This window comes from Massilia agrisoli, assembly GCF_020831365.1.
Classification (GTDB): Bacteria; Pseudomonadota; Gammaproteobacteria; order Burkholderiales; family Burkholderiaceae_D; genus Telluria_A; species Telluria_A agrisoli.
Genome location: NZ_JAJHPV010000025.1, coordinates 1 through 47,488 on the forward strand (window position 1 = coordinate 1; position 47,488 = coordinate 47,488).

The following is a 47,488-nucleotide window of genomic DNA, read 5'->3' on the forward strand; positions in this document are numbered from 1 at the left end:
TGAAGGGCTTCATCTACATTGCAAGGTCAAGCCTTCAGGGCGGATCCAAGCTGGTCCTCACCTCAGTTAGTAGTAGCTAACCACTAACTCGAACAAGATACAAGGGCGGATAAGCGCGACGCGCGCATCCGCCGAGTTGCATCAGTTACCCGTTTCCTGCTCAATCCACCGCTGCACCTTCGCCTCCAGCAGCGACAACGGCACTGTCCCATCTTCCAGCACGATCTCATGGAACTTCGGCAGGCTGAACTTCGGCCCTAGGGCCGCAGTCGCCTTCTGCCGCAGCTCCGAGATCTTCAGCGAGCCAATCTTGTAGCCCAGCGCCTGCCCTGGCCACACCATATACCGCTCGGTCTCGCTACGCGCCACTGCCTCTGTGTACCCCAGCGTATCGCGCATGTACTGGATCGACTGCTCGCGCGTCCATCCCTTTGAGTGCATGCCCGTGTCGACTACCAGCCGCACGGCGCGCAGCATCTCGTCGTTCAGGTGGCCGAAGTAATCCTCCGGCTTCTCAAACAAGCCCATCTCCTTGCCGAGCGTCTCCGCATACAGCGCCCAGCCTTCGGTGAACGCGTTATTCCCGCCAAACTTGCGGAACTTCGGCAGGTCCATCTCCTGCAGCAGGGCGATGTGGAAGTGGTGCCCCGGCTGCCCCTCATGCAGGAACAGCGTCACCATGCCAGTGCTGCCGTAGTCCTTCGGATCATTCACCACCGACCAGAACACGCCAGGACGCGAGCCGTCAGCCGCAGGCGCCGTGTAATGGTCTGAGGCCGTCGCGCGGCTCAGTTCAGGCTCAAGGCGCAGGTCAAGCGGCGCCTTCGGCATCAGGGTAAACAGCGCCGGCAGCTTCTCGCGCAGCACGCCATCGAGCTTGCGGTACACGTCGATGACTTCCTGCTCGGTCTTGAACGGACGGTACTTCTCCTGCGCCGCTACCCAGGTCGGCAGGCCGGAGGCCGGACCCGTGTAACCCATCTTCGGCCCGACAATGCCGTACTCCTGCTGGATGCGCGCCACTTCCTTCAGGCCGGTCGCGTGGATCTGCTCCGGCGTCAGCGAGGTGGTGGTCTGCGCGGCGACGTTCGCCTGGTACCACTCCTTCCCGTTCGGAAGGCCATCGATGCCGGTGCTGGTGCGGGTCGCGGGCAGGTACTCTTTTTCGAGGAAGGTGGTCAGCTTTGCCAGCGAAGGCATCAGCTTCTTCGAGATCGTTGCGCGGTAGGCCGCCGTCAGCTCCTGCTTGTCCTTCGCGCTGAAGGTCGCGGGCATATTCTTTACCGGGGTGTAGAAGATGTTCGATTCAGGCGTCTTGCCGGCCAGCTTCTGGAACTGCGGCAGCGCCGACGTCATCGCCGCGCGCTGCAGCACAACGCCCGTGCGCATCCCTTCGCGCATGTTGGCGATGGCCTGGTCGATCCATGCCGGCAGCTGGTTAAGGCGGCTCAGGTAGGCGCGGTACTGCTTCGGCGTCGTCAGCGCTTGTGGGCCTTCGCCACCGGCGAAGTTAGCCAGGGTGACCGGCATGCTGCCCATCTGGTCGATCGGCAGCAGGTGCTCCGGGAAGCGCTTGAAGGTCAGCAGCGTCTTCAGCTCGTATTCGAGGATGTCGTAATTGATTTGCGCGCCGCGGTCGAGGTTGTCGCGCTTGATCGCATGCAGGCGCTTGAGGAAACCCTCGTAGCGCGCAAACTGCTGCGCGCGCAGTTTCGGCGAAATGGTAATGCCAAGCTTGTCGTCAAAACGGTTGTCACCGTTCTGGGTCGCGCCAACCGGGTCGTGGCGCGCTTGCGCTTCGTAGTAGTCGTCGGCCAGTTTGTCGAGCTGCTTCTCGGCCTGGTCGGCCACAACGCCGGCGACTTTGCCAGCCGGCGCTTGCGCGGCCGCGGTAGCTGGCGCGAACGCCAGGGCAAGGGCCGCGCTGAGCGCGCAGAGGGTGAGGGTTCTTTTCATATTCGTGTTCGCTTATTCAGTTATAAAAGCGCCAGGTCGGCCGGAAATCGCGCGGGATCTTTTCGCCCTTCAGCCGCGCGCGTACCAGTTCGGCCGGCAGCATGCCGCCTTCGAGGATGCGGTCGTGGAAGTGCTTGAGGCTCATCGCGCCGCTGCCGACCAGCTCCTTGTTCAACGCGCGCAGCTGCAGTGCGCCGATCATGTAGCCGGCCTGGTACAGCGGCGAGTAGTCGCCGTTGAACGAACGGCGCACCTCGGCGCGCGCATTGTCAGGCTCGTGGCCGACGCGCGTTATCAGCATGTCGACCGCCTGTTCCGGCGTGATCTTCCCGAGATGGAAACCGAGCGAGAACAGGATGCGCGCCGCACGGTGGTTCCGCCAGAACATCATGCCGATGCGGTCTTCCGGCGTCACCGCGAACTTGCGGTCATACAGCAGCATCTCCCAGTACACCGGCCAGCCTTCGATGAAGAACGGCGTGTCGAACAGTTTGCGCTGCGGCTGGTAGCGGTCGGCCATGAACAGCTGCAGGTGATGGCCAGGTATCAGTTCATGGTGCACCACCGCGCGCGAGAAATGCGGATTATTGCCGCGCATGGTCATCACCTTCTGCTCATGCGTCATCTCGTCGGTCGGATAGGAGACCTGGATGGTGTCGCCGCCCAGGAAGAATGGGCTGATCATCTGGCTCTCGGCCGACAGCATGTCCATTCGCCAGCTGCGCAGCGCCACTTCCGGCACCGTGACCATGTCGTTCCTGGTCACATAATCGATCGCCTCTTGTGCCAGCGCGCGTACCATCGCGGGCTGTTCTCCCGGCGCGACGTACTTGTCCTTGACCTTCTCCATGGCCGCGCGCCAGTTGTCGCCGAAGCCCATCTCGTTAGAGGCGCGGCGCAGTTCCGCTTCGCCCCACGCCAGCTCCTTTTCGGCCAGCGCCATCAATTCTTCCGGCGTGTAAGGAAGCATCTCGCGCTTGAACGCACTGACCAGGCCATCACGGCCGATCGGGTCGCCCGTCACGTTCAGCAGTTTCGGGGACGCCTTGCCAACCAGGCGCTCGTCCAGCAGGGCCGAGTAGTCGGCGATGGCCTTGTCAAGCGCAAGGTAAGGCTGCTTGACCCACCACGTCAGCTGTGGATCGTAGCCGTCGTAGTAGCCAAACCATTCCTTCAGGTCCGCGCTCAGTTCTCCCAGCACCTTTACAGCGCGATTGGCGGTGCTGCGCGACGCCATCGGCCTGGCGGACGACACGTCGCCGCCAGCCCTCAGGCGTTCGCTGGCTTGCTGGACGGCGGCGAGCGAGTTTTGCAGCAGCGCTGCGGTAGCGCGGCCATCCTGGACCTTCATCAACCGGCGCGCCTCCGCCAAGTCGATCAGCGGCCGCGCAAACGGCACCAACGGCTCCGCTTTGCGGAAGCGGGCCGCCACGTCGGCCTGTTCGCGCAGTTCGAACTCGATCTGGTTGCGCAGCATGACCCAGTCGATGCGGTCTTCCACGCCCAGCGTATCGAACGGCAGCGCCTCTAGCGCTGCCAGCCACTGCCTGTAGAAGCGGCCAAACTCCGCGTCGCGCGCAACGCCGTTACGGACGGTGTAAAGGTGGGCGAGGCTGGCGTGATCGAGCTGGTAACGCTGGATCAGCGCCGGCATCGCCTGCTGCGACGGGCCGAATGACGCCATCGGAGGCGTCAGCAATGCTGGCGCCGCAGGCGGCTCGGCGTACGCAGCGCTGCAGGCCAGCGCCGCTGTGAGCAAAAAACGGCGGCGCATCAGTAGCTTGCCAGCGGCGCCAGCGCTCCGTTGCGGAAGGTATAAATGGTGACGCTCGACTTCTTCATGTTGCCCGCAGTGTCGTACGCGTAGGTGCCTACCACGCCTTTGTGGCTGGTCGAATGCAGCGCGGTGCCGACAACCGTCGGATCGGTCGAATTGGTGGCCTGGATCGCCTGCGCGATGAACATCATCTGGTCGTAGAACGACGGAGCGTAGACGTCCGGCTCCTGCTTGAAACGCTTCTTGTAGTTGGCCTTGAAAGCAGGACCGGCAGGCTGCTTCTCAAGGATCGCTCCACCCTGCGCGCACAGCACGTTCTCGCCGACGGCGTCGCCGCCCAGCTTGGCCATTTCGGGGCTGCACAGGGTGTCGCCGCCCAGCAGCTTGGCGTTCAGGCCCAGCTGGCGCATCTGGCGCACCATCGGAGCGCCTTGTGGCGCATAGCCGCCGAAGAAGATCGCATCGACCTTCTTGGCCTTGAGCGAGGTCAGGATCGCGGCGAAGTCGGTCGACTTGTCGGTCGTGAACTCATGCCCCGCCACCTTGACGCCGGAGCGTTTGGCCTGCTTGATGAATTCCATCGCGATGCCCTGGCCAAAGGCGGTGCGGTCGTCGATGACGCCAACCGTCTTTACCTTCAGCTGTTTGGCCGCGTAGTCCGCCACCGACGAACCAACCTGGGTATCGCTGGCGACAATGCGGAACACGGTTTTGTAGCCCGACTGCGTCACCTTCGGATTGGTGCCGACGGTGGACATCAGGATGCCTGCTTCGTTGTAGACCCGCGAGGCGGGAATCGCCACGCCGGAGTTGTACGGGCCGAGGACGAACTTGACGCCGTTGTCGACGAACTTCTGCGCCACCGCGACGCCCGATTTCGGATCGCCCTGGTCGTCCTCGGAACTGAGCACGAAGGTGACCACCTTGCCGCCTGCTTTGATCTTTTTTGCGTTGAGTTCTTCAATGGCGAGGCGCACGCCGTTTTCATTGTCCTTGCCCGCAAATGCGTTGGCGCCGGACAGCGGACCGCTCACGCCGATCTTGACGACTTCTTGTGCGTTCGCGGCGTGGGCTGCGAACAGCAGGACGGCGCCAGCGACCGGCAGTGTGTATGTACGTGACGGCATGGTATGTATGTCTCCTTCAATTTCTCAGAGCGGCAATGATCGCACGATTCAGGCGCTAAATGTATAGGTCAAATAGCTACGTGGAGAGTCCGTGCGAGACCAGTTCGAGCGGCAGGGCGGTGCTGTATTTGATCTGCTCCATCGAGAACGCCGACGACACGCCCGATAGCCGCGCGGCCTTGATCAGTTTTTTGTAGAAGCGGTCGTAGCCGTCGATATCGGTGGTGACGACCTTGAGCAGGTAATCGACGTCGCCGCTCATGCGGTGGAACTCCAGCACTTCGGGCAGGCTGATGACGGCGGCAGCGAAGTTCTTCAACCATTTTTCATCATGGTCGCCCGTCCGCACGCTGACGAACACCGTAACCGGCAAGCCGACCTTGCGCCGGTTGACGAGCGTGACGCGGCTCTCGATGTGGCCTTCCTCCTCCAGCCGCTTGACCCGCTTCCAGCAGGGGGTGCTGGACAGCCCGATCTTCTCGGCCAGCTGCGCGATCGACAGGGTGGCGTCGCCCTGTAGCGCAGAGAGTATCGCGTAATCGTACTTATCTAGATCGTTCATATCAAAATGGCCGTGTTATTAGAATGAATGTTCTTTATTCTAGTTAGAAACAGCACATTTTGGAATGCCTTCACTCGATCCTCTGGCTAATATAGGTGCCAGATGAATTAACACGCACCACTGCCATGACCTACGATATCTACCTCGACGCCAACGCCACCTCGCCCGTACTGCCTGCCGCAATCGCCGCGGCTGCGGACGCCATGGACGGCTGCTACGGCAATCCAAGCAGCGGCCATGCCACGGGACTGCGCGCGAAGGTGCTGCTTGATGGCGCGCGTGAGCGCGCGCGCCGGATGATTGGCGCGGGGACCGGGCGTGTGATCTTCAACAGCGGGGCCACCGAAGGCATCCAGACGGCGGTGCTGTCCGCCCTGTGCGCGGTGCGCGAGCGCCAGGCCGCCGGCGAGACGGTGGGCGACCTGCTGCTGTACGGTGCGACGGAACACAAAGCCGTGCCGGAAGCGCTGGCGCACTGGAACCGCCTGCTCGGCACCGGCCTGACTTTGCGCGTATTGCCGGTCGACGGTGAAGGGCGCCACCGGCTCGACGTGCTGCGCCAGTTGGCGCCGCGCGCCGCGATGGTGTGCACCATGGCCGCGAATAACGAAACAGGCACGATCTCGGACCTCGCGGCGATCGAAAAAGCGCTGCTGGTCGGTGCCAGCAAAGCTTACTGGATGGTCGACAGCGTACAGGCGCTGGGCAAGCTGCCGCTGGCGCTGGACGCCACGCGCATCGACTACGCCCCGTTCTCCGGCCACAAGCTGTATGCCCCCAAAGGCATCGGCATGCTATATGTGCGCGATGGCGCACCCTACACCGCGCTGATGGCCGGCGGCGGGCAGGAAGGCGGACAGCGCGCCGGCACCGAAAACATGGCCGGCATTGCCGCGCTGGGCGCCGTGCTGGCAGCGCTGGAAGCCGGCGACACCTTCCGCACGCTCGCGCAGCTGCACGCCTATCGCGATCGCCTGGTCGCCAGCCTGCGCGAAGCGCTGCCGGGCATTGTATTGAACACGCCGCTTCAAGCATCGCTTCCAACGACCATCAACTTTTCCGTCGAAGGACTGTCGGGCCGCGACCTGCTCGACGTGTTCGATGCAGCCGGCCTGCGCGTCAGCGCGGGCTCGGCGTGTTCCGCAGCCAAGGCCGCGCCAAGCTATGTGCTCGAAGCGATGGGGCTGGCCGACTGGCGCTGCGCCTCCGCCGTGCGGTTGTCGTTCGGGCCTGCGGCCGACGACGCCTTCATCGACGCCGCGTGCGAACGCATCGCGCACTGTGGCCGGGCGATGTTCACTGGCGGCCTGGTTCCGCCGGCGCTGCGCCACGAAGGGCAAGAGGACGTTGTCCGCCTCGGCCATGAAGGCGCTAGCACCTGGCTGGCGCTGGACGAAGCAAGCCGCAGCTGCGTGGTGATCGACCCCGTCGCAGCGCTGGGCGAACGCATCGCCTCGATGGTCCGGTCGCGCGACTACCGGGTGCGTGGCATCATCGGCACAAGCAGTGGCAGCGACCAGCTCTCGGTCCGCGCCGCCCTTGCTGCGCTGCTGGGCGAACAGGTCGACTTTACCGGCACCGGCGATCCTTTCGGCTGGCCTGCCGGCAGCGGCAGCGTCAGGCTGGGCGATGAAACCCAGACCGATGGCATTGCCCTCGGCGGCCAGGTGCTCGCGCGTGTTTCGCACGACGGCGACGCGACGCGAAGCTACCTGATGGGCGCCAGCACGGGCGGCGCCTTGCAGGCAGGGGACGTGCGTTTTGCGTTCACCAGCGCTGCGAGTGGCGCGCAGCAGATGACGGCGCTGCTCAATGGAGACACCATCGTCTGTCCATCGCACGACAGCGCGAACCTGATTTGCACGACACCGACGGCCGCAACACGCCTGGCGCCATCGCTCGATGCGATGGAGCTGCGGCCCGCGGACCTCGACCGGTTCCTGCGCGAGCGTCCGGACGCTATCCTGGTCGACGTGCGCGACCCGTGGGAGCACGAAGCCGGCCGTCCCGTGATTCACGGCCGAACCGCCTCCAACGTACCGCTCTCGCGCCTGCCATCGCAGCTCGCACAATGGCTGGGCGTGGAATCGCGTCCCCTCGTTTTCATCTGCCGCCTCGGCACACGCAGCCAGCGCGCCGCGCAGTGCCTGCACCGCGCCGGATACGCCCAGGCGTGGCACCTCGGCGGAGGGCTGGCACTGCATTTTTCCGACCGGAAAACCGACCTTTCCCGTCCTTAACTTTTGTCAATCAGACATTAATTAATTGACACTATTCAATTGTCGAGGTCATGTCCCCCAGCTGTGGAGTTGCGAAGATGTTAATAACGCAACCGGCTCGCGGGGAACGCCATGCAATCAAGTCTCATCCGCAACTTCCTATGGACCATGGCGGCACTGTCCGCCGCAGTGCCTGCTATGGCATCGGTCGCCGACCACCGCGAGTTGGACGCCACGCTGCACGCGCCCTACCTTGGCGACAAGGCGGGAAGTGGCGCGCGCACCTTCACACTCACGTTCGACTATCCGTTCTCGCGGTCCGCGCTGCCGGTCAAGTGGCGGGTGGAGGTGCTGGCGCCATCGGGTAAGCCGGTCCAGCGCTGGCGCGGCGCGCTCACGCTCAAGGGGAGGCCAGCCATCGTCAACCTGAAGTGGGGCGCGGGGGCGCTGCGCGACGGCTTGTACCGCGTCCGCATGCACGCAAGCGCGCATGGCGACGCGATCGAGCAAAGCTGGGACATCGCCGTCGGCAAGCCTCCTGCTGCCGCGATGCCGCCGTTTGCGGCGATGGCAACCGGCCCTGCATCCAGCGCCGCGCGTGGCCCGCTGCCCCCGTCTGCTGCGCCGGCGCCGGCATCGCTGCCGTTCACCGTCTACCTCGCCAACCTGCACAGCCAGACCAATCACAGCGACGGTGGCGGCGACCTCGATAACTGCAAGGGCGCGCAGTCACCGCAGGGAGGTGCGCAAGGCCCGCTTGAAGCCTACGGCTACGCGCGGGCGCGCGGGCTCGATGTGCTGATGGCGTCCGAGCATAACCACATGTACGACGGCTCGGACGGATCGAACCCTGACGCCAGCGCGGACGCGGCCAAAGCCCTCTACCAGCGCGGGCTGAGCGACGCCGCCAGCTTCAGCGAAGCCAACCCGGGCTTCCTTGCATTGTATGGAATGGAATGGGGCGTCATCAACAACGGCGGCCACCTCAACATCTTCAATGCGCCCGAACTGCTGGCGTGGGAGCGCGATGCGAACGGCCAGCTGATTGGCGACACGCTGACGGCGAAGGGCGACTACGGCGCGCTATATAGCCTGATGCGCCAGCGCGGCTGGATCGGCCAGTTCAACCACCCGTCGGTGAACGGGCAGTTCATCGTCAACGGCGCCGCGCTTGGCTACACCAGGGACGGCGACGAAGCGATGGTGCTGTGCGAAGTGCTCAACACATCCGCGTTCTCCACCAAAACCGCTGAAGACGAAACGCGCCGCAGCAATTACGAGATGGCCTGCAACAAGGCGCTGGAAGCGGGCTACCACATTGCGTTCAGCAGCAACCAGGACAACCACTGCGCCAACTGGGGCGCCTCGTACAGCAACCGCACCGGCGTCCTGATCCCTGCCGGCACAGCGCTCACGCAGGCGAGCTTCATCGAAGCGCTCAAGGCGCGGCGGGTATTTGCGACGATGGACAAGAACTCGCAGCTGGTCCTGACGGCGAACGGGCAGCCGATGGGATCGCGCATCAAAAACAGCGGCCCGCTGCGATTGACCGCCAACTACGCCAATACCGAAGGACGCACGGTAGCCAGTGTCTCGATCATCGAAGGCGTCCCTGGCCGCAACGGCACTGTGAGCGAAGCCGCGGCGACGGCGGACGTCACGCTCACTCCCGCGCCCGGAGAACACTTCTACTACGCGCGCATCACCCAGGACGACGGCAAGATCTTGTGGTCCGCCCCGGTCTGGGTAAGCCAGCAAGCGGACTGAGCAACCAATTAGTTGCCAAAATCGGGGTCAGACCACAGGTGTTTTGGAATATTCCAAAACACCTGTGGTCTGACCCCATTTTGGCAATTTCCTGTGGTCTGACCCCGATTTTGGCAATTTCTTGCTCAGATACCGAAAGTTTTGCCGGCGCCGAGGAGGGTGGCGATGCCGAGGGCGAGGAACAGGGCGGCGGCGATGCCGTGCACCAGCTTGAGCGAGATTTTGTTGGCGATCCGCTCGCCAAAATACACCGCAGGGACGTTCGCGATCATCATGCCGACCGTCGTCCCGGCCACCACCGCGATCACCGCTTCGTAGCGCGCCGCCAGTGCCACCGTGGCGATCTGCGTCTTGTCGCCCATCTCGGCGAGGAAGAACGCGATCAGCGTGGTGGCAAACACGCTGTACCTGCCAAGGCTGCTTTCTTCTTCGTCAAGCTTGTCGGGAATGAGCGTCCATCCGGCCATCGCGATGAACGATATGCCAAGCACCCAGCGCATCACGTCCGGCCCGATCAGGGCATTGATCCAGGCGCCCAGCGCGGCGGCGAAGGCGTGGTTGGCGAGCGTCGCCACCAGGATGCCCAGCACGATCGGAACCGGTTTGCGGAATTTTGCGGCCAGCAGGAAGGCCAGCAGCTGGGTCTTGTCGCCAATTTCAGCTAGGGCGACGATACCGGTGGAGATGAGGAAGGCTTCCATTGTCCTGGCGTTGGGCAAAGGACGGATCATAGCAGGACGCCCGGTAAATACGGGCCGGGCGGTCAGCCGGGATGCTTTCGCCGCGCTGGCGGAAGTGATATTCTGCACCCCGCCCGGGGGCCTGCCGCTCCCGCATATAACTGAGACGCCCATGACCAAGATGACCTTCCTGCGGGTGGCGGCTGCCGCCTTCCTCGCCCAGTGCAGCGCGCTCGCGCTGGCCCTCGATCCGCTTAGCTATGCGCGCTACGACCAGGTGAAAACCAGCGCGCTGCACATGGACCTGAAGGCGGACTTCGCCAAGAAGACGCTGTCCGGCTTCGCCGAGCTGTCGCTGGACTGGCTCGACAAGTCGGCGCGCACCCTCGACCTGGATACCCGCGACCTGTCGATCTCGAAGGTCGAGGCGCAGGATGCCAAAGGCGCATGGAAGACCGTTCCCTACACGCTCGGCAAGCGCGATGCCGAAAAAGGCCAGGCGATGCATGTGAAGCTGCCAGGCCAGCCGCAGAAGGTGCGCATCCACTACCGCACCGCGCCGACCGCGACCGCGCTCCAGTGGCTGTCGCCGGTGCAGACGATGTCCGGCAAGCGCCCGTACATGTTCAGCCAGTCGCAGAACATCGAGGCGCGTTCGTGGGTGCCGCTGCAGGATACGCCGGCCGTGCGCTTTACCTACACCGCGCGCATCGAGGCGCCGGACGACCTGCGCGTGGTCATGAGCGCCGATAACGATCCGAAGGCCACCGGCAAAGGCGGCTGGCGCTTCACGATGCCGCAGCCGATTCCGTCCTACCTGCTGGCGATCGCCATCGGCGAGATCGATGCGCGCACCCTCGGCCCGCGCACCGGCGTCTACGCCGAGCCGAAACGCATTGAGGCCGCCGCATACGAGCTGGCCGATACCGAGAAGACGTTGGCCGCCGCCGAGTCGCTGTACGGCCCGTATCGCTGGGGGCGTTATGACATGCTGGTGCTGCCGCCGTCCTTCCCGATCGGCGGCATGGAAAACCCCCGCCTGACCTTCCTGACCCCGACCATGATCGCGGGCGACCGCAGCCTGGTCGACCTGATCGCGCATGAACTGGCGCACAGCTGGTCGGGCAACCTGGTGACCAACGCATCGTGGAAGCACTGGTGGCTTAACGAAGGCTTCACCACCTATGTCACCACCCGCATCCTCGAAAAGATCTACGGCGAAGAAGTCGCGACCATGAACCTGCAGCTGGAGCAGGAGGAGGCGCTGACATCGCTGGCCGAGATCGCGCCAGCGAAGCAGGCCTTGATTACCAAGCACCCTGACAGCTCGTCGCAGCACTACACCGATGACGCGCTGGCCTACCCGAAGGGCGCGTGGTTCCTGCGCACGCTCGAGCAGCGCGCCGGCCGCGAGGTGTTCGATCCCTTCCTGCGCGGCTGGTTCGACCAGCACGCCTTCCAGAGCGTGACCACCGAGCAGTTCGTGAGCTACCTGCGCAAGAACCTGCTGGAGAAGCATCCGAAGGTCCTGAGCGAAGCGGAGCTTGAAGAATGGCTGTACGGCCCCGGCATCCCGGCCAGCGCCACGCGCGCGATGTCGCAGCGCCTGGCCGCGCTGAACGCCACCCGTGACGCCTGGCTGAAAGGCCAGGTAAAAACCGCGCAGCTCGATACCAAAAACTGGAACGCCACCGAATGGATGAAGTTCCTGAACGATATCGACGAGAAGGCGAACGCCGCCCAGCTCAAGGAACTGGACCAGGCCTTCAAGCTGTCCACCACCGGCAATAACGAAGTGGCGTTCCGCTTCTACCGCGCCTCCGTCAATGCGGGCTACCGCGATATCCGCCCGGCGCTTGAATCTTTCCTCATGAGCGTAGGCCGCCAGAAGTTCGTTGTACCGCTGTACACCGCGCTGCGCAAGAACCCGCAGGACAATGCGTGGGCCGAAAGCGTGTATAAAAAAGCGCGTGAACGCTACCACCCGGCGACGCAAAAGAGCGTCGACAAGCAGATGGCCAGCAAAAGCAAATCATAAGGGACAGACCAAGTGCACACCATGAACAAACTCGCGGCAGCAGTTCTCTTCGCATTCAGCGCCGCTGGCGCCTTCGCCCAGGCCCCGGCCGCGCCGGTTGCGGCTCCGGCCGCGCAAGCGCCGGCATTCGACCTGGCTGCGGACGTCAAGCGCACCATGGCCACGTTCGACGTGCCGGGCATCGCGATCGCCATTGTCAAGGACGGCAAGGTCGTCGCGGCCCAGGGCTTCGGCGTACGCAAGCTGGGCGAGCCGGCGCCGGTAGACGGCAAGACGATTTTCGAAATCGCGTCGAACTCGAAGGCATTCACCGCGGCGGCCCTGGCCATGCTGGTCGACGAGGGCAAGCTGGCATGGGACGACCCGGTGACCAGGCACCTGCCCGACTTCCGCATGTACGACGCCTACGTGACGCAGGAGATGACCGTGCGCGACCTGCTGGTACACCGCAGCGGCCTTGGCCTTGGCGCCGGCGACCTGCTGTGGTGGCCGACCACGCAGTTCACGACCGATGAGATTATCGACCGCCTTAAGTTCATCCGTCCCGCGACCAGCTTCCGCAACAGCTACGCGTACGACAACCTGCTCTACATCGTCGCCGGTAAAATCATCGCGCAAAAGGCGGGCAAGCCCTGGGGCGACGCGGTCCGCGAGCGCATCCTCAAGCCGGTCGGCATGAACACGACCACCACCAGCCTGCTCGAAAACGCGGGCAACCCCAATGTGTCGAACGCGCACAGCAAAATCAACGGCAAGGCTGCGCCGGTGAAGGCGATGCCGGTTCCGAACGCGGTCGGCGCGGTTGGCATCAACACCAACGCCGAAGACATCGCGCGCTGGATGAACGTGCTGCTCGACCAGGGCAGGATCGGCAAGGACGCCAATGGCAAGGACGTGCGCCTGTTCAGCGAGAAGCAGAGCCGCGAGATGTGGACCGCGCAGACGCCGATGAAGATCTCGGAGCCGAAGCCTGCGCTGGCGGCCACCCGGCCTAATTTCTACGCCTATGGCCTCGGTTTCCAGCTGCGCGACTACAAAGGCCGCAAGATCGCCATGCATGGCGGCGCGCTGCAGGGCTTCTATTCGCGCGTGCTGCTGGTACCTGAAGAAAAGCTCGGGATCGCCATCCTGACCAATGCCGAAAGCGGCGGCTCGCTGAGCGCGCTGCAGTACCGCCTGCTGGACCAGTACATGGGAGTGAGCCCGACCGACTGGATCAAGATCATCGGCGATATGGAGAAGGAAGCATACGAGAAGGACCTGGCCGCGCAGAAGAAGGCCAGCGCCACCCGCGCCGGCAAGTCGCAGCCTTCGCTGCCGCTCACGGCCTACGATGACGAGTACCAGGATGCGTGGTATGGCCTGGTGACGATCCGCCCTGAGGGCAAGAAGCGCGTAATGAGCTTCTCGAAAACGCCTGACCTGACCGGCGAACTCGAACACTTCCAGCACGATACCTTCATCGTGCGCTGGAAGGAGCGTAACTTCAACGCGGACGCGTATGTGACTTTCTCGCTGAACCCTGACGGCAGCATCGAGCGCATGAAGATGGCGCCGGTATCGTCGCAGACCGACTTCAGCTACGACTTCGCCGACCTGTCGTTCACGCCAGTGAAGAAGAAGGAAAAGGCGGAGTAATCACGGCGGCGCCAGGCAGCAGCGGTCGGTCCGCAACGCCTGGTATGCCGCAGTCGTTCCGAAGTGCCGCACGTTCACCGTGACGTGCGGCGCCAGCTGGCCCAGCGCCCGCGATGAAGGCGCGATGGCGTCGTGGCCGCGGTGTTTGCGCGACGGGTAGATCATGCCGTGCACGCGCCCGTCGCGGCTTTCAATTACCTTGTCGACCATGCAGCCAAACCACTGGCACCATTCATGGTCGCAGTCCGATATCTCGTCAAAGATCCCCAGCTTGCTCGACGCCAGGCCGTTCAGGTCCACCAGCTGGATCGGTACGCACAGTGCGAGCGTCGCAATCAGCGCCGTGCGCGCGCCCCGTTCGATGTAAAAGGTGCCTGGCAGCTCGGCGTCGTTCAGGCACAGGCCCGCTTCCCACGCCGCCGTGTACACGTCGTCGGCTGCGTAAATCCAGTGGAAGGGGTAGCCGCCGTCGGCGCCGCGCAAAACGGCGGGCGGCCCAAAACGGTAGGTGCGGTCGACCCGCTGGGGCAGGATGGACGCGCTGTTCCATGCGGCCCGGATCAAAGGCGTGCGCGCGTCGATGGTCTTGACGTGGGCGAGCAGGGTGTCTTGCAGGAGGGCCAGCGGTGGCAGGCGCTTCGCGATGTGGTCCGGTGGAGTGGGCTGTCTGGGCATCCACTCAGCTTATGATGCCCGCCTTTCCGGCAGACTGTTGTTGCGCAAACTCGGAGACTTTTTGCTGGCGTACAACGGGTGGCTGGTCGAGCAGGAAGCGCTGGGCGGGATGGAGCGATGTTGTTGTTTCGAACGGCAGCCCCGCGAGGACTTCGGCGGGAGAAAGTTCATTCAGTTCATCGGCGCGGGTGACCCAGAACGCGTGGATCTGGGTGCCCGGCAAGCTGGAGAGGCGTTCCAGCACGCTGCCGATCAGTTCGGGTACCGGCTCGACAAATTGCCATGCAGGAAATAGCCGGCCGATGGTCTTGCCGCGCGGGGTAGTGGTGTAGAAGCGCCGCTGTTCCAGCGCCCGGTACAGCGTGGCCTGCGACATGGCAACCAGCCCCTGCGCCACCACATCGGCGGCGCGCAGGCGGGTGACGGGGAGGCTGGCGCTGGGCGGCTGCGAATGGTTCAGCGCATCGACCGTGGCGTCGAACGCCTGCTGGGCAGCCGCGGCAAGCGCCTCGCGGCCCGCGCCGGGCATGGACGGCGCCAGCCTTTCCTCAACCTCGTGCGTGAAACGCTCGACAAATTGCTCAGCCCAGCCAGCCATACGTCCTCCCGGTCAGATAACTACACCGTAGCAGACTTTCGCATCTTTATCAAGATTCGCGAGTTTATCGCTTGATTGGCGTTTTGCCGTTCCACACGTCCATCATGTCTGGGCTGCCCTGGAGGCGAATGCCGTTGTCGGACAGGACAGTTTCGGTCGCTTCCAGCATCTCCTTGCGCGGGAACACGATGGTTTCGCCGCCACGCTGGTCGAAATGGATGACAACCAGCTCATCTTTGAGGTCGCGCAATACGCTGACCAGGTGCGCCAGGCTGCGGACCGGCACTTTGTTGACCGAATAGATCACCGAGGCGAAGCGGTTGCTGTACCCGGCGCTGAGCTTATGCGGGAAGAACGGGGCGCTGACGACGACCAGTTCTTCGCGCTGCGCATCCGGCTCGTCGCCGCGGCGCGTGACCAGCGGGTTGCCCAGGTAGCTGAGCGCGTTGAAGCCTGCCAGGTTCGACCCCAACGCGCCGACGAATTCGGCGCTCGCGCGCGCAAACACTACCGGGCCGTAAATGAAGTACGAAGGGTAGCCGCCATCGAGGTCCGGGATCAGCATGTTGCGCTCTCCGCCAACCGGCAGCTGCACCTGCATCGGCTTGCCCGCGCGGACGACGGTCAGCGGCACTTTGCCATTTTTGGCCAGCTGCTGCACGCGGTACTGGAAGCGCACGCGCAGGTTGGACCCCAGCTTGACCATGCCCTGGTTGTCGATGGGCGTGTCGCCGATGTGCGTGATGATGTCCCATTCCTTCAAAGGGCCGTCCTTGCGGTGCGGGCTCTGCACCACCGCGCCTTCCACCGTCTTGTCGACCTTCAGGAACTGGCGCAGCACAGGATTTTCCAGCGTCTGTATGTAGTCGAGCATGACCGGCTTGCCGTCGTAGCGGCCGTCCGCGACGTCGCGCAGGAAGATCTCGATTTCCTCGTTCGGAATGATGTAGCCCATGTTCTGCGCGTTCGATGCGGTCGCATAGGCGAGGCCGATCATCTTGTCGTCGCCGATCGCGGGCCCGCCGCTGTTGCCCGGGTTGATGGCAGCGTCGATCTGGATGCGCAGGCCGGAGGTGCCGAAGTTAAAGTTGACGAACTCGATGCGCGAGACGATGCCCTTGGTGATCGAGAGCGAATTGCCGCCGGTTGGATATCCGTAGGCGAAGACCGCGTCGCGCACGCCGGGCAGCGCATTGGTGCGCGCCACTGGCGCGTGCGTGTCGAAGAATGATTCGTCATCGAGCTTGAGCACAGCGAGATCGATTCCGCGTGCCAGCGCGACGACGGTGGCGCCGATCTTGTCGCCCGACTGGCTGGCCTGGATCTCGACGCGGCTGGCGTAGCCGACCACGTGCGCGTTGGTCAGGATGCGCTTGCCCTCGATGACGACGCCCGAGCCGGTAATGTCCTGCGGCGCGGCTTTGCTCCACGGCTTGAACAGGTCTGGACGGCGCATCGTGGTGAATACCTTGACGACCGAGTTTTCGAGATTGGCGGGGATGACTGCGGGAGCCGCTGCAGCAGCTGGCGCTTGTGCGCACGCGGTGAAGCTCGCGGCGGCCAGCAAGGCGGCTGCGATGATACGAATAATCGTCATGGTTCTTATTCTGGTGGTGTCGATGGAATGATTCTAACGGCTTCCGAAAGTCCGGCCCCCGTAAACATCACTCCCGGCGATGCCGGGAGTGATGAGTGATGCTTTTTACTGCTTGACGAACTTGAGCGTCATCCGGTCGCTCTCGCCGATCGCCATGTACTTCTCGCGGTCGACTTCCTTGTTGGCCAGCGTTGGCGGCAGCGCCCACACGCCCTTGTTATGGTCGGCGGTGTCCTTTGGATTGGCGTTCACTTCTGACTTGCCAGCCAGCTTGAACCCGACGCTCTCGGCCATCTTGATCACGTAAGCCTCGTGCACATAGCCGTTGTCGGCAGCCGGGCGCGATGCCGGCAGGCGGTGGTCGACCACGCCGAACACGCCGCCCGGCTTGAGCGTCTCGTGCACCTTGGTGAAAATCTCCTTGACCTTGTCGTCGCCCGCGCCAATCCAGTTGTGCAGGTTACGGAAGGTCAGCACCATGTCGACGCTGCCGGCGGGCGCGATGTTATAAGCGCGCGGCGGCTCGAACAGGCCGCGCTGCACCTTGCCGAACACCGCGGCGTCGGACGCGAGCTTCTTGGTGAAGTTGTCTGCATAGCGGCGCGCGCCGGCGTTGGTGGACTCCGGCGATTCGCCCGCGGCAATCAGCTTGCCCTTGTCGCGCAGGTAGGTCGCGAGGATCTCGGTGTACCAGCCGCCGCCCGGCGACAGTTCCACCACCGTCATCGTCGGCTTGATGCCGAAGAAGGTCAGCGTCTCATACGGATGGCGGGCCGCATCGCGCGCAGCGTTGGCCGCAGAACGGTGCTTGCCCGCGATGGCTGCCTTGAGCGCGTCGTCGGCGTGGGCAGTGCCTGCGGCCGCGGATGCCGCCAGCACCGCGGCCAGGATCAGTTTTTTCATGTCTTCGTGTCTCCCAAGGTGGTTGAATGTCCGGCGATGATCAGACAAGCCATTGTGCCGGTCAAGCGCATTCTAATATGCATACGCCGGCAGGCCTGTACATACTGTCCGCGCGGTGCGCCGGACAGGGTTGCGGACACGCCGGACACCTGTGTCGGACGGCCGCCGTTTAAGAAATCAACAACTTAGCAATTGGCATAAAGTTTGCGTGTTCAACTCGCGAATTTGCTGGTAAGGTTTCTGCTGCTTTTAATCGGGCAAACGAATTTGCCGGATGTCTGTACTTACAACAAGAGCGGCCGGCATATGCATGGCGCGCCGCTTCCCTCGGGAGTATTTGGAGATACTATGGAACGACGCGCTTTCCTCAACATCAGCGGATTAGCCCTCGGTACGATGCTGGTACCGGTTTTCGGGCACGCTGTCGCAGCTGACGAACTACTCAGCCCCCTCGCAGATAAATTCAAGAAGACGCTGGCCGATACGGCCCTCAACGCCGCCACCGCTGCGGGAGCGAGCTATTGCGACGTCCGCATTGGCCGCTACCTGAACCAGTTCATCACCACGCGCGACCTGAACGTGGAAAACGTGACCAACACCGAATCTGCAGGCGTGGGCGTGCGCGTCATCTGCAATGGCGCATACGGCTTCGCGGCGACCAGCGACATGTCGCCGGACTCGGTTGCAGCGGCCGCGCGCCAGGCGGTTGCCATCGCCAAGGCCAACGCCAAGCTGCAGGTGGAGCCGGTGCGCCTGGCCCCGGTCAAGGGCGTCGGCGAAGTGAAGTGGGCCACGCCGATCAAGAAGGACTGGCGCGCCGTTCCAATCAAAGAAAAAGCCGAACTGCTGATCGCCGCGAACAAGGCCGGTATGGATGGCGGCGCGAGCTTCATGCAGTCGCTGATGTTCCAGGTGAACCAGCAGAAGTACTTCGCATCGACCGACGGTTCGTACATCGACCAGGACGTGCATCGGATGTGGATGCCGCTGTTCGCCACCGCGGTCGACAAGTCGACCAATAAATTCCGTTCGCGCCAGGGCCTGTCCTCGCCAGTGGGGATGGGCTATGAATACCTCGACGCGCGTCCGGAGGACAAGCTGAAGGCGGCAGGCGGCGTCTGCACGCTGTACAAGAATTCGTATGACCTGATCGAAGATGCGCGCGCCTGCGGCCGCCAGGCCAAGGAAAAGCTGACCGCCAAGTCGGTCGTGCCGGGCAAGTACGACCTCGTGCTCTCGCCTGAGCACATGTGGCTGACAATCCACGAGTCGGTCGGCCACCCGACCGAACTCGATCGCGTGCTCGGCTACGAAGCCAACTACGCCGGCACCAGCTTCGCCACGCTCGACAAGTGGCAGACCAGGAAATTCAAGTACGGCTCCGAGCGCGTCAACATCGTCGCCGACAAAGTGGTGCCAGGCTCGCTGGGCGCAGTCGGTTACGACGACGAAGGCGTGAAGACCAAGCGCTGGGACATCATCCGCGACGGCATGCTGGTCAACTACCAGGCAACGCGCGACCAGGCGCATATCATCGGCGAAAAAGAATCGCATGGCTGCTCGTACGCCGACAGCTGGAGCAGCGTGCAGTTCCAGCGCATGCCGAACATCTCGCTCGAAGCGGGCAAGAAGAAGCTGACTCCTGACGAAATGATCAAGGACGTCAAGAAGGGCATCTACATCGTCGGCGATGGATCGTTCTCGATCGACCAGCAGCGCTACAACTTCCAGTTCGGCGGCCAGCTGTTCTATGAAATCAAGGACGGCAAGATCGGCGCGCCGCTTGAAGACGTGGCGTACCAGTCGAACACCCAGGAATTCTGGAACGCCTGCTCGGCGATCTGCGATGAGCGCGACTGGCGCATGGGCGGCTCCTTCTTCGACGGCAAGGGCCAGCCAAGCCAGGTCAGCACCGTGTCGCATGGATCGAGCACGTCGCGCTTCAACGGCATCAACGTCATCAACACCGCTCGCAAGATCGGCTAAGGCAAGGACCAACATGAAACTTCTGAATTCTGAAGAAACCAAGCGTATCTGCGACCGCGTGATGGCGCTGTCGAAAGCCGATGAATGCAGCGTGACCCTGAGCGGCAGCCGCACCGGCAATATCCGCTATGCGCGTAATAACGTATCGACGGCCGGCCTGGTCGAGGACACCGAGCTGGTGGTGCAGGTCTCGTTCGGCAAAAAAGAGGGCACTGCGACCATCAACGAGTTCGATGACAAGTCGCTGGAAAAGGTCGTGCGCCGCGCCGAGGACCTGGCCCGCCTCGCGCCGGAAAACCCGGAGTTCATGCCGGCAGTGAGCAAGCATGCATTCAAGGAGTCGGGCACCTTCAGCGCCAAGACCGCCGCGATCGATCCGGAGTTCCGCGCCCAGACTGCGGCTTACAGCATCGAAGAAAGCCGCAAGAACAAGCTGATCGCTGCGGGCTTCTTCACCGACAATGCCTCGTTCGAGACCATCGCCAATTCGAAAGGCGTGTTCGGCCACCAGGAACAGACCGGCCTCGATTTCACCTGCACCGTGCGCACTGAAGATGGCCGCGGGTCGGGCTGGGTCAATCGCTCGGCCAACGATGTGTCGCGCTTCGATGTGCGCGAAGCGTCCAGCGTGGCGATCGAAAAAGCGCTGCGCTCGGTCGACGCCAAAGCGCTCGAGCCAGGCCGCTATACAGTCATCCTGGAGCCTGCCGCGACATCCGAACTGCTCTCCGTGATGATGGGCGGCTTCGATGCGCGCCGCGCCGACGAAGGACGCAGCTTCCTGTCCAAAAAGGGCGGCGGCAACCGCCTGGGCGAGAAGCTGTTCGACCAGCAGGTCAACATCTGGGCCGACCCATGGAATCCGGACGTGCCGGTGCTGCCGTGGGATTCGCAGACCATGCTGCCGCGCGAACGCATGGCGCTGATCAAGGACGGCAAAGTCGCCTCGCTCGATTACTCGACGTTCTGGGCCAAGAAGCAGGGCGTGCGCGCGGTTGGCGCGCCGGGCAATATCATCATGGCGGGCACCGACAAATCGACCGCTGACCTGATCGCCAGCACCAAGAAGGGCATCCTGGTCACGCGCACCTGGTACATCCGCATGGTCGATCCGCAATCGGTGCTGCTCACGGGACTGACGCGCGACGGTACCTTCTACATCGAGAACGGCAAGATCAAATATCCGATCAAGAACTTCCGTTTCAACGAAAGCCCGGTAACGATGCTGAACAATATCGAGGAAATCGGCAAACCGCAGATCATCGGCCGTGACGAAGGCCGGTTCGCGATGGCGATTCCGCCAATGAAGGTCCGCGACTTCAATTTCACGTCGCTGTCGGACGCAGTTTAAAAAGTTTGGAGTAATACAGTGGAACGACGTACCTTCCTTAAAATCGGCAGCGGCGCCGCAGGCGCCATGCTGATCCCCGTGTTCGGCAACGCGATTGCTGCCGAAGAGTTGATGAACCCGGTCGCTGTCGCCTTCAAGAAGGCGCTGGCCGACGCGGCGATGAACACGGCCACCAAAGCCGGCGCCACTTACTGCGACGTGCGTATTGGGCGCTACCTGAACCAGTTCATCACCACCCGTGACCTGAACGTCGAAAACGTCGTCAACACCGAATCATCCGGTGTGGGCGTGCGTGTGATCGCGGGCGGCGCCTACGGCTTCGCGGCCACCAACGATATGTCGCCCGATGGCGTGGCCAATGCGGCACGCCAGGCGGTGGCCATCGCCAAGGCCAACGCCAAGCTGCAGGCCGAGCCTGTGCGCCTGGCGCCGGTCAAGGGCGTGGGTGAGGTGACCTGGTCCACCCCGTACAAGAAGGACTGGCGCGCCGTCCCGGTGAAGGAAAAGGCGGACATGCTGATCGCGGCGAACAAGGCCGGCATGGATGCTGGCGCCAACTTCATGACCTCGACCCTGTTCCAGGTCAACCAGCAGAAGTACTTCGCATCGACCGACGGTTCCTACATCGACCAGGACGTGCACCGCTTGTGGGCGCCGTTCACCGCCACCGCGGTCGACAAGGCCACCAACAAGTTCCGCACCCGCGACAGCCTGGCTGCGCCGGTCGGCATGGGCTACGAGTACTTCGACGCGCGCAAGGAAGACAAGGTGATGGCCGCCGGTGGCGTCACCACCCTGTACACCAAATCGTACGACATCATTGAGGACGCGCGTTCGGCCGGCCGCCACGCGCGCGAGAAGCTGACCGCCAAGAGCGTCGAGCCGGGCAAGTACGACCTCGTGCTCTCGCCGGAACACCTGTTCCTGACGATTCACGAGTCGGTCGGCCACCCGACCGAACTCGATCGCGTGCTTGGCTACGAAGCCAACTACGCGGGCACCAGCTTCGCCACGCTCGACAAATGGCAGACGAAGAAATTCAAGTTCGGCTCCGAACGCGTCAACTTCTTTGCCGATAAGACCACGCCGGGCTCACTCGGCGCGGTCGGCTACGACGACGAAGGCGTGGCGTCGAAGCGCTGGGACATCATCAAGGACGGCGTGCTGGTCAACTACCAGGCGACGCGCGACCAGGCCCACATCATCGGCGAAAAAGAATCGCACGGCTGCTCGTATGCGGACAGCTGGGACAGCGTGCAGTTCCAGCGCATGCCTAACATCTCGCTGGCCGCCGGCAAGGAGCGCCTGACGCCGGACGAGATGGTCAAGGACATCAAGAAGGGTATCTACATCCTGGGACGCGGATCGTATTCGATCGACCAGCAGCGCTACAACTTCCAGTTTGGCGGCCAGATGTACTACGAAATCAAGAACGGCAAAATCACCGGCCCGATCGAAGACGTGGCGTACCAGTCGAACACCCAGGAATTCTGGAACGCGTGCAGCGCGATCTGCGACCAGCGCGACTGGCGCATGGGCGGTTCCTTCTTCGACGGTAAAGGCCAGCCTAGCCAGGTCAGTGCGGTTTCGCACGGCTCGTCGACGACCCGCTTCAACGGGGTCAATGTGATCAACACCGCGCGCAAGATCGGCTAAGGGAAAAACATGAAACAGCTGAACCAGGAAGAAGCAAAACGCATCTGCGACCGCGTCATCGGATTCTCGAAAGCCGATGAGTGCCGCGTATCCATCAGCGGTGGCCGCACCGGTAACATCCGCTACGCGCAGAACAGCGTATCGACCGCGGGCTTGGTCGAGAACACCGAGCTGACTGTCAGCGTCGCCTTCGGCAAGCGCCAGGGCACCGCGACCATCAACGAGTTCGATGAGAAGTCGCTGGAAAAAGCAGTGCGCCGCGCCGAAGACGTGGCGCGCCTTGCGCCGGAGAACCCGGAGTTCATTCCGGCCGTCGGCAAGCAAGTGTTCAAGCCATCGAACACCTTCCGCGCCTCGACCGCAGCGATCGATCCGGAATACCGCGCCGACGTGGCGTCGCACAGCATTGTCGCGGGCCGCAAGAACAAGCTGGTTACCGCCGGCTTCTTTACCGACACCACGGGCTTTGAAACCATCGCCAACTCCAACGGCGTGTTCGGCCACCAGGAATTCACCAACCTGAGCTTCACCTGCACCGCGCGTACCGAAGACGGCCGCGGTTCGGGCTGGGTGACCCGTTCGGTCAATGACGCCAGCAAGTTCGATCCGCGCGAAGCTTCGCAGGTCGCCATCGAAAAGGCGCTGCGTTCAGTCGACGCCAAGGCGCTCGAGCCAGGCCGCTACACGGTCATCCTAGAGCCGGCGGCGACGTCCGATATCCTCCGCTTTATGTTCAACGCCTTCGATGCGCGCCAAGCCGACGAAGGCCGCAGCTTCCTGTCCAAAAAGGGCGGCGGCACCCGTCTCGGCGAAAAGCTGTTCGACGAACAGGTCAACATCTGGGCCGACCCGTGGGACAAGGACGTTCCGGTGCGGCCATGGGACAACGACTCGATGCTGCCGCGCGAACGCACCGACATCATCAAGAACGGCCGCGTCGCCTCGCTCGACTACACCCGTTACTGGGCGCAGAAGAAGGGCATTGAGGCCAAGGGCCGTCCCGGCAACATCATCATGGCGGGCGGTAACCGGTCGCTGGAGGAGCTGGTCGCGTCGACCAAGAAAGGCATCCTCGTTACGCGTACCTGGTACATCCGCATGGTCGATCCGCAGTCGCTGCTGCTCACGGGGCTGACCCGCGACGGCACCTTCTACGTCGAAAACGGCAAGATCAAGCATCCGGTCAAGAACTTCCGCTTCAACGAAAGCCCTGTCACGATGCTCAACAACGTCGATGAACTTGGCAAGCCGGTCGTCATGGGCGGCGAAGGACGGTTCCAGATGGTGCTGCCGCCGATGAAGATCCGCGACTTCAACTTCACGTCCCTGTCGGACGCGGTGTAAGGCAGGCAGATGGCAAGCTACGATTTCTACTTCACGCGCCTGATGTACGACTCGGGCGACTGGGACGTGGATATCCGCATGCCCAGCAACGTGCTCAACTCGCTGGTGGAATACACCACCTTGCGGGTTGATCCGGTCGAGCGGGTGATTGCGCTGTCGGACCCGAAGATGCTGGAGGCGCCGTTCTGCTACCTGGCCGGACACAAGCTGGTGCAGTTTTCGCCGGCCGAGCGCAAGAACTTCGAGCGCTACGTGCGCGGCGGCGGCTTTGTGTTCGTCGACGACTGCAACCACGACATCGACGGCCTGTTCGCCAAGTCATTCGAAGCCGAGCTGGCGCGCATGTTCGGGCCGAAAGCACTGCGCAAGATCCCCAACAACCACCGCATTTATTCGAGCTTCTTCGAATTTGACGGCCCGCCCAATACGGGCGTGGAGCTCAACGGCTGGGGCGACGACCTGGTGCACGATTACCTGAAGGCGATCGAGTTCAATGGCCGTGTGCGGGTCCTGTATTCGAACAAGGACTACGGCTGCGAGTGGGACTACGACTTCCGCAACAAGCGCTGGCTGGCGATCGACAACACGCGCTTTGCAGTCAATATTATTCAGTACGCATTGGGAGCTTGAGAGTGTCGGAACGTGATGCAACAGCATGGAATGAATCTGAAGTAGCCGACCTGACGGCCCGCGTAAAGGCGCTGACGGCCAGCATGTCGAAGGTGATCATCGGGCAGGACAACGTGATCGAATCGCTGGTCATCTGCCTGCTGGCAGGCGGCCACGCGCTGGTTGAAGGCGTGCCGGGGCTGGGCAAGACGCTGCTGGTCAAGTCGCTGGCGCAGGCCACCGACATGCAGTTCCGCCGTGTGCAGTTCACCCCCGACCTCATGCCCTCCGATATCGTCGGCACCGAGATCCTCGAGGAAGACACCACCACGCACCAGCGCGTATTCCGGTTCCAGAAGGGCCCCGTGTTCACGCAGGTGCTCCTGGCCGACGAGATCAACCGCGCGCCGCCAAAGACGCAATCGGCGCTGCTTGAAGCGATGCAGGAACGCTCCGTCACCTTCGCGGGCCAGACCCACAAGCTGCCGCAGCCTTTCTTCGTGCTGGCCACACAGAATCCAATCGAGCAGGCTGGCACCTACCCGCTGCCGGAAGCCCAGCTTGACCGTTTCCTGCTGCGTATCGACGTCGGCTACCCGACCGAAGATGAAGAGATGATGATGGTCTCGCGCACCACGCACGCGGGACTGCAGGACGCACAGCCGGCGATGGATGTGCAGACGCTGCTGCGCCTGCAGATGCTGGTGCGCGATATCGAAATTGGCGAGCACCTGCTGCGCTACGCCACCCGCCTGGTGCGCGCGACCCGCCCTCAAGACACCACGGTTGCGAGCATCACGAAACACGTCGGCTGGGGCGCCGGGCCGCGCGCCGGACAAGCGCTGGTGCTGGCATCGAAGGCGCGCGCGCTGATGCATGGCCGCCTCGCCGTCACGCGCGAGGATATCGGCGAGATGCTGCTGCCGGTGCTGGCCCACCGCGTGCTGCGCAACTTCGAAGCGGAAGCGGACGGCGTCGCGATCGCGGACATCCTGCAGGCGCTGCGCAACGAGATCAAGGTCGACTGAGCGATACATGCTGGCCACGCCTGCGCTGCTTGCGCAAACCAATGACCTCGACCTGATCATCCGCTATGTCCTAGCGGGGCTCGGCCACGGCATCCATGCCGGGCGCGAGCGCGGGGCCGGCGTCGAGTTCTCGGAATACCGGGCCTACGCGCCCGGGGACGAGTGGCGCCGGGTCGACTGGAAGCTGCTGGCGCGCGCCGACCGCTATTACGTGCGCGAGGCCGAGCGCGACAGCCATGTGGCCGTCTGGCTCTGGCTGGACGCGACCGCCAGCATGGCCGAGCCGAGCCTGGCGATGCCGAACGTCGACAAGCTTTGGTATGCGCGCACCGTGCTGGCTTGCCTGGCAGCCGTCGCCCAGCGGCAGGGCGATGCATTCGGCCTGGTCGTGCTGTCGAATGGACGGGTCAACTTCACGCCCGCCGCACGCGGGCCGCGCCAGATGCACCGCGTGCTGGCGCAGCTGTCGCGCGCCGAAGCGTCGGGCGAACTACCGCCGGCCGAGACGCTGCGCGCCAGCCTGCACTTCGCACGCTCGCCAAGCCTGGTGTTTGCGGTCAGCGATTTTCTCGACTTTCCCTCGCCGATGAGCGATGCGCTGCTGCGCCTGCGCCACATGCAGCATGACGTGCGCGCCCTTTGCCTGCAAACCCGCGCCGAGGTCGACGCCAGCTTCCCGGCGAATAAATCGTACCGCGACCGCGAGCACGGCGATGGCGTGTTCCGCTTTGGGCCTGACGAGCAGGCGCAGTACCGCCTGCGCCGCGACGAGCACTTTGCCGCCGTGACGGCGGAGTGGCGCAAGCACGACATCCGCGCGCTGTCGGCATGCATTGAAGACCCGGTGGCCTCGGTACTGCGCGGCTGGCTGCGCCAGGCGGGGCGGGCATGACGAGCATGTGGTGGTTGGCCCTGCCGGTCCTGCTGCTGCCGATCTGGTGGCACCGGCAAAAGCGCGAGCGTGTCAAGGCAGTGCCGCTGGCAACCGCACGCTTCCTGCCGCGCTCCGACCCGCAGCAGCAGCGCGTGTGGCAGTGGGTCGACCGCTTCCTGTTGCTGCTCCGCTGCCTGCTGCTGGCCTGCCTGATCGCGTGGCTGGCGGACCCGGTCGTGCCATGGCGTGGCGACAGCGTGCTGGTGGCCGGGGGAGCCGATCCAAAGTGGGTGCAGCAACAGGTTGAAGCGTCTGGATTCGACAGGATCGATGTCGCGGGCGATCCGCTTGTCTGGTTCCGGCAGCATGAACGTGAATGGCTGGCCGACGCAAAGGTGCTTGTGCTTGGCGCCGTTGCCATGCCGGCGGAAAAGCCGCGCTTCCGCCACCAGGTCGAATTGCGCACCAAGGCAGCGCCGTTTGCGAAAACCGAGCACCGCGTGGCGCTGGTGAGCAAGCGCCCGGACGAGTGGCGCGCGCTGTTTGCCGCGCTTGGCGGACCGCAGCGCTACCTGGTTGAAGAAGCCACGGGCGGCAAGCCGGAGCTGGTTATCTGGGACGTAGCCGAAGCGCCGCCTGCGGGCTTGCGCGCGCCCTTGTGGTGGATCGGCGATACGGCCGCTTTCCCCGAGCTGAAGAACGCGAAGCAGGTTGACGGCCTGCGTTATGCGGATAGCAGCCGCGGACGCTTGTGGACATCGCCGGCGTGGCCGCCGAAGGACGCCGCCGCGGCGCGCCGATTGTTTGAGGACTGGCAGCGGCTGCATTACCCGCCAGTGCCTTATGTCGCCGCGGCGCAGGTGCTCGCGGCAGACCCTGCGGCCCCGCTCGGCCCGGGCACCCGCGCCCTGCGCGACATGCTTTCCATCGCACTGGTTGTCCTGTCTGCGCTCGAACGGATCGTGACGTATGCACGCAAACGCTGACATCACCCGCCGCATCCTGCGCGCCGCCGTCCTGCGGCGCGCGCCCCTCTGGCTCGCCGTGGCGCTGCCATGGATACTGCTGCGCTCCATTCCCGGCGTGATCGTTTGCGCCGCCTGGGCGGCATGGGACTACTTGAAGTTGCGCCAGCGCGTGCTCGCTAACTGGACCCGTTGGGTGGACGGCGCCGTGCCAGAACTGGAAGACAGCAGCGCCCTGCTGGTGCATGCGGAGACGCCGGTTGGCAGGCTCCAGCAACAGCGCTTGCTCCAGCGGGTGTCGTCGGCTGTCGGGCGTAATGAACTGCGCGGCATCGCGCGTGCGCGCGTGCCGCTAGGCCTCCAATGGTTTGCCATCAGCTGCGCTGCCGCGCTTGCCTGGTGGGCAGTCCAGCGCGTTGACGCCGGCCACGCGCCCGCCGCGCCTGCGCTCGCCCGCGCAGCAGCGGTTCAAAAGGCCCAAATCGCGATGCGCATCACGCCGCCAAAGTACACCGGCGTGGCGCCGTCCATGACTGCGCCGCGCGATCTGCAGGTGCCCGAACAGAGTATCGTCGAGTGGTGCCTCAAGGCGCCGCGCGACGGCGAGCCGCCGATCGAATTGTCGGACGGGCAGGTGCTCAAGATCGGGCAGGAATGCGTGCGATGGACGGCGACGGAATCGGTGTTCTGGCGTTGGCGCGGCGCCCGTTTCAACCTGAAGGTCGTGCCGGACAACGCCCCGCGCATTACGGTCTCCGCACCGAAAGAGATGGTGCATGTGCTTTCGATGGACGCCAGGAGCGCGCGCATTGCCGTTGAAGTAAGGGACGACTACGCCGTCACCCGCGCCACCATGCACCTGACCCTGGCGCGCGGCAGCGGCGAGAACGTACGTTTCAGCGACCGCGAGGTGCCCTTGCCGGGATCGAAAGATCCCCGCGTGCGCAACTGGGCCAAAGACTGGTCGCTTGCGGACCTGGGCATGGAGCCGGGCGACGAGCTGTACTTCTTCATACGCGCGTTCGACAACGCCGGGCGCGTGCAGCAATCGCAGTCCCCAACCTACACGCTGCGGCTCCCTGGCCCGGTGGAGGAGGGGGAGGAAAGCACGGCACTGCCGATGCTCGTCAAGCCGGAGAACCTGCGCAGCCAGCGCCAGATCATCATCGATACGGAACAGCTGGTGGCGGACCTGAAAGCCAACCCACGCATGCCGGCGGCCACGGTGCAGGCCCGCAGCCAGAAAATCGCAGGCGACCAGGCGATGCTGCGCCGACGCTACGGCCAGTTCCTCGGGGAGGAATCGAGCCTGTTCGGCGGCGAGGAAGAACACGGGGACGAACATGAGGCATCAAAGGGCGGGATGATCGCCGAGTACGGCCACATGCACGACGAATCAGAGAACGCCACGCTGTTTGACGAAGCCACTAAAAAGATCCTGCGGCGCGCGCTGTCGGCCATGTGGGACGCCGAAAAGGCGCTGAGGGCGATCACCCCGAAGCCCGCGCTGCCGCCGGAGTACAAAGCGCTGGAAGCGATCAAGGAGCTGCAGCAGGCAGACCGGATCTACCTGCACAAGACAGCGTTCGCGCCGCCTGCGATCAAGGAAGAAATTCGCATGACCGGGGACGTACTGGGGGCAAAGAGCTACCGGCGCGAGCAGGCCGCCGCGGACGAAGCGATTCCCGCCGAAGTCCGCGAGCTGCTGCAGTCGCTTGCAGGCGATGGCGCATTGCCGGCGCTGTGGACGCGCGAGGCGCAGGACTGGATACGCGCAAGGATCACCAACGACGACCAGCGGCTCGCGGCCCAGCGCGCGGTGCAGGACGTCGCCGATGGCTGCGTGCCATGCCGTCCGGTGCTGCGCGCCTGGCTGCGCGGCGCAATTACCGAAGCGCCGGTCGTGCTGCAGGCGAAGCCCGTCACCGAAACACCGTTCACCCGCGCATGGCGCAGCGGAGCGAAGCCATGAACATCCGTATCAAATGGGTAGACGCTGTTCTCGTCATCGTCGCGACTGCGGCGCTGGCCGGACTTGTGAGCGAGCTTTCTGTGCCTGTCGAAGGCGGGCCGAAACCGCTGAAGGTTGATGGCGATGGACTGCGCGCCGCGCAGTGGCACGACATGCCCGCCCGGGCCATCGACTGGCAGGCCCCGGTGACCGATGTGCTCCGCCTCGATTTTCCGCGCCAGCTGACGTTGGGCCGTATGTTCACCTTGACGGTCCATCGCAGCAAGGCGGGCAACGCGCGGCTGCAGCTGCTGGCCGAGAACGACCAGGTCATCGCGGAGGCGGCTGGTTCCGGCAGGGACCTGACTGTCCAGTGGCTGCCGCCGGTGGTGGAAAAACTGGTACTGAAGGCGCGCCTGCTCGATGGCGCCGGCAAGGTTATCGCACAAGGCCCGGTGCCGTTTGCGGTGCGCGAGACCGCGCCCCTGCAGGTACAGGGCCGCTTTGCCGCGCCATCGTTTGATACGCGGGTGCTTAATGAGCTGCTGGCCAACAGTAACGCGGTGCTCGACTGGCAAGTCACGCTTGGCAAGACCGTTACGCGCACGGAGACCGCGCGCGAGGAAATGCCGGCGCCGGGCCTGATGGTGGTGGATGCCGCCTGGTTCGAGCGCTTGCCCGGCGCGGCGCGCGGCGCCTTGCTGGAGCGGGTGGCGGGCGGTATGCCGCTGATTGTGCTGGCGTCGAACGCAGCCGATCCGGGCATGTGGTCGCGGACCTTGCAGCTGAACCTGAAACCGAGCCAAGAGAAGGCCGTCGGCGCGCCGCTGGCAATGACCCCGGCGCCGCTCAATCCCGTCGCGGGAGCATGGACGGCTGCCGGCGACCTGGCGTGGACGAGGCAATGGCAAAAAGGCCGCATTGTCTGGCTTGGCGCGGTGGACTGGCACCGCTATGCCATCAGCGAACCGCGCGCGCTGGGACTTTGGTGGCAGCGCGTGCTGGACACTGCGGGCGTGTCGCGGCCTGAGCCCGTGTCGTGGCTTGATCCGGAAGAGATGCCGCTGGCGGGACAGCGCCTCGAAGTTTGCGCGCAGGGCGTGCGCGGGGGCGCATGGCAACGCCGGCCCGACAAGGCGGACGCGTCGTGCATGGCGCTGTGGCCGGAAAAGGCAGGATGGCTGCAGGTGGATGCGCAGCACGCGGTGTATGTCTACGAGAAAAACGACTGGCCGATGTGGCAGATGGCGCAGCGCCGGGATGCAACCGCACGTTATGCGGCGCGTACCCCGGCGCCGCAGGCAGCGGGATCAACACCACTGCCTGCCTGGCCGTTCGCATTGCTGTTCACAATGGCGATGCTCGCGCTCTGGTGGCGCGAGCGGCGGTAGAACTTAGAACGCCCAGTCAACCCGCGCGTACATCTGGCGGCCGTTGATGCCGATCGGGCAGGTTTCCCAGCAGTGGGTGAAGCCCAGCTGCGGGAACGGGAATGCCTTCTCTTTATCCCATTCGGTCGGGTAGGTGTCGAACAGGTTGTTGGCGCCGACCGACAGGCTGATACGCTTGGTGAACGCATAACGCACGCTCATGTCAACCAGCCACTTTGCGTCCCAGGTCTGGATGAACGGCGCGGTAAAACCCTGTCCCTGCACTTCGCCGAAATAGCTGGCGCGGGTGTTCAGGTTCCATGGACCGGTCGTGTAGTCAGCCGCGATGACGTGGTGCTGGCGCGGCTGGCCGCGCTCGATCAGCGTTACCTGTGCATCGTCAAACAGCTGCGTACCGGTCAGCACTGGCGACTGCGAGTTACGGCTCGTGACTTCAGTCCTGTTGAAACCCAGCTGGCCGGACAGCACCAGGGTCGAACCAGGCCACTTGGTGGTGTGTTCGGCGACCAGGTCGAAACCTTCGGTGGTGGTGTCGATCGCGTTGGTGAAGAACTGCGCCTGGCCTACCTTGAGCGGATCGAGGATGGCCTTGACCGGGCACGCGGCAGCGGTCAGGCAAGCACCCGTCTCAGGAGCGATATTGCTCGAGAAGACGATGCGGTCGTCGATGTCGATGCGGTACAGGTCGGCCGTTACCGAGAAGTTGGTCATCGGACGCAGCACCATGCCGATGCTGGCGCTCTTCGAGGTTTCTTCCTTCAGCGGCGAAATGCCGAATGCGCGGGTGACCGGGCTGCCCTCTTTCGCGGTCAGCGTCTCGGTCAGCACGCCGGCCGAGTTCAGGTTGGTCGACACCGAGCTGTAGAACTTCTGCTGCACCGACGGTGCGCGGAAGCCGGTCGATACGCTGCCGCGGATGCCCAGCGTGCGCGATGGATCGTAGCGCATGCTCAGCTTGCCGGTGGTGGTGTTGCCGAAGTCCGAATACTTCTCGAAGCGCATCGCTGCCGCGACCAGCAGCTTTTCGCTGATGTTGTGCTCCGCGTCGATGTAGAGCGCGACGTTGTGGCGGCCGTCATCGACTTCGGTACCTGGCGTGTAGCCCGGGAAGCCCTGGGCGCCAGCAGCTGCGATGCCGCCGGTCTGGTCGAAGATCTTGATGGCCGGGTTGTTGGTACGGCCGTACTGGTACGACACAGGGTCGCCCGCGACGATCTCGTAGTTATCCTTGCGGTATTCGAAGCCGGTAGCCAGCGAGACCTTGCGGCCGCCCAGGTCGATCGGGCCGCGCAGGTCGGCGTTGAAGGTGGTCTGGTTGAACTTCAGGGTGCCGGTATCGGCTTCCAGCGGCGACTCGGCGTAGATGCCGCCGCCCGGTTTTGGCTCGTACCAGTAGCTGACGTTGATCGACTCGCGCTCGTGGAATCCGAGCTCGCTGCGGCCGTGGTTCAGGCTGACGTCGAAGTTCCAGTCGTTGGCCAGGTCGCGGCGGTAGCCGACGGCGAACGACGCGTCCTTCACCGTGGTCATGATGTTTGGCAGGAAGCCGTTAGGGTACACGGCTGGCACGTTGCGGCCATCGCCGGCCGAACGGAAGAAGCCTGCCGAATCGCCGGTGCGCTTGGACACGCCGCCGAACGCATACAGCTCGCTGTCCTTGTCCATCGGGACTGCGGCGTTCCACCACAGGTAGGCATCTTTGGCCAGGCTGTCGCCGATGCGCTGGGTGACGCGTGGCGGATTGACGCGCAGCGTGTCGACGCCGGCGCGGTTGGTTTCGTCGCGGCGGCGGCCTTCGACGGACAGGTTCAGGTAGCCGCCGTCGCCCAGTGCGAAGCCGGTGTTGGCGCTGCCGGAGATCAGGTCGCCGTCGCCTTCTTTGGTGGTGCCGACAGAGCTGCTCAGCTGCGTCTCGTTGGTCTGCGATTTCAGCACGATGTTGATCACGCCGGCGATCGCGTCGGAACCGTATTGGGCTGCCGCGCCGTCGCGCAGCACTTCGATGTGGTGGATCGCCGACATCGGGATCGCGTTGATGTCGGTGCCGGCGGAGCCGCGGCCGATGGTCTGCTGCACGTTGACCAGCGCCTGCTGGTGGCGGCGCTTGCCGTTGACGAGCACCAGCAGCTGGTCAGGGCCCAGGCCGCGCAGCGTGGCAGGACGGATGATGTCGGTACCGTCGCTGATGAAGGTGGTCGAGAAGTTGAACGACGGGTCCAGCGTCTGCAGCAGCTTGCCCAGTTCGAGCGGGCCAGCGGTCTGCATGTCCTTGATGTTGATCAGGCCGACCGGCGCAGCGGTGTCGAGCGCCGTCTTGGCCGTCGAGCGCGAACCCAGCACCACAACGGTTGCCGGAGCGTCGTCGGTGGCGCGGGCTACCGTGGCGGTGCCTTGCGCTTCCTGCGCATATGCGTTGCCCATGGCTGCCAGGATGGCGGTGGCGATCAGGGTACGTTGAAGGAGCGGCCGGGTGCTGGAAGGTCTCGTCATGTGTGTCTCTCTTTGTTATCGTTTGCAGTTTTCGTTTGTTCTACGGCAACATTTAGCGTTGCCGCAGCAAATGATACTAAGGGAAACAATTTGTACGTACAACGCGTATCGCATGACTGTTGTGTTTACGTAGGGATCGGGCAATATTGCCTATCGCCCAGCGCAAAACACGGTATGCTACTGCGTCTTTGGTGCTTACTCCTGATGGTCCTGCATCCATGACTTGAGGCCATTGACCCAGTTTTTGGCAGGCAGGTTCATACGCCGCTTGATGTCGCCGGCACGCTCGTACAGCACACTGAAATCGATCTGCGGCGCGCGCTTGAACGCGATGACGATGATGTTCGCGTCGTGTACCTCGGGCAGCCACACCACCGCGTCGAACACCAGCTCCATGTTCTGCAGATTCTTGTCGTAGTTCGAAAACTCCCCGAATACATTGGCCGTCATGATGCCGTCATCAAGCAGGCAGTCGAAGCAGGCCTGGTAGAACTCCTGCGAGTCGAGCACCGGTCCGCGCGCTTCTTCGTCGTACAGGTCGACCTGCAGCACATCGATGCTGTTGCGGTTGGCCGGATCGAGCACAAAGTCCATCGCGTCCATCTCGCGCACGTTCAGGCGCTCGTCGTTCGGCGGCAGGCCGAATTCGGCGTGGCAGATATCGATCACGTTGGGGTTCAGTTCCGCCACGTCGACGCGCGCCGAGGGAAACCGCTGGTAGCAGAATTTGGTCAGGGCGCCGCTGCCCAGGCCGAGCTGGGCGATGCGCTTCGGCTGCTCTTTGAACAGCATCCACATCATCATCATCTGGACGTATTCGAGCTCGATATTGTCGGGCTTATCGAGGCGCATCGCGCCTTGGACCCATGAGGTGCCAAGGTGCAGGAAGCGCACGCCGCGAAATTGTGTAGTGGTCGCGGGCGGATGGCCGGGCGCGGCGAAACGGGAAGTGGGTGTGGAAGACATGACGGCGCATCTTACCACCGCAGCTTACATGGCGGCGGCCGCAGGGAGGATCAAGGTGACGGCAAGCCCGCCGCCATCGCGGTTGCCGAGCGTGATGCGCCCGCCATGAGCCTCGGCGATTTCACGCGCGAGCGCCAGCCCGAGTCCCGTGCCGCTGCGCTTGGTGGAGTAGAACGGCACCAGCGCGTTGGTCAGCACAGCGTCGTTCATGCCCGTGCCGCGGTCGGCCACCTCGATCCGCACCACGCCCGGGGCGGCGCGCACGTTCAGCTCTACCTGGTCCGGCGGCGAACCGGATTCGTGGGCGTTCTTGAGCAGGTTGAGCAGGGCCTGTTCCATCTGCGCCGTGTCGAACCATGCCGGTTCGGCCGGCAGCTCGCCCGAAACACTGAAGCCCACTTGCGACGCCAGCCGCGCCACGAAACCATCCCAGCCGCAGGGCTCGATGCGCGGCGACGGCAGCTTGGCGAAGCGCGCGTAGCCGAGGATGAAGCTTTCGAGGTGGCGGGTGCGTTCCTCGATGGTGGCGAGGATTTGCGGCAGGCGGTCGGTCTGGCCGCGCCGGACAAGTTCCGCGCCCGAGTGGGCCAGCGACGTCAATGGCGCCAGCGAGTTGTTCAGCTCATGGCTGATCACGCGGATGACCTTTTTCCAGGTCTGCACTTCCTGCCGGCGCAGCTCCAGCGTCAGCTGGCGCAGAAGCAGCAGCTCGTGCCTGCGCCCGTTCAGCATAAAGCTGCTTCGCGCCAGGTGGTAGACCTCTTCGTCTTCGCTTTCGCCAGCGGTGAACAGGCCATCGCCGCCGCGCCCCAGCGCTTCGACCAGTGTCGGCGCGGCCTGCGCGAGGATGTCCTTCAGCTGGTGGCCTTCGAGTTTGCGGCCGTCGCCCAGCAGCTGGCGCGCCGCCACGTTGGCGTACACGACTGCGCCCGCATCGGCCACCAGCAGCATCGCGACCGGCGTGTTCTGGACCATCGTATCGAGCAGCAGTTCGCGCTGGACCAGGCCGAGGCGCTGCTCGCGCAGCACGTTGCCAAGCGCGTTGTGCGCGTCGATCAGGTCGGCCAGTTCGTCGTTATGTGCCCAGTGCAGGCTGAACGAAAAATCGCCATCCTTGTAGCTGGTGACGGTGCCTTCCAGCGCGCGGAACAGCGACAGGATCGGCTGGATCTGCGAGCGCAGTGTGATGATTGAAATCGGCACCACGCAGGCGACGCAGATGGCGAACACCAGCCAGGGTTCGCCGGGAATGAAGTGGTCGAGCGCCAGGGCGATGATGATGCCCAGCGCGAGCAGGGTGCCGACCAGCGCCGACAAGCGCGTGACCAGCGACAGGCGGAATCCGCGGCGCGCGCTCATCAGGGACGGGCGATGCCCAGCCGTTCCATGCGCCGGTACAGCGCCTGGCGCGACAGCCCGAGGTCTGCCGCTGCCTGCGCCACCACACCGTTGGCACGCGCCAGCGCCTGGGCGATGGTGTCGCGGTCAGGCTCGTTCTCGGCCGCTGGCAGTGCTGCCAGGGGCAGGCCGAGGTCTTCCGCCTTGATGGTGCTGCCTTGCGCCAGCAGCGACGCGCGCTGCATGACGTTTTTCAGTTCGCGCACATTGCCCGGCCACGCGTGCGCCATCAGCGCGGCCTGTGCGCCTGGGTTTAAGGATTTGCCCGGTGCGAGGAAGCCCGCAGCCAGCGGCAGGATATCGGCAGGGCGCGATGCCAGCGGCGGCAGCCGCAGTTCGATGACATTCAGGCGGTAGAACAGGTCTTCGCGGAACGAGCCGGCGCGGATCATCGCCTGCAGGTCGGCGTTGGTGGCGCTGATCACGCGCACCTTGACCTGGCGCTCGCGGTTCGAGCCAAGGCGCTCGAAGCGGCCGGTTTCCAGCACGCGCAGCAGCTTCATCTGCCCGGCCAGCGGCAGGTTGCCGATTTCGTCGAGGAAGAGGGTGCCGCCGTCGGCGGCTTCAAACTTGCCTTCGCGCGCACGCGAGGCGCCCGTGTAGGCGCCTGCTTCCGCGCCGAACAGCTCCGCCTCGATCAGGTCAGCGGGCAGGGCGCCGCAATTGAGTACGACGAACGGTCCCTCTGCCACCTGCGAATTGGCCTGGATGATTTCAGCAATGCGTTCCTTGCCGGTGCCATTGGGCCCGGTGATCAGCACCGGCACGTCGGCGCGCGCGACCTGGCAAGCCAGGTTCAGTACACGCTCGGTGGCCGGGTCTTCCCACACCATGCCGCGCAGGTCGAACTTGTGTTCGAGGTCGCGCTTCTCGCGGCGTTCGCGCTGCACCCGCTGCTGCAACGCGCGGTTGGCCTGGCCAAGTTCGATCAGGTTGGTGACGGTGGCCAGCAGGCGCTTGTCGTCCCACGGTTTGGACAGGTAATCGGCGGCGCCCGACTTCACCAGGTCGACCGCGGCGTCGAGGTGAGTCCATGCGGTGAGCAGGATGACCGGCAGGTCGGGGTGGCGTTTGCGGATCTCGCGGAACAGGGCCGTGCCCTCCACGCCCGACGTGGTGTCGGCCGTGAAGTTCATGTCCTGGATGACCAGGTCCACATTGCAGCGGTCAAGCAGGGCCAGGCCCTCGTCGGGCGACGCCGCGCGCAGCGCGTCGATGTCATGCAGCGAAAACAGGACTTCGAGCGCGATGGCGACGGCGGCGTTGTCGTCAATGATGAGTACAGTGGGCATGGCCGCTAGCATACCACCGGAGAATCGCGGTCAGGCACTGCGGGTCGCCATCGCCGGCGAGATCGTCGCAGCGCGCCACGCAGGGCCATATACCGCCGCCACGCCGAGCGCCCAGAACAGGCCTGCGCCTGCAAGCAGGTAGCCCATCGGCAGGCGCGTCAGTTCGAGCTTGCTGACCAACAGGTGGTTCAGCCCGAGCGCCATCATCACGCCGCCAAACACGCCGCAGCTGGTGATCAGGAAGTTCTCGGTCAGGAAGTAGCGCAGGATGTCGATGCGGCGCGCCCCGAGTGCGCGGCGTACGCCGATCTGCTTGCGGCGCTGGGTAACCCACAGGCTGGCCATGCCGACGATGCCGCTCGCGGTGATCAGCAACAGCAGCACGCTGACCGTGATCAGCATCCAGGACAGTGCGTTATCTGCGCGGTAACGGTCGGTGCGGTCTTCATCGACGGTCTTCACGTCGAGAAGGACAGGTCGCGGTGCGGCCTTGCGCAGCGCTTCTTCCGCTTCCTTCATCACGCGGTCGCGCTGGCCCGGTTCGGCGCGCACCGTGTAGATCGTGCCGAAGCCATTAGTCAGGCGCAAGGGGATGATGGTAGAAAATTCGCCGCTTTCGTCGACCTGCGCCGACTGCGTCTGCAGCGTTTCGACTACGCCCACGACGGTGGTGCCGTTGGCATCTTCGCCTGTGCCGAAGAACAGGGTTTTGCCGAGCGGGCTGGCGTCGTTCGGCCATACCTTCCTGGCCAGCGCGCGCGTCACGATGACCGACTTGGGGAAGCTGTCGCGGTCGGCGCTCGCGTCGATCTCGATAACTTCGTCCGGCGTAAAATCGCGCCCTTCGACGATCTTCAGGCCCCAGGTCTTGACCAGCGATTCGGGGCTGAAGTAGGCCGAAGCGTCTGCACTTGGCGTGACCTGCTTGCGGTCGGCTGCGACGCTGTTGGTACTTCCCGAACGCGACATCGGCATCTGGTTGGTGAAAGCCACCGAGGTCACGCCAGCCACTGCGCGCAGGGTCGCCGCTTCGCTCTTCTGGAGCGCGAGCTGGCCGTTGTGGTCGGACTCGTCGAGGTGGCGCACGCGCAGGTAGAACAGCGAGCCTTCGTCGTGCATGCCGCTGGGGCGCGCTGCCACGCCCTGGCGTACTTCAACGATATGCAGCGCGTTGGACAAGATGGCCAGGCTGATTGCTACCTGCACGGCGACCAGGATGGCGCCGGTTTTGCTGCGTAGCAGGGCCGACAGGATTGGACGGATTTCCATTGCTTACCTCACTGCGATTTAAGTTGAATGGCGGGCGTCACCTGGCAGGCGCGCCAGGTTGGCAGCAGGCCGGCGACGATCGCGGCGAGCAGCGACATGACAAAGGTCAGCCCCAGCATCTGCCAGTCCATCTGCGTGACCACAGACAGCTGCTCCGACTGCATGCCGATCAGCGCCAGTGCGCCAAACGAGAGCAGCAGGCCCAGCATGCCGCCGGCAAGGCCGACCACCGCGGTCTCCATCAGGAACTGGGTGAAGATCTCCTTTCGCGACGCGCCCAGCGCGCGGCGGATGCCCACTTCGGAAGCGCGCACCGAGAACTTCGCCAGCAGCAGGCCGATCGTGTTGACCAGGCACAGGACCAGGAAGCCAAAGGCCAGCCATGCGGCCAGGCGGCTGTCGTTGCCGACCACCTTGCGGCGTTCCAGCCATTCCATGACGTCGAACAGTTCGTTCTTCGCGTTGCGCTTCAGGCGCCCGAGCTTGCGCTGTTCGTTGGCGTAGTTGTCCAGGTAAGCCTGCAGGTCGGCGCGGTCGCCGCTTGAAGCAGTCTCGAACATGAACTGGAGCCAGGTGCATTCGGAGTCGAGCAGCCCCTGCCAGCCCGGTTCACGGCGCGAACTGCAGCTCATGCTGCCGTTATGTCCAGTCTCATGGCGAATCGCCGAGGCAAACGGAATCATGAATTCCTCTGCCTTGCCGAAGGCGCCGTCGCCCCCTACCAGGCGGTAGTACTTCGGCACCGGCACCCACTGTTTCAGTACGCCGACCACCTGGAAGTCGAAGCCCATCATGCGTACGCGCTTGCCCACCGGGTCGACAGCGCCGAACAGCTTTTCGGACAGCTCCTTGCTCAGCACGACCACATCGGCGCCGGCCTTGTCGTCCGCTTCGCTCCACGGCTGGCCGTACAGGAAGGGCGCTTCGACCATCGCGAAGAAGTCGCGGGTCGGCGCGAGGCCTTCGGCGGCCATCACCGCGAGGTCCTTGCGCTCTGGTTCGACCGGGGCGCTGATGGCATACAGGACAGTCCTGCGTTCGCCAAAGCCATCCTTGAGCAGGTTGGCGGCGTCGCGGTAGCTCATCATGTCGTGGCCGCGGTTGTCGTCCGCAGGGTTGTAGCCCTCCAGCGGGCCGTTGTCGATCACCGGTACGAACAGCCGGTTGCTCTTGTGCGGAATCGGGTCGCCCGACATCACGTGCAGGATGGTCAGGGTCGACATGGTGGCCGCTACGCCGATGGCCAGGGTCAGCACCATCAGCGCGGTCAGCGCGGGGTTGCGGCGCAGGCTGTGGACGCCGAGCCGGAAGTAGTAGAGGAACATGGCGCCTCCTTACGCGACGTGGCCGGCGACCAGCGTCGGCGCCTTGCGCACCAGGTCGGACACCTGGCCGTCGATGATGTGCACGTTGCGCTGCGAACGCACCGCCAGCTCAGGGTCGTGGGTGACCATCAGGATGGTGGTGCCCTGCGAGTTGATCTCTTCGAGCAGTTCCATCACGCCGCGCGCCATCTGGGTATCGAGGTTACCGGTCGGTTCATCGGCCAGCAGCAGCTTGGGCGAGCCGGCCAGCGCGCGCGCGATCGCCACGCGCTGCTGCTGGCCGCCCGACAGTTCGGCGGGGTAGTGTTTCATGCGCGACGCCAGGCCGACCTTGGCCAGCGCGTCTTCGATGCGCTCCTTGCGTTCGGCGGCATTGAAGCCGCGGTAGCGCAGCGGGACGTCGACGTTGTCGAACAGGTTCAGGTCGGGGATCAGGTTAAAACCCTGGAAGATGAAGCCCAGCTTCTCGTTGCGCAGGCGCGAGCGCGCGTTGTCGTCCATGCCTTTGACGTTGATCCCGTCGAGCACATATTCGCCGTCGGTGAAGTCTTCGAGCAGGCCTGCGATGTTCAGGAAGCTGGTCTTGCCCGAACCCGAAGGGCCGGTGACGGTGACGAATTCGCCCTGCTTGACGTCGATCTCGAAGCCGCGCAGCGCGTGGGTTTCGATCATGTGGGTGCGGTACACCTTGCTCAGGTTTGTCATGCGCAGCATGGGATGTCCTTTCAGGTTCGGTTGATTGTTATTGATTGATTGAGACGCGGGCGGCGTTCTTGAACGTGTCGGTACCCGCGATGACCACCTTGTCGCCCGGCTTGAGGCCGGACAGGATTTCGACCGCGGAGATGCTGGTCGCACCCACGGTGATCGGGCGGCGCACGGCGACGCCGCCCTCCACCACGTAGGCGAAGCGTCCGCCCTCGTTTTCGACGAACGGGCCCCGCGGCACCATCAGCACATTCGGTTTTTCCTCGATCAGCAGGCGCGCGGTGAGGCGCTGGCTCTGGCGCAGGCCTTTCGGCTGTTCGCCGTCGAAGCGCACGCGCGCCAGCACCTGGTTGCGCACGACCTCCGGCGACAGCGCGGACAGCTTGCCGGTGGCGGTACCGGACGGCAGGGCGATTTCGGCGGTCATGCCCAGGCCCATATCGGACACGTAGGTCTCCGGTACTTCGAGTTCGACTTCGAGGCGCGACAGGTCGACCAGCGTCATGAGAGCGGCGTTGGCAGGGACCACGCTGCGGTTCTGCACCGACAGCGTGCCGATGAAGCCATCGACCGGCGCGCGCACCGTCAGTTCGTCGACGCGGCGCTGGGCGTTGGCCATCGACAGGCGCTGGCGGTCGAGTTCATTGACCTTGGTCTTGAGCGCCAGGCCGACGTCGTCGCCTTCCAGCGCTGCGGCGTCGGCTGCGTGTTTGGCGCGGATCTGCGCCGATTTAAGCGCGTCCTTGGCCTTCTGGTAGTCGATCTTGGCGATGATGCCGTCGTTGGCGACGCCCTCGTAGCGCTCCAGCGTGCGCTGGGCGGACAGGCGGTCGATCTCGGCGGTGTCGGCTTCGCGCTGCGCCAGCAGTTTCTGCTTGCGCGCGAGGATGCGCTGGCGCGCCACTTCGGCTTCCAGCTGCTGGTAGCTGGACTGCTCGACCTTCAGTGCGTCGGACAGGTCGGGCGACTCCAGCACCGCCAGCACCTGGCCGCGCTTGACGGTGTCGCCTGCTGCGACCTTCAGCGTGACGGTCGACGGGGCGGTGGAGTAGAGGGTAGGGCTGACGGCGGCGACCACGCGGCCGTTGACCGACGCATCGCGCACCAGCGTGCCGCGGCCGACTTCAGCGACGCGGATGCGGTTGGCGTTGACCGAGTGTTCGCTGCTGCTCCATGCGGACAGCAGGAAGACGACGGCAGCCGCACCGGCGGCCACGCTGCCCGCAATGATGGCGCGGCGCTTGTTTTTCTGGCCCTTGGGCGGGGCGACGACGGTGTCCTGGTGTGAGGTATCGCGAATCATGGCCTGTTTCAGTTTGTGCATTGATGTAAATATCAATGCACGAACTGTGCCAGAGCATAAATGCTTGATTTGCAAGCATATTTTATTCTGGCGTCCGCTGTCCGCGATGTCCGGACGGGCGCCTGCGGACGCGCGCGGACGCTGTCCGGGCCTACTTCTCGCGCCTGAGCGGCGTACCCCGGTCGATCACTTCGCGGCAGTCGCCCTTGAAGTTGGCATTGTCGTAGTTACTCCAGCCGTAGCTGTCCACATAGCGCTTGTGTTCTTTAAACGCAGGATTGACGAAGCTGCGTTCGAGGTGTTCGCCTGCATAGCGGATGTCGCCGAGATCAAGCAGCGTATGGAACATGTTTTCGGTCGCCAGCCTTGCGCCGCGGTGCCGCGCCAGCTGGCCAACCTTGTCCGGGTAGCGTTCACGGTAAGCGTCCGAGTACCAGACGAAGGCCGGCACATGGAAGTCGTTCTTTGTGTTGTGGCCATGGAAGCCCAGCTTGCAGCTGCCATCGTAGAGTAGCTGCCCGTGATCGGCCACATACACCATCGCGCTGCGGCTGCCGGCGCCTTTCAGCTTGCCGATCACCTGCGCCAGGAACCAGTCCGTGTACAGGATGCTGCTGTCGTAGCTGTTGTTCAGGTGCGTCTTCAGTTTGACGTCGGTGTAGACCGGCTTGTCCATGCCCTTCAGCGACGGCTGCCATTTGTCGAACGCCTTTGGATAGCGCTGGCTGTAGTTCCAGTGGCTGCCCAGAGAATGCAGGACGATCAGTTTTTTCGGTGAGGCGTCGGCCAGCGCGATCCGCAAAGGATCGAGCAAAATCTCATCGAGGTTCGAGTTGTTGGTGAAGCCGCCCAGGTTGAGAAACTGGATGACATCCGCCTCTTTCGCAAACACCGACACCGGCGTGTCGTATTCGCCAAACGAGATCTGGTTCGACAGCCAGTAGGTCTTGAACCCGGCTTCCTTGTACGCGGTGATGAAGGACTTCTCCGCGAAGCCGTCCTTCAGGCTTTGCATCGACGGCTTGCGCGAAATGATCACCGGGATCGACAGGCGGGTGGCCGAGACGGCCGTGATCACGTCGGGCAGCGTGACCAGGTTCGCTTCCTTCGCCAGCTGCGGATTGGTCTCGCGGGTGTAGCCGTTCAGGCTCCAGCGGTCGAAGCGCGAAGATTCGCCGAGCACCAGCACCACGGTTTCGGGCGCGGCATCCGGCGCGGCCTGGCGTGCGCCAAAGCGGAAATTGCTGCTGCGCTTGCCCAGTTCAGCCAGGTGCTGGCGCTCTTTATAGTAGTCGGCGCCGCGCGCCACCAGCCCGAACGGCCAGGACCGGGCGAAGGCTTCGAAGTCGACGGGCAACCGCGCCCAGTGCGCAAGCGGAGGGAGGTCAAGCCCGGTATGCCCGGCGCCAACCGATGCCGATGCGGGCTTCGGGGCTTCGGTCTTGGCCTTGACCAGATGGGCCAGCGGGGGCAGGGGGCGTGTTGCCGCCTGCGTCTCCTGGGCGGACACGCCGAATTCATGGCCATAGCCCCACACTGCGCCGCCCACGGCCAGCGCGACGAGGGCCACGATGCGCGAGCTGTCGTTCCAGTCCAGCTGGCGGGTTGCGCGCGCCGCCCGCAAGGTCATGAACCACCATGCGATTGACCCGGCGAGTACCGCCAGCATCAGCCAAACCTTGCTGCCAAGGAACTCCATCGCTTCCATCGGGCTGGTTTCGGCGATGATGCCGAGGTGGTGCGTCGAAATGCCCTGCCCGTAATAGGTCAGCAGGTAGATTTCGGTCGGCAGGGCCAGGAAGGCAGGGATCAGCAGCCAGTGGAAGCGCGCCGGCCGCTTGAACACCGCCCACGCCGCCATCCAGGCCAGCAGCTCGATGCCCAGCACCTGCCACGGGCGCACGACCGGCTTGCCCAGCAGGGCAGGCACGAACGGCACCGCCGACACGCATACATAGGTCAGCAGCAGGAACAGGGTGGCGGGGCGCAGCAGGTGTCGCATGATTGGACGAAAGCAAAAAGTCGTCTATTATCACGGCGTTCCCAGCCGTCGTGGAACTTTTTGACCCGTCGTTCCCGCGCAGGCGGGAACCCATGCTGGGTCGACCCGTACGCGCGCTATGGATTCCCGCCTGCGCGGGAACGACGAGCGCGATTTGTCGCCAGATAACGACGCCAGGCCGCCGTTTACCGCATTGTTGCGCCCGCCAGGCCGGTAAACCGGTTGACCCTGCCCTGCATCAAGTCTATACTCGCGAGTTCTCGAATTTATTCTGCACACCGCGTGCGTTGCTCAGCCGCTCCTTCGCGAGTGGCTATTGTCGCCTCCGCTGTCAGTCCAAACCGGGACTCAGTTTTAGTCCCCGGGCATCGCCCGGGTTATTCACGTTGTATCTTTGTTGGATTAATAACGATGCCAACCATCAATCAACTGATTCGCAAACCACGTGTCGCTACGATCGTGAAGAGCAAATCGCCGGCGCTGGAAAATTGCCCGCAAAAACGTGGTGTTTGCACCCGTGTTTACACGACGACCCCAAAGAAGCCTAACTCGGCTCTGCGTAAAGTCGCCAAAGTTCGCCTGACCAACGGTTTCGAAGTCATTTCGTACATCGGCGGTGAAGGCCACAACCTGCAAGAACACAGTGTCGTGCTGCTGCGCGGCGGCCGTGTGAAAGACTTGCCGGGTGTGCGTTACCACATGGTTCGCGGTGCACTGGATACTCAGGGCGTTAAAGACCGTAAGCAAGCTCGTTCGAAGTACGGTGCGAAGCGCGCTAAAGCCGGCAAGAAGTAATATTTTTGCCCATCTATTGAGTTGAACCGACCGCAAGGTCGAGTAAGTGGATGGCTATGATGGCCACCGCGAGTGTGCGCAGCGCACTCAACTGAAGACTGAAAGGAATTGAAATGCCACGTCGTCGTGAAGTACCCAAGCGCGAGATCCTGCCTGATCCAAAATTCGGCAATACCGATGTCGCCAAGTTCGTTAACATTCTGATGCTGTCCGGCAAGAAGTCGGTCGCTGAGAACATCATCTACGGTGCGTTCGAGCACATCAAGCAAAAGTCCGGCAAGGACCCGCTTGAAGTCTTCGCTGCAGCGATCAACAACGCTAAGCCAATGGTCGAGGTGAAGTCCCGCCGCGTTGGCGGCGCCAACTACCAGGTGCCAGTTGAAGTTCGCCCAGTTCGCCGTATGGCGCTGTCCATGCGTTGGTTGCGCGAAGCCGCAAACAAGCGCAGCGAGAAATCCATGCCACAACGCCTCGGCGGTGAGCTGATGGAAGCAGCTGAAATGCGCGGCGGCGCAATGAAGAAGCGTGACGAAGTTCACCGTATGGCTGAAGCGAACAAGGCGTTCTCGCACTTCCGCTTCTAATCTGTTGGCCAGGCCCTGCGAGGGGCGCGGCCATCCATCCGTTGTTCGAGGCCGGGCTCATTTTGTTGAAAAAATGTGGCTCGGTTTTGTTCATTAAAAGATTTAGGAATAATTATGGCACGCAAGACCCCCATTGAGCGCTACCGCAATATCGGTATCTCCGCTCACATCGACGCCGGTAAAACCACCACTACCGAGCGCATCCTGTACTACACGGGCGTGAACCACAAGATCGGCGAAGTGCACGACGGCGCCGCGACGATGGACTGGATGGAGCAGGAGCAGGAACGCGGTATTACCATTACCTCCGCAGCAACGACTTGCTTCTGGAAAGGTATGGCTAACAACTTCGAGCCGCACCACATCAACATCATCGACACCCCGGGCCACGTTGACTTCACCATTGAAGTTGAGCGCTCGATGCGCGTGCTCGACGGCGCCTGCATGGTTTACTGCGCAGTCGGCGGCGTTCAGCCACAGTCGGAAACCGTATGGCGCCAGGCTAACAAGTACAAGGTGCCACGCCTCGCGTTCGTCAACAAGATGGACCGTACCGGCGCGAACTTCTTCAAGGTCTACGAGCAGATGCGCGCTCGCCTGAAGGCAAACCCGATTCCGCTGCAGATTCCAATCGGCGCAGAAGACAACTTCAAGGGCGTGGTCGACCTCGTCAAGATGAAGGCAATCTACTGGGACGACGCGTCGCAGGGCATGAAGTTCGACTACCGCGACATTCCTGCAGAACTGCAGGACCAGGCCAACGAATGGCGTGAGAAGCTGGTCGAGACCGCCGCTGAAGCGTCGGAAGACCTGATGAACAAGTACCTGGAAGAAGGCGACCTCTCGGAAGAAGAGATCAAGGCCGCACTGCGCCAGCGCACCATCGCGTCGGAAATCGTTCCGATGATGTGCGGTACCGCGTTCAAGAACAAGGGCGTTCAGGCAATGCTGGACGGCGTCATCGAATACCTGCCATCGCCAGTGGACATTCCACCAGTGGGCGGCACGGACGAAGACGACCAGCCGACCACCCGCAAGGCAACCGACGACGAGAAGTTCGCTGCACTCGCGTTCAAGATCATGACCGACCCGTTCGTCGGCCAGCTGATCTTCTTCCGCGTGTACTCGGGCACCATCAACTCGGGCGACACCGTGTACAACCCGATCAAGAACAAGAAAGAGCGTCTTGGCCGTATCCTGCAGATGCACGCTAACCAGCGTGAAGAAATCAAGGAAGTACGCGCTGGCGACATCGCCGCTGCTGTTGGCCTGAAAGAAGCGACCACGGGCGAAACCCTGTGCGACCCTTCGGCCATCATCACGCTGGAAAAAATGGTCTTCCCGGAGCCAGTGATCCAGCAGGCAGTCGAGCCAAAGACCAAGGCTGACCAGGAAAAAATGGGCCTGGCGCTGAACCGCCTGGCACAGGAAGATCCTTCGTTCCGCGTCAAGACCGACGAAGAGTCGGGCCAGACCATCATCGGTGGTATGGGCGAGCTGCACCTGGAAATTATCGTTGACCGCATGAAGCGCGAATTCGGCGTGGAAGCAACCGTCGGCAAGCCACAGGTTGCATACCGCGAAACGATCCGCAAGGTCTGCGAAGAAATCGAAGGCAAGTTCGTCAAGCAGTCGGGCGGTCGTGGTCAGTACGGTCACGTTGTCCTGAAGATCGAACCGCAAGAGCCAGGCAAGGGCTTCGAGTTCGTCGACGCGATCAAGGGCGGTACCGTTCCACGCGAATACATCCCTGCAGTTGAGAAGGGTGTTCGCGAGACGCTGCCAACCGGCGTTCTGGCTGGCTACCCGGTCGTTGACGTCAAGGTCACGCTGTTCTTCGGTTCGTACCACGATGTTGACTCGAACGAAAACGCGTTCCGTATGGCTGCTTCGATGGCGTTCAAGGACGGCTGCCGTAAAGCATCCCCGGTCATCCTCGAGCCAATGATGTCGGTGGAAGTGGAAACCCCGGAAGACTACGCCGGTTCCGTGATGGGCGACCTGTCGTCCCGCCGCGGTATGGTGCAGGGCATGGACGAAATCCCAGGCGGCGGCGGCAAGATCATCAAGGCCGAAGTACCACTGTCGGAAATGTTCGGTTACTCGACCTCGCTGCGTTCCGCAACGCAAGGCCGTGCAACGTACACGATGGAATTCAAGCACTACTCCGAAGCGCCTAAGCACGTTACCGACGCAATCGTTACTGCTAAGTCGAAGTAATTTTAGTCAGAAAAATCTAGTTAGTTGAGGACAGAGCGGGGCGCTAGCCCTGCTCTGTCCGCAAAAAAATAATCATTTAAAGGAAGATCAAAATGGCAAAAGGTAAATTCGAACGGACCAAGCCGCACGTCAACGTCGGCACCATCGGTCACGTTGACCACGGCAAGACCACCCTGACCGCAGCTATCGCTACCGTCCTGTCGAAGAAATTCGGCGGCGAAGCAAAAGCTTACGACCAGATCGATGCAGCACCAGAAGAAAAAGCACGCGGCATTACCATCAACACCGCGCACGTCGAGTACGAGACCGCAAACCGTCACTACGCTCACGTTGACTGCCCAGGCCACGCCGACTACATCAAGAACATGATTACCGGTGCAGCGCAGATGGACGGCGCGATCCTGGTTTGCTCGGCAGCTGACGGCCCAATGCCACAGACCCGCG

36 protein-coding genes are annotated in these 47,488 nt (G+C 63.5%); 18 read left to right on the plus strand and 18 right to left on the minus strand.

Annotation, left to right across the window (positions count from 1 at the left end):
- Window positions 1-141: 141 nt before the first annotated feature.
- From LMJ30_RS21455 to LMJ30_RS21470, 4 genes are all read right to left on the minus strand, one after another.
- Window positions 142-1,956: a DUF885 domain-containing protein gene (locus tag LMJ30_RS21455; RefSeq protein WP_229434623.1), complete on the minus strand. Its 1,815-nt coding sequence runs from the start codon at window positions 1,954-1,956 to the stop codon at window positions 142-144.
- 16 nt (window positions 1,957-1,972) lie between these two features.
- Entirely contained in the window at window positions 1,973-3,730 is a 1,758-nt protein-coding gene (locus tag LMJ30_RS21460; protein WP_229434624.1) for a DUF885 family protein, read from the minus strand.
- Entirely contained in the window at window positions 3,730-4,860 is a 1,131-nt protein-coding gene (locus LMJ30_RS21465) for a branched-chain amino acid ABC transporter substrate-binding protein (RefSeq protein WP_229434625.1), read from the minus strand. The genes LMJ30_RS21460 and LMJ30_RS21465 overlap by 1 nt, the downstream gene beginning before the upstream one ends.
- Before the next feature lie 76 nt (window positions 4,861-4,936).
- Window positions 4,937-5,422 (minus strand): Lrp/AsnC family transcriptional regulator, encoded by a 486-nt coding sequence (locus tag LMJ30_RS21470; protein WP_229434626.1) that lies wholly within the window; start codon window positions 5,420-5,422, stop codon window positions 4,937-4,939.
- Between the two features lie 125 nt (window positions 5,423-5,547).
- On the opposite strand from LMJ30_RS21470, the gene LMJ30_RS21475 reads away from it, so the two are divergent.
- On the plus strand, window positions 5,548-7,662 hold the full coding sequence (locus tag LMJ30_RS21475; RefSeq protein ID WP_229434627.1) for an aminotransferase class V-fold PLP-dependent enzyme: 2,115 nt from the start codon (window positions 5,548-5,550) through the stop codon (window positions 7,660-7,662).
- A 111-nt stretch (window positions 7,663-7,773) separates the two neighbouring features.
- Window positions 7,774-9,408, plus strand: a complete 1,635-nt coding sequence (locus LMJ30_RS21480; protein ID WP_229434628.1) for a CehA/McbA family metallohydrolase — start codon at window positions 7,774-7,776, stop codon at window positions 9,406-9,408.
- Between the two features lie 125 nt (window positions 9,409-9,533).
- Here the strand turns inward: LMJ30_RS21480 and LMJ30_RS21485 are convergent, their stop codons facing one another.
- Window positions 9,534-10,109, minus strand: a complete 576-nt coding sequence (locus LMJ30_RS21485) for a TMEM165/GDT1 family protein (RefSeq protein WP_229434656.1) — start codon at window positions 10,107-10,109, stop codon at window positions 9,534-9,536.
- A gap of 151 nt (window positions 10,110-10,260) precedes the next feature.
- Between LMJ30_RS21485 and LMJ30_RS21490 the strand changes: the two genes are divergently transcribed.
- Together LMJ30_RS21490 and LMJ30_RS21495 are read left to right on the plus strand one after the other, a co-directional pair.
- On the plus strand, window positions 10,261-12,126 hold the full coding sequence (locus LMJ30_RS21490; protein WP_229434629.1) for a M1 family metallopeptidase: 1,866 nt from the start codon (window positions 10,261-10,263) through the stop codon (window positions 12,124-12,126).
- A gap of 21 nt (window positions 12,127-12,147) precedes the next feature.
- Window positions 12,148-13,764, plus strand: a complete 1,617-nt coding sequence (locus LMJ30_RS21495; protein WP_229434630.1) for a serine hydrolase — start codon at window positions 12,148-12,150, stop codon at window positions 13,762-13,764.
- On the opposite strand, the gene LMJ30_RS21500 is transcribed toward LMJ30_RS21495, so the two are convergent.
- From LMJ30_RS21500 to LMJ30_RS21515, 4 genes are all read right to left on the minus strand, one after another.
- Window positions 13,765-14,439: an RES family NAD+ phosphorylase gene (locus LMJ30_RS21500; protein WP_229434631.1), complete on the minus strand. Its 675-nt coding sequence runs from the start codon at window positions 14,437-14,439 to the stop codon at window positions 13,765-13,767. It lies immediately after the preceding gene.
- Window positions 14,440-14,443: 4 nt separating this feature from the next.
- Window positions 14,444-15,037 (minus strand): hypothetical protein, encoded by a 594-nt coding sequence (locus tag LMJ30_RS21505; protein ID WP_229434632.1) that lies wholly within the window; start codon window positions 15,035-15,037, stop codon window positions 14,444-14,446.
- A gap of 64 nt (window positions 15,038-15,101) precedes the next feature.
- A complete protein-coding gene (locus LMJ30_RS21510; protein WP_229434633.1) occupies window positions 15,102-16,634 on the minus strand; it encodes a S1C family serine protease in 1,533 nt (510 codons plus the stop codon).
- A 105-nt stretch (window positions 16,635-16,739) separates the two neighbouring features.
- Complete coding sequence (locus LMJ30_RS21515) at window positions 16,740-17,537, minus strand: class I SAM-dependent methyltransferase (RefSeq protein ID WP_229434634.1); 798 nt, start codon at window positions 17,535-17,537, stop codon at window positions 16,740-16,742.
- 348 nt (window positions 17,538-17,885) lie between these two features.
- On the opposite strand from LMJ30_RS21515, the gene LMJ30_RS21520 reads away from it, so the two are divergent.
- Genes LMJ30_RS21520 through LMJ30_RS21565 form a run of 10 tightly spaced genes read left to right on the plus strand, consistent with a single transcriptional unit; the run spans window position 17,886 to window position 30,692 of the window.
- Window positions 17,886-19,523: a TldD/PmbA family protein gene (locus LMJ30_RS21520; RefSeq protein ID WP_229434635.1), complete on the plus strand. Its 1,638-nt coding sequence runs from the start codon at window positions 17,886-17,888 to the stop codon at window positions 19,521-19,523.
- 13 nt (window positions 19,524-19,536) lie between these two features.
- On the plus strand, window positions 19,537-20,874 hold the full coding sequence (locus tag LMJ30_RS21525) for a TldD/PmbA family protein (protein WP_229434636.1): 1,338 nt from the start codon (window positions 19,537-19,539) through the stop codon (window positions 20,872-20,874).
- Between the two features lie 18 nt (window positions 20,875-20,892).
- Complete coding sequence (locus LMJ30_RS21530; RefSeq protein WP_229434637.1) at window positions 20,893-22,530, plus strand: TldD/PmbA family protein; 1,638 nt, start codon at window positions 20,893-20,895, stop codon at window positions 22,528-22,530.
- Between the two features lie 9 nt (window positions 22,531-22,539).
- A complete protein-coding gene (locus LMJ30_RS21535) occupies window positions 22,540-23,874 on the plus strand; it encodes a TldD/PmbA family protein (RefSeq protein WP_229434638.1) in 1,335 nt (444 codons plus the stop codon).
- Window positions 23,875-23,883: 9 nt separating this feature from the next.
- Entirely contained in the window at window positions 23,884-24,504 is a 621-nt protein-coding gene (locus LMJ30_RS21540) for a DUF4159 domain-containing protein (RefSeq protein ID WP_229434639.1), read from the plus strand.
- A gap of 2 nt (window positions 24,505-24,506) precedes the next feature.
- Window positions 24,507-25,511 (plus strand): AAA family ATPase, encoded by a 1,005-nt coding sequence (locus tag LMJ30_RS21545; protein ID WP_229434640.1) that lies wholly within the window; start codon window positions 24,507-24,509, stop codon window positions 25,509-25,511.
- Window positions 25,512-25,518: 7 nt separating this feature from the next.
- Window positions 25,519-26,403, plus strand: a complete 885-nt coding sequence (locus LMJ30_RS21550) for a DUF58 domain-containing protein (protein WP_229434641.1) — start codon at window positions 25,519-25,521, stop codon at window positions 26,401-26,403.
- Entirely contained in the window at window positions 26,400-27,371 is a 972-nt protein-coding gene (locus LMJ30_RS21555) for a BatA domain-containing protein (protein WP_229434642.1), read from the plus strand. The genes LMJ30_RS21550 and LMJ30_RS21555 overlap by 4 nt, the downstream gene beginning before the upstream one ends.
- Window positions 27,355-29,322, plus strand: a complete 1,968-nt coding sequence (locus tag LMJ30_RS21560) for a DUF4175 family protein (RefSeq protein ID WP_229434643.1) — start codon at window positions 27,355-27,357, stop codon at window positions 29,320-29,322. The genes LMJ30_RS21555 and LMJ30_RS21560 overlap by 17 nt, the downstream gene beginning before the upstream one ends.
- On the plus strand, window positions 29,319-30,692 hold the full coding sequence (locus LMJ30_RS21565; protein ID WP_229434644.1) for a hypothetical protein: 1,374 nt from the start codon (window positions 29,319-29,321) through the stop codon (window positions 30,690-30,692). Before LMJ30_RS21560 ends, LMJ30_RS21565 begins: the two co-directional genes overlap by 4 nt.
- A gap of 3 nt (window positions 30,693-30,695) precedes the next feature.
- Here the strand turns inward: LMJ30_RS21565 and LMJ30_RS21570 are convergent, their stop codons facing one another.
- The 9 genes from LMJ30_RS21570 to LMJ30_RS21610 form a co-directional block, all read right to left on the minus strand.
- Window positions 30,696-33,182, minus strand: a complete 2,487-nt coding sequence (locus tag LMJ30_RS21570) for a TonB-dependent receptor plug domain-containing protein (RefSeq protein ID WP_229434645.1) — start codon at window positions 33,180-33,182, stop codon at window positions 30,696-30,698.
- Window positions 33,183-33,377: 195 nt separating this feature from the next.
- Window positions 33,378-34,148, minus strand: a complete 771-nt coding sequence (locus LMJ30_RS21575) for a fused MFS/spermidine synthase (protein WP_229434646.1) — start codon at window positions 34,146-34,148, stop codon at window positions 33,378-33,380.
- Between the two features lie 24 nt (window positions 34,149-34,172).
- A complete protein-coding gene (locus tag LMJ30_RS21580; RefSeq protein ID WP_229434647.1) occupies window positions 34,173-35,507 on the minus strand; it encodes a sensor histidine kinase in 1,335 nt (444 codons plus the stop codon).
- Window positions 35,507-36,838, minus strand: coding sequence for a sigma-54-dependent transcriptional regulator (locus LMJ30_RS21585; protein ID WP_229434648.1), 1,332 nt, complete (start codon window positions 36,836-36,838; stop codon window positions 35,507-35,509). Before LMJ30_RS21585 ends, LMJ30_RS21580 begins: the two co-directional genes overlap by 1 nt.
- Before the next feature lie 30 nt (window positions 36,839-36,868).
- The gene (locus LMJ30_RS21590; RefSeq protein ID WP_229434649.1) at window positions 36,869-38,107 is read right to left on the minus strand and encodes an ABC transporter permease; all 1,239 of its coding nucleotides are present in this window, start codon (window positions 38,105-38,107) and stop codon (window positions 36,869-36,871) included.
- Between the two features lie 8 nt (window positions 38,108-38,115).
- Window positions 38,116-39,432, minus strand: a complete 1,317-nt coding sequence (locus tag LMJ30_RS21595; RefSeq protein WP_229434650.1) for an ABC transporter permease — start codon at window positions 39,430-39,432, stop codon at window positions 38,116-38,118.
- 9 nt (window positions 39,433-39,441) lie between these two features.
- The gene (locus LMJ30_RS21600) at window positions 39,442-40,146 is read right to left on the minus strand and encodes an ABC transporter ATP-binding protein (protein ID WP_229434651.1); all 705 of its coding nucleotides are present in this window, start codon (window positions 40,144-40,146) and stop codon (window positions 39,442-39,444) included.
- Window positions 40,147-40,174: 28 nt separating this feature from the next.
- Window positions 40,175-41,443, minus strand: coding sequence for an efflux RND transporter periplasmic adaptor subunit (locus LMJ30_RS21605; protein WP_229434652.1), 1,269 nt, complete (start codon window positions 41,441-41,443; stop codon window positions 40,175-40,177).
- A 151-nt stretch (window positions 41,444-41,594) separates the two neighbouring features.
- Window positions 41,595-43,445: a phosphoethanolamine transferase gene (locus LMJ30_RS21610; protein WP_229434653.1), complete on the minus strand. Its 1,851-nt coding sequence runs from the start codon at window positions 43,443-43,445 to the stop codon at window positions 41,595-41,597.
- A 411-nt stretch (window positions 43,446-43,856) separates the two neighbouring features.
- Here LMJ30_RS21610 and rpsL point away from each other — a divergent pair, with 411 nt between their 5' ends.
- The 4 genes from rpsL to LMJ30_RS21630 all read left to right on the plus strand — a co-directional run.
- A complete protein-coding gene (gene rpsL / locus LMJ30_RS21615; protein WP_119811749.1) occupies window positions 43,857-44,240 on the plus strand; it encodes a 30S ribosomal protein S12 in 384 nt (127 codons plus the stop codon).
- A 113-nt stretch (window positions 44,241-44,353) separates the two neighbouring features.
- Window positions 44,354-44,824 carry a 30S ribosomal protein S7 gene (rpsG, locus tag LMJ30_RS21620; protein ID WP_229434654.1) on the plus strand — a complete coding sequence of 157 codons (471 nt, stop codon included), beginning with the start codon at window positions 44,354-44,356 and terminating at the stop codon, window positions 44,822-44,824.
- Window positions 44,825-44,938: 114 nt separating this feature from the next.
- Window positions 44,939-47,044 (plus strand): elongation factor G, encoded by a 2,106-nt coding sequence (fusA, locus tag LMJ30_RS21625; protein ID WP_229434655.1) that lies wholly within the window; start codon window positions 44,939-44,941, stop codon window positions 47,042-47,044.
- A gap of 92 nt (window positions 47,045-47,136) precedes the next feature.
- A partial coding sequence (locus LMJ30_RS21630; RefSeq protein WP_229431683.1) for a GTP-binding protein occupies window positions 47,137-47,488 on the plus strand: 352 nt, incomplete at its 3' end.

Excerpts from the sequence above, each read along its gene's own strand:
- LMJ30_RS21455 (WP_229434623.1), bottom strand. The coding sequence starts at position 1,956 with ATGAAAAGAACCCTCACCCTCTGCGCGCTCAGCGCGGCCCTTGCCCTG.
- LMJ30_RS21460 (WP_229434624.1), bottom strand. The coding sequence starts at position 3,730 with ATGCGCCGCCGTTTTTTGCTCACAGCGGCGCTGGCCTGCAGCGCTGCG.
- LMJ30_RS21465 (WP_229434625.1), bottom strand. The coding sequence starts at position 4,860 with ATGCCGTCACGTACATACACACTGCCGGTCGCTGGCGCCGTCCTGCTG.
- LMJ30_RS21470 (WP_229434626.1), bottom strand. The coding sequence starts at position 5,422 with ATGAACGATCTAGATAAGTACGATTACGCGATACTCTCTGCGCTACAG.
- LMJ30_RS21475 (WP_229434627.1), top strand. The coding sequence starts at position 5,548 with ATGACCTACGATATCTACCTCGACGCCAACGCCACCTCGCCCGTACTG.
- LMJ30_RS21480 (WP_229434628.1), top strand. The coding sequence starts at position 7,774 with ATGCAATCAAGTCTCATCCGCAACTTCCTATGGACCATGGCGGCACTG.
- LMJ30_RS21485 (WP_229434656.1), bottom strand. The coding sequence starts at position 10,109 with ATGGAAGCCTTCCTCATCTCCACCGGTATCGTCGCCCTAGCTGAAATT.
- LMJ30_RS21490 (WP_229434629.1), top strand. The coding sequence starts at position 10,261 with ATGACCAAGATGACCTTCCTGCGGGTGGCGGCTGCCGCCTTCCTCGCC.
- LMJ30_RS21495 (WP_229434630.1), top strand. The coding sequence starts at position 12,148 with ATGAACAAACTCGCGGCAGCAGTTCTCTTCGCATTCAGCGCCGCTGGC.
- LMJ30_RS21500 (WP_229434631.1), bottom strand. The coding sequence starts at position 14,439 with ATGCCCAGACAGCCCACTCCACCGGACCACATCGCGAAGCGCCTGCCA.
- LMJ30_RS21505 (WP_229434632.1), bottom strand. The coding sequence starts at position 15,037 with ATGGCTGGCTGGGCTGAGCAATTTGTCGAGCGTTTCACGCACGAGGTT.
- LMJ30_RS21510 (WP_229434633.1), bottom strand. The coding sequence starts at position 16,634 with ATGACGATTATTCGTATCATCGCAGCCGCCTTGCTGGCCGCCGCGAGC.
- LMJ30_RS21515 (WP_229434634.1), bottom strand. The coding sequence starts at position 17,537 with ATGAAAAAACTGATCCTGGCCGCGGTGCTGGCGGCATCCGCGGCCGCA.
- LMJ30_RS21520 (WP_229434635.1), top strand. The coding sequence starts at position 17,886 with ATGGAACGACGCGCTTTCCTCAACATCAGCGGATTAGCCCTCGGTACG.
- LMJ30_RS21525 (WP_229434636.1), top strand. The coding sequence starts at position 19,537 with ATGAAACTTCTGAATTCTGAAGAAACCAAGCGTATCTGCGACCGCGTG.
- LMJ30_RS21535 (WP_229434638.1), top strand. The coding sequence starts at position 22,540 with ATGAAACAGCTGAACCAGGAAGAAGCAAAACGCATCTGCGACCGCGTC.
- LMJ30_RS21540 (WP_229434639.1), top strand. The coding sequence starts at position 23,884 with ATGGCAAGCTACGATTTCTACTTCACGCGCCTGATGTACGACTCGGGC.
- LMJ30_RS21550 (WP_229434641.1), top strand. The coding sequence starts at position 25,519 with ATGCTGGCCACGCCTGCGCTGCTTGCGCAAACCAATGACCTCGACCTG.
- LMJ30_RS21555 (WP_229434642.1), top strand. The coding sequence starts at position 26,400 with ATGACGAGCATGTGGTGGTTGGCCCTGCCGGTCCTGCTGCTGCCGATC.
- LMJ30_RS21560 (WP_229434643.1), top strand. The coding sequence starts at position 27,355 with ATGCACGCAAACGCTGACATCACCCGCCGCATCCTGCGCGCCGCCGTC.
- LMJ30_RS21565 (WP_229434644.1), top strand. The coding sequence starts at position 29,319 with ATGAACATCCGTATCAAATGGGTAGACGCTGTTCTCGTCATCGTCGCG.
- LMJ30_RS21570 (WP_229434645.1), bottom strand. The coding sequence starts at position 33,182 with ATGACGAGACCTTCCAGCACCCGGCCGCTCCTTCAACGTACCCTGATC.
- LMJ30_RS21575 (WP_229434646.1), bottom strand. The coding sequence starts at position 34,148 with ATGTCTTCCACACCCACTTCCCGTTTCGCCGCGCCCGGCCATCCGCCC.
- LMJ30_RS21580 (WP_229434647.1), bottom strand. The coding sequence starts at position 35,507 with ATGAGCGCGCGCCGCGGATTCCGCCTGTCGCTGGTCACGCGCTTGTCG.
- LMJ30_RS21585 (WP_229434648.1), bottom strand. The coding sequence starts at position 36,838 with ATGCCCACTGTACTCATCATTGACGACAACGCCGCCGTCGCCATCGCG.
- LMJ30_RS21590 (WP_229434649.1), bottom strand. The coding sequence starts at position 38,107 with ATGGAAATCCGTCCAATCCTGTCGGCCCTGCTACGCAGCAAAACCGGC.
- LMJ30_RS21595 (WP_229434650.1), bottom strand. The coding sequence starts at position 39,432 with ATGTTCCTCTACTACTTCCGGCTCGGCGTCCACAGCCTGCGCCGCAAC.
- LMJ30_RS21600 (WP_229434651.1), bottom strand. The coding sequence starts at position 40,146 with ATGCTGCGCATGACAAACCTGAGCAAGGTGTACCGCACCCACATGATC.
- LMJ30_RS21605 (WP_229434652.1), bottom strand. The coding sequence starts at position 41,443 with ATGATTCGCGATACCTCACACCAGGACACCGTCGTCGCCCCGCCCAAG.
- LMJ30_RS21610 (WP_229434653.1), bottom strand. The coding sequence starts at position 43,445 with ATGCGACACCTGCTGCGCCCCGCCACCCTGTTCCTGCTGCTGACCTAT.
- rpsL (WP_119811749.1), top strand. The coding sequence starts at position 43,857 with ATGCCAACCATCAATCAACTGATTCGCAAACCACGTGTCGCTACGATC.
- rpsG (WP_229434654.1), top strand. The coding sequence starts at position 44,354 with ATGCCACGTCGTCGTGAAGTACCCAAGCGCGAGATCCTGCCTGATCCA.
- fusA (WP_229434655.1), top strand. The coding sequence starts at position 44,939 with ATGGCACGCAAGACCCCCATTGAGCGCTACCGCAATATCGGTATCTCC.